This window comes from Streptomyces sp. 2A115 (assembly GCF_052245575.1).
Lineage (GTDB): Bacteria > Actinomycetota > Actinomycetes > Streptomycetales > Streptomycetaceae > Streptomyces.
Map to the genome: position 1 here is coordinate 1 of NZ_JBQQCG010000025.1, position 56205 is coordinate 56205.

The following is a 56205-nucleotide window of genomic DNA, read 5'->3' on the forward strand; positions in this document are numbered from 1 at the left end:
CCTCCGCCGCGAACGCCTCCAACTCACCACGCACCACAGCAATCTCGTCCGGAGTCACACACACTCAACGCCACACCGGGCCGGAAGGACACGCACCACCTCAACCGACCTGACCAAGCCCTACTAGGCCGTGTCCACCGCGCTACGGCGGCGCACCGCGAAAGACATGCCGGGGTGGGTGCCGACGAGCAGCTCTGACGACGACACGTCGTCCAGTGGTCGGAGCCGGTGTTCGGTGAGGCCGCTCGCCTCGGAAGCCGTCGGACGGGGCTCGGGAGGCGGCGAGGAAACTGATGCGGCCGCCGACGAGTCGCCTGGCGACGAAGCCCAGGACGGAGGTCGGGGCCTGGTCCAGCCACGGCAGGTCGTCGACGACCTGCCGGAGCGGCGTCTCACCCGCGATCAGGTACAGCAGCATCAAGACCGCGGTGGACGTCAGAAGGCGGTTGGGAGCGGGCCGCTGCCGACTCCGACGCCGACGCGCAGGTGTCGCGGTGACCGGGTTCGAGCCGGTCGAAGGAGTTCAAGGAATCGAGGAGTGGTAGGACGAGTTGGTCGAGGCCGGCGTAGCCGATGTCCGCCTCGAACCGCACTCCGCTCGCCCGCAGCACGTGGGCGCCCTCGCGTCTGGCGTTGGCCGCGACCATGCCGAGAAGGGCGGTACCTGCTCTGCCTGCCCTGGCCGGTCAGCAGGACAGCCCCGCGGTGGATCGCGGAGCTGTCGAAGTCTGGGACGTATGAAGTCGAGGTCCCTGTCCCGCCCGATCAGCCGTGCTGGGGCAGTGCAGGCCGGGCGGTCCAGGTCGTTGATCGAGCTGCGGTCTCCGAGGACTGCGATGGCATGGAGCCCTTGTGCCGGACACAGAGTCCGGTCATGCGAACACGTGACTCTGCTGCGTATGCAACCATCCGTGCACAAGGTGTGTCCATGTGTGCTGGGTGTCTACAGCCCCAGGTCGAGGGCGAGGCACGAGTAGAACTTCCACGAGCCCTCGGGGTCGTACGACGTCGCCCCGCCGGTCGGCGCGGCCTCGACCTCCGTGGTCATTTCCTCGAGGCGTATGCGCTCGGGGAGGCTGCCGAATCGCGTGTGTCGTACCGCCGCCTCGGCGGCTTCCGTGGTGAGCCCCTTGTTCATGACCGTGCTCCACTTCGTCGATCGTGGATGGCGTCCTGCTTGTTGCTTTGGACGAGTATCAGCATGCCCTCACATTCGTCACCTGTCAAGCCGGTGACGAATATCGAGCGCGGATCGGTCATTCCATGGCGTCGACTTCGAGGATCGCGGCGATGAAGGCGTCGGGCCGCTCCTGCGGGAGGTTGTGTCCGGCCCTCGGGACGACGTGATGCTTCCAGGGGCCCGAGAAGTGGGCCGCGTATCCGCTCCCGTCGGTCGGCGGGATGACGCCGTCGGTCTGGCCGTCCAGGGTGACGGCCGGAACGGTGATCTTCGGCTGCGCCAGCAACCGCTTCTCCAGGTCCGCGTAACGGGGATCACCGGGGGCCGCGGCGAGGCGGTGCCGGTAGCTGTGGATCACGACGTCGACGTAGTCCGGGTTGGTCCACAGTTCCGCCGCCTGCGCGAACTCGGCCTCGGTGAACTGCCATTCGGGCGAGTTGCGGTGCCAGACGACCCGCGCCAGGTCCTCCCGGTTGCGCTGGAGTCCCTTCCGCCCGCGCTCGGTGAGGAAGTAGAAGAAGTACCAGGTGCCCTCCTCGTTCGCGGGCGCCAGCGGCTCCTGGGCGAGGGCGAGGTTCTGGATCAGGTAGCCGTTCACGGAGACCACGCCGGTGCAGCGCTCCGGCCACAGTGCCGCCGCGACGTCACCGGCCCGCCCGCCCCAGTCGTAGCCGGCGAACAGGGCCCGGGGCAGACGCAGGGCGTCCATGAAGGCGATCAGGTCCGCACCGAGCGCCGCCTGCTCGCCGGACCGGAGGGTGTCCTCACGAAGAAACCGGGTCTCCCCGTGGCCGCGCAGGTAGGGGATGTAGCAGCGGTAGCCGCGCCGGGCGAGCGCCGGTGCCACCTCGGCGTAGGAGCCGACAGGGCTGAAGGGCCAGCCATGGAGGAGGAGCACCGGGGTGCCGTCGGCCGGTCCGACGTCGTGGTAAGCGATGTCCAGGACGTCGGTGCGGGTGTGGCTGACCGGTCCCAGACCACGTGCGATCCGGCCGGTCGGCGCCGCGTCCGCGAGTGCCGATGCCTGGCCCGATCCGGTGAGACCGGCGGCTCCGGCCGCCGCTGCTGCCGTCACGGCCTGGGTCAGTCTCCGCCTGCTGATCATTTCGTTTCCTCACGCTCGATTCGGGGTGTGCGAGACACATGTGCACACACTTACCGTTCATCACTGCTCTAACGGGTTACGAGGATCTTCATGTCGGGTGTCCCGGTCAAGGAACCAACGACGTGCCGGCGCTGTACATGTGTCGGCCAACTCCGATACGGGACCGAGGTTCTGGGCGCCGACGGGAAATCCCTCGGGCCGGTTCGGGTCCGGTCCGGGTCCGGTCCGGGTCGCCCGCTCCATGTATCGCCGAAGATGTGCACCGCCAAGTACGGCGTGGCCGTGCGTGGGACACACGCGATCGCGACCTTGGTAGCGGCCCCGGCCAAGGATGAGCGGGGCTTCACGTCCCTGCGCTCGATGCGGCGGTTGCTCCCCCGCGCTGGAGCGCCGTTCGACAGGATTCCATGGCACGCCATGACACGCCATGACGCGGTCGGACAGCACCCGCTGAAGCGGCGCCACGACGACGGGCTTCCCGCTCCGGGATCGGAGCGGGAAGCCCGTCGCCTGCGGGGTCAGCCGCCGATCCTGCGGAAGGTCTCAACAAGGTCGGAGGCGAACGCCTGGGGGTTTTCGTAGAGGACGAAGTGTCCGGGAGACGTCAGTGGCGTACGCCCCAGTGGAACGGGCTCGTTGCTGTCGCTCATGGCAAGGCTGCTTTCGCGGGGAAGGAAGAGAGGTTGCTGCCCGGTAGGCAGGCGAAGCGGGCCGCGGAAGCGGTCAGTCGGTGAAGTCCAGACGGATCCGGGTCTGTTTGAGCTCGGCGATCCGCCAGGAACCATCGCCATCGACCTTGACGAAACGTGCGTGGTAGTGGCCGAAGCCGTGCATACCCCTGAAGGGAATGGTTTCGGAGACCCCCGCCCCCTCGGGCCGGGTCACGATGTCCTCCATCGCGAACACACCGTGGGCGGTGGTCCCCGAGTCGACGTCGATCTCGTCGGAGAACAGGTGGTGGATCAGGGTGACACCGGGGCCGCCACTGGAGCCGACCGTCGCGGCGATCTCGTCCCGGCCGTTCATGCGCAGCCACACCGTTCCGTCCGGCTTGTGCGGGGTGAACGTGCCGTCAGGTGTGAACAGGTTCGCCAGGTCGTCCCAGCGCTGGTGATCCGCGTAACGGACGTAGCGGGCCATCAGACGGCGGAGTTCCTCGGTGATGCCGAGGCGCTCAATCGCTTCCATGATCGATCGATCTTCCTTCTTCGGTGATGTGCGGAGGCTCCACAGCGCCGGCCCGTCCGTCTGCGACGTCATGCGGTGTCCGTCAAGGCCCGCGACCAACCTGCCGGGCGCCCAGGCGCCTCGACTCCTTGTGGACTGTTTGGTCCATTCATCGTGACAGCATCAAGACCGGACCATGAAGTACAGAAAGGAGTGATGCCGATCACAGCGCGGACCTGCTGACCCATAACCCTCCGGTCAGCGGACGGTGGCGCGGGCGGCCCGCTCGATCACGTCGGCCACCAGGTGGGGGTGGGAGACTGCGACCGAGTGGGAGGCGGCGACCTCGGTGATGTTCGCGTGGGCGCGCTTGGCCATGAAGCGCTGGACGGCCGCGGGGATGTTGAGGTCGCGGGTGGTGACGATGTCCCAGCTCGGCTTGGTCTTCCATGCCGCGGTGGCGGCCTTCTCCTCCAGGGCGGCCTGGGCCACGGGACGCTGCGCGGCGGCCATCAGCGCGGCCTGCCGGGCGGGCACGTCGGCGGCGAACTGGTGACGGAACTTGTCCTGCTGGATGTACAGGTCCGTGGCGGTGGAGCCGTCGGCCTGCTTGTAGGTGACCGGGTCGAGGGCGTCGGGGAGCGTGGAGCCCGGGTACTTGTTGGTGAGCTCCAGGGCACTCTCGCCGGGCGCGGGCAGGAAGGCGGCGACGTAGACCAGGGCCTTGACCTCGGGATCGTTGGTGGCGGCCTGGCTGATGACGTTGCCGCCGTAGGAGTGGCCGACGAGGATCTTCGGGCCCTTGACATGGTCGAGGACCGTGCGCAGGGCGGCGGCGTCGGAGGCCGGCCCGCGCAGCGGGTTGGCGGCGGCGATGACCGGGTAGCCGCCGGCACGCAGGTCCGCGATCACGCCGTTCCAGCTGGAGCCGTCGGCGAAGGCGCCGTGCTCCAGGACGATGGTCGGCTTGGCGTGCCGGCCGGCGTCAGCGGCCTCGGCGGACTCGCTCGCACCGTTGGCGGTGCCACTGAGGGCGAACGCGCCGAACGCGAGCCCCGCCGTGGCCGTCGCGACAACACCCGTCACCAGCCGCTTGCGTCCACCCTTGATACTCACCACGACTAACCCCTCTCAGGAATGCTTCTCGGTACATGGGGCGGGCCGGCCCTGCCGGATTTCGTCACCGCCCTGACTGGTGATGAATTTGTCATGCGATCCGTCACCTGTCAAGGTGGTGACGACAAGGTTTCCGGGTCGGCATGCGAGCCTGGAGCCTGCGCGGACAGACACGGACAGAAAGGCGGCGTGCCATGAGTGACACCGAGGAGAAGGCTCTACTGGCGGGTGGCTGCTTCTGGGGCATGCAGGAGCTGATCCGGGCGCTGCCCGGTGTGGTGGGCACCCGGGTGGGCTACAGCGGCGACGACGGCAAGCCCAATGCCACCTATCGCGACCACGGAAAGCACGCGGAGTCGATCGAGATCACCTTCGATCCCGCGGTCACCGACTACCGCACGATCCTGGAGTACTTCTTCCAGATCCACGACCCGAGCACGAGGAACCGGCAGGGCAACGACATCGGCCTCAGCTACCGCTCCGCCATCTTCTATCTCGACGAGAAGCAGCGCCGCATCGCGCAGGACACCATCGCCGACGTCGACGCGTCCGGGCTGTGGCCGGGTCCGGTGGTGACCGAGGTGGTGCCGGCCGGCCCGTTCTGGGAGGCCGAGCCGGAGCACCAGGACTACCTCCAGCGCTACCCGGACGGCTACACCTGCCACTTCCCGCGGCCGAACTGGCGCCTGCCCAGGCGCGAATCGTCCTGAACACCGGCGCTGAACGTTGACCTACTTCGCCCACGGGTCCCGCACGATGATGTCCGCCAGTGCCGCCGCACAGCCGGAGAGCATCCGCTCGCCTTTCTCAGGGCTCGCCACCCGGGCGTCGCCCGCGACCCCGGACTCGGTGATCCGGTCGAAGGGCACCGCCATGTACACCGGCTCGGTGGACTCCGCGGGCAGCGTGATCCGCGGTCCGTGCGCCTCGGCCAGGTGCTCGGCATGGATCAGTTCGGGGAAGGCGGCCATCATCATGGATGTCTCCCCCTCACACGCGTGCATGAGGCCTTCCTGGGTCTCCAGGGTGTCCCGCACCACCTCCCGTCCGATGCCGAAGTAGCTGGCGAACGCGATCGGCGTCGACAACTCCGCGGTCAGCTCGGTCGTGAGGGCATTGAGGGCGGTCATGTTCCCGCCGTGCCCGTTGACGATCAGGATGCGTGAGAAGCCCGCCCGGATCACGGAGCGGCAGATGTCACGCAGCAGTGCGTGCACTGTGGGCAGGCTGAGTGTGAGGGTGCCGCCGAAGGCCATGTGGTGCTCCGACAGGCCCGTCGGCACGGAAGGTGTCACCACCACGCCGGTGTGCTCGGCGGCCAGCACCGCCGCCCGGCGGCACACCTCCGCGGCCAGGAAGTCGTCGACGCCGGTGGGCAGATGAGGGCCGTGCTGCTCGGTGGCCCCGATGGGCAGCAGCACCACCGCGTCCCGCGCCGCGAGGGCACGCAGCTCGGCGGCGGTCAGCCGGTTCCACTGGACTTCGCTCATCAGGAACTCCTCCTGGGCGTGACCGACGCGGTGTGCGGGGCGCCGGGGCGGTGGCGGATGCGGATCTTAGAGGTGGTCGGCGTCGACAACGGCCTGGGCGAAGACGGTGGGCGCCTCCTGCGGCAGGTTGTGACCGATGTTCGCGATCGTGCGGTGCAGGTAGGGCCCGGTGAAGTAGCCGCGGTAGGACGACCCGTCACCCGGTGCGGTGAAGGGGTCGAGGGCGGGGTCGAGCGTGACCGTGGGGACGCCGATGTGGGGCTGGGCGGCCAGCTTCTTCTCATAGCGGTCGTAGCGTCGGTCGCCCTCGATCAGGCCGATGCGCCAGCGGTAGTTGTAGAGAACGATGGCGGCGTAGTCGGGGTTCTTGAAGGCCTCGGCGGTGCGCGCGAACGTGGCGTCGTCGAAGTTCCAGTTGGGGGAGACAAGAGTCCACACATAGCGGCACAGCGCGATGCGCTTGTCCACGTCCTCCATGGTCTTCTTGCCGCGGTCGGTGGCGAAGTACCACTGGTACCACCAGTTGTGCTCGACGGCCGGAATTGCGGGCTCCAGCTGCATCTTGCGGTCGGTGATGACGTAACCGCTGGTGGACAGGAGGGCCTTGACACGCTCGGGCCACAGGGCGGCGATGATGTCCGCGGTCCGCGAGCCCCAGTCGAAGCCGGCGAGGACGGCCTTCTCGATCTTCAGAGCGTCCATGAACGCGATGACGTCCAGGGCGATGGCGGACTGCTCGGCGTTGCGCGGGGTGTGGCGGGACAGGAAGCGGGTACTGCCGTGGCCGCGCAGGTAGGGAACGAGGACGCGATAGCCGAGGTCGGCGAGGAGCGGGGCGACGTCGACGAAACTGTGGATGTCGTAGGGCCAGCCGTGCAGGAGAACGACGACCGGGCCGTGGGCCGGGCCGGCCTCGGCGTAACCGATGTCCAGGACACCCGCCTTGACGTGCTTGAGTGTGCCGAACTCGGTGTGGGTGCCGGGGGTGATGGTGGGCACCGTGGGAGCGGAAGTGCCGCCCGGCGTGTGCGAGGCGCTCGCGGCGGATGCGCTGGTCTGCAGGCCGGACAGTGAGGCCGCGGCCGCGCCGGTGCCCAGGCCGACGGCCTTGCTGAAGGTACGCCTGTTGATCATGTGAAGCCCTCCGTCGTGCGTTTCGGTGACCGGCCCGAGCCCGGGGAAACCCCTGCTCACATCGGCGGTGTGAGATCACCGCGGCTCTTGACGCAACGACCCTCGCACACCGTGCGTCACCTGTCAAAGGGGTGACGCATGATGGTTTCGATGAGGACGGGCGGCAGATCCGAGGCTGTTCTGTTCCACGTGTGGGACCGGCGGCACATACTCTCGTCCGCAACGAAAGGGGACACATCAGTCATCTGACGGTAAGACGCGAAGTCATGCGACTGAGCTCCTCGACGTCCTGCACTCAGATGCCCTGTTCGCCCTCCAGCCTTTCCAGTGCGTCGCGGAGGGCGGCGCGTGAGGTGATGCCGAGTTTGGGGAAGACGCGGTAGAGGTGTGAGCTGACGGTGCGGGGGGAGAGGTGCATGCGTTCGCCGATTTCCTTGTTGGTGAGGCCGCTGGCTGCGAGGTCGGCGATTCGGCGTTCCTGCCAGGTCAGTGCTGCCAGGTGTGCCGTGGAGGTGAGGGTGGATGCTCCGGCGGCACGGAGTTCGGCCCGGGCGCGTTCGGTCCAGGTGGGGGCGCCCAGTCGTTCGAAGGTTTCCGCGGCCAGGGTCAGTGAGGGTCGTGCGGCTTTGGGGCCGTGGGTGTGGCGTTGGCGGATGCCGTGGGCGAGGCGGATGCGGGCGTGTTCGTAGGGGAAGTGGGGTGCGGCGGGGTGTGTTTCGGCGCGGTGGTACATCTGGTCGGCTTCGGTGGGGTCGGTGGTGGTCATGGCGAGGGCGCCGTAGGTGATGAGGGCGAGGCGGGGGGAGATGTCGGGGAGGTTTGCGTTTTGGGCGGCGAGGGCGTGGGTGCGGGCTTGTTCGGTGCGGCCGGTGTGGAGGGCTGCTTCGACGAGGTCGAGGAGGGTGCGGGGGGCTTGGTGGGCGTAGGGGGTGAAGGTGCCGGGGGGTGTGATGCCGATGGCGTGGAGGTAGGCGGCTTCGTAGTCGCCTTCGGCGAGGGCGGCGGTGGTGCCGATGGCGTCGGCGATCTGGGTGAGGAATCCGACGCCGCGGGGGCGGGCCCAGGCATCGACGGTGGCCTGCAGCTCACGGGCCCGGTCCCCTTGGCCCCGCAGCGCGGCCAACAGACCCAGATACGCCCGGGTGTGATGAGCGAGCAACAGGTATCCGTGCGTTGTCGTCAGCTCGAGGCAACTCGACCCGGTGTGTTCGGCCTCGTTCCACTCGCCGACCGCCATCTGGTCGAGCATGATCAAGTGCAGCGCGGTCATGCTGTTGCGCACGAAGCCCGTCTCGGCCTCGCGGTCCACGGTGCGCTGCAGATGCGGCCGGTACCGGCTGAGGGTGTCCACGTGGTACGCGGCGACGGACAGCCGGGTGATGTCCCAGGGCTCCATGTCGGCAAGGCCGGCGAATTCACGCTCCACCCGCTCCCGTACACCGGCAGCGTGCCGGACCACGTCGCCCCACGCATCGCGGTAGATCAGCGAGCGGGACAGGGCCAGCTCGCCCAGTGACCCGAGCAATGCGTGGGTCTCCGCCCACTGGGCCGGGTCACCGGCGTACTGGTCGATCGACAGCAGCAGGTTCACGAGCCGTGTGAGCACATCGGAAGGCGTGTCCGATTCGTGGTCGCGCAGGTTCTCGATGGCTGCCGTCACCTGGCGGTGCGAGTGCCGCACGTCTCCGTCCTCGAACAGCGCCATATAGGCAGACGTGACCACGGAGGCCGGCGACTCGTCCGTGCCCGGCGCCCGGTCGGACCGGATGAGCTGCTGCGCCTGGTCGAAGAGCCCCGCATGTCCGGCGACGAAGGCCGCGTCGCCGAGCCTGCGGGAACGGTCCTCGCTGTTCTCGCTCAGTTCCGCGGCGCGGGTCAGCCAGGCGACGGCGGCCACCGCGCCGCCCCGCCGGGTCGCGGACTCCCCCGCCGCCTCCAGTGCGGCCGCCACCTCCTCGTCCGGGTCGACCGTCGACGCCGCCAGATGCGTGGCCCGCCGCTCGACGTCATCGCGGTGCACCTGGGCGAGAGCCGCGTGCGCGGCGCGCCGCTCGTTGGGCGTGGCCGTCTGCACCACGGTGGAACGCACCAGTGGGTGCCGGAAGACGAAGTCGCCGCTGAGCGGATCGACGTCCAGCAGACCGGCCGCTACGGCCTCGTCGGCGTCACGCATACGGTAGCGCCCCAGACCGGGTGCGGGCGCCGCTCCGGGTGCCGCTTCGACACCGTCGAGGGCGCCGCGCAGCAGCTCCTCACGGACTTCGTCGCTGAGCTTTTTGACACGTGTGCCGTATACGTGTTGGAGGCGCCGGGGCAGTGGCAGCGAGGCATCATGCAGTCCGAGGAGTCCGGCGGTCGCGAGTTCCGCCTGTCCGACGCGGATGTGGGTGGGTAGTTCGAGCAGGGCCAGCGGGTTTCCCCGGGCCTGGTCCAGCACCAGACGGCGGGCAGGTGCGTTCAGATCCGGGTGGTGCAGGTCCAGAAGTTGTCGCGCGGCCGTGTCCGACAGGGCCCTGACCGGCAGTTCCGGCAGGGCGGCGGTGTCGAAGCCCGATGCGATGTCCGAGCGCAGCCCTACCACGAGCTTCACCGAACTGCCGGTGACCCGGCGCCCCACGAACCCGATCACCGCGATGCTGGAGGTGTCCAGCCACTGGGCGTCGTCGAGGACCAGCAGCAGGGGCTTCTCCGAGGAGGCCAGGGACAGCAGGTCAAGGACGGCGATGCCGAGCGACATGACCGACGGCGGCTTCCCGCCGCTCCGCCCGAAGGCGGTGTCGAACACGGTGCGGTGCACCTGGTCCAGCCCATCGATGGAGGGCAGCAGGGAGTGGAGCAACTGATGCAGGCCGGCGAACGGGAGCCCTGACTCCGCCTCGACCCCGGCAGCCCGGATCACCGTGTGGCCTGCCTGCGCCGCCACTTGGGCGACGTGGTCGAGCAAGGCGCTCTTGCCCACTCCCGTCTCTCCGTTGAGGACGAGCGCCTGCCCCTCGGGGGCCGTCACGAACGCGGACAGCCGCCCTCGTTCGCCGTCCCGGCCGATCATCGTCACAAGCGACCCCACGGCGCCCCACTCCCCTCACCACAGAACCAGTCACATGTGTGCATCCTTCGAGCCTATGTGTGCGGAGCCCCGCTTTCTCGGCGAAGCGAGCCGCGAGGCCCCAAGTTCCGCTCGCTCCCGCCGTCCGACGTCCGCCGGATTCAGGGTTCGGGGCACGGCGGCGTGGAATGCCGATGCCGTGCAGACAGGTGTCGATCACCACGTCGGACGCCTCCCCGGCGCTCAGGTGCGCCAGCGGCCAACTGCCCGTCCAGGACGCCGACTCGCGCACCTGGTGGGCCGAACACCGCGTCAACAGCGCGACCTGCGGCACCAAACACTACCGCCACCCCCTGCTCGGCGACCTCACCCTCGACCGCGACACCTGGCCCGGGCACGGCTCCGGACAACGCCTCATGATCCCGTCCTCCGAAACCGGCAGCCCCTCCCACGACGCCCTGCACATCCTCACCTCCTGCGCCGCGGAGCGGGCGGAACCGAACCCGGCGAGGGGCAGAACTCCCCCAGCGGCCAAGCCGCGTCGCGGACAGATGAACCCGCAGGCCGTCCCCTCTCGTTCTCCTGGGGAAGAGTGAGGAGAGGTGGCACATGCTCGCGTACGACATCCAGGGCAGCGGGCCCGGTCTGGTCCTCCTGCCCGGTATCGGGGGCACCGCGGCCGAGACCTGGAAGACGCTGCTCGCCGGCCTCGCGGCCGAGCACACTGTCGTGCTTGCCGACCTCCCCGGATCGGGTCGCAGTCCGCTGCCCGCCGGCCCGCTGGAGGCAGATGCCGTGGCCGACCAGGTGGTGGTCACCGCTCACAAGGCCGGTCTGAGCGATTTCGTGATCGCCGGAGCCTCGCTCGGGGCAGCGGTCGCCGTCAAGGTCGCCGCCCGCCATCCCAGCCGGGTCCGTGGCCTGTTCACCCTCGCCGGATTCGCCCGGCCCCGCACCACGCTGTCGCTCAGTCTGGAGATGTGGGCGTCGATGCACGCCCGTCACGACGACGAGCTGAGCGACTTCCTGGCCTCACTGTGCTTCTCCGAGGACTACCTTGCCGCGCGCACACCGGAAGCGGCACGGCACCTGACTGCCCGGTTGGTGGCATCCGCTCCCGGCACCGCCCAGCAGATCGCCTTCGCCCTGGGCATCGACGTCCGCGGCGACCTCTCCGCGGTTACCGTCCCCACCCTGGTCGTCGCGGCCACGGGCGACCAATTCGTGGCCCCGGAGCACTCGGTGCAACTCGCGGACGGCATAACGGGCGCACGACTGGCCGCGGTCCAGGGCGGACACGCGGCGGCGTTCGAGGAGCCGGTGCGGACGCTGGAGATCCTCAGCGGATTCCTCCGTGACGTCCATCGGACCCACGCCGAGGCCTCCTACACCGATGCCGCCAGGTGGCCGACGGGGCCGAGGCTCCTGCCGGCCGTTCCGGCTCCCCGCCGTCCCCACGAATGTTGACCCTCCACAGGAATCCGAGCTCATGCGCGTGCATTTCGTCGTCCACGAAGCGTTCGAGGCTCCCGGGGCCTACGCCCGGTGGGCCCTGGACCGGCAGCACACCGTCACTCATTCCCGCCTCCACGCCGGTGAGAGTCTCCCGTCGGCAGCCGACGACATCGACCTGCTCATCGTGATGGGCGGCCCTCAGTCCCCGGCCACGACCACCACCGAGTGCCCGCACTTCGACGCGGTGGCGGAGATGTCGTTGATCGCCTCCTGCGCGGCGGCGGGCAAGGCCGTCGTCGGCGTCTGCCTCGGAGCGCAGCTGCTCGGCGAGGCGCTCGGGGCGCCCTGTCTTCGCAGCCCGGAGCCGGAAGTCGGCTCCTTCCCCGTCACGCTCACCGAGGCCGGCCGCCTGCACCCGCTCTTCGAGGGCTTCGACGAGAGCTTCGACTCCGGGCACTGGCACCACGACATGCCCGGACTCACGGCCGACGCGAGGGTGCTGGCCGCCAGCGATGGGTGTCCGCGGCAGATCGTGGCGTACGGCAGGTTCCTGTACGGATTCCAGTGCCACCTGGAGTTCGACCGGGACATCGTCGAGGCGCTCATCGAGTCGGCGGAGGAGGAACTCACCGCGCTCGCCGACCACCGCTACGTCCAACGGCCGGAGGAACTACGGCACAACGACTACCGTCCGATGAACGAACGGCTCGAAGAGTTTCTGGACCGGCTGGTCGCCGACTACACGGCGGCCTGACCGGTGCCACCCATCCCGTAGAAGACATGTCGGTGTGGGTTTCACTCAGAATACGTGTCTCACGAACGCCTCCAGCGGTGACGGCAACGTGTGTGGCACATCAGCCCTTGCCCGGCGCGGCAGGACGGCGCCTCATGGCATCACCACCGGAGAGAGACCGGAGCATCGATGAGATCGGACGCACGCTTCAACCGGCTGCGCATCCTCGAAGCAGCGACAGAGGTACTCGCCGCTCCCGGCGACACCTCGTTCAAGTCCATCGCGCGCAGAGCGGGCGTGGGCCAGGGGACCATCTATCGCCACTTCCCCACCCGGGAATCCCTGGTGCTCGAGGTGCACGGGGAGAAGGTGGACGAGTTGGTGACCGCAGTGCCCGCCCTGCTGAGCACCCTGCGCCCGCCGCTCGCCCTGCGCGCGTGGCTGGAGCGCCTCCTGAGTGTCGGCACGCGCACGCCGGAGTTCGCGGACGCCATGAGCGGGGCCTCCGGCGGGCTGACGGAGCAGCGTCGGCAGGCGTACCGGCCGCTGCTCGAGGCCCTCTCGGCGCTGGTGGACGCCAACGAAGCGAGCGGGACCATCGTGCCCGGGACGACGGCCGACGACATGCTCCTGCTGCTCGGTCCCCTGTGGCGCGTCGGCGCGGACGACGAGGAGTGCGCCAGATCGGGGCGGCTCTTCGACGTGCTCATGCGAGGACTGTGCCCGTCGGGCGGCACGCTGGAGGCCTCCGTTCCGGAGGGCGCGCGGCACATGGGGTGAAACCCGCCCGGTGCTGGGAACGTTGTGCGGGTGTGGTCAGTGATCCTCGCTCGGCGCGGGTACCCGGACATCCGGTCGGCCAGGGGCGTTCTCGCACGGCAGGCTGAGCCTCGGCGACCAGGAGACCACCAACTCCCCGCACGGGCGCTTCTGTTCGGACAGCCTTCCCGCGATCTGACGGGTCGTAGGCTTCCACGGCGACGTTTCTTTCACGACGTGTTCCTCGCCGGGTTCACGCTACTCATCACCACGGTCGCGCCGACGGCCAACTGGCTGTCGGGAAGGCGGAGTTCGACCCGTTCGTGAACGGCGCGAGGACCGTGCTCGCCGCTGGCCCTGCCGCAAATGTCGCCCCGGCCCCAGCTCCGCTATTACAGCATCACGTACACCGCCGGGCTCCGGGCCACAGTCCTGGTCAAGACCGTGTGACGCCCGGTCAGAAGAGTTCCTCGCCGCGGAAGAGGGTGAGCAGCCGCACGGTCTCCACATACAGCCACGACAGGCTCAGGGTGAGCCCGAAAGCGGCGAGCCAGGACTGATCCGGGGGCGCGCCGTACTTGATGCCGTCCTCGATCTTCCTGAAGTGAAGGGGCAGGAAGGAGGCGGCGAGAACGATGCCCACGAGGCCCATGAAGACGCCGAGGCCGGCGGGACGTAGGCCCAGCACTTCCGCGCCCGTGAGGGGGAAGAGGGTCAAGTCCGCCAGAGCGAGGAAGCACAGTCCGAGCAGCGCGGCTCCGACGAAGCCCTGGAGGCGGCGGTCGACTCGCATCCAGTGCAGTTTGTAGGCGAGGAGAGCTCCGGCGGAGGTCGTCATCGTCCCCAGTACGGTCTGGACGAAGACACCCGGTGAGAGGTGGCGGGAGACCGTGGCCGACAGCACGCCGAGGCACACGCCCTGGAAGGCGGCGAACGTCAGGGTCAGGGTCGCGGACGGCGGTTTCCTGCGGCACTGGATCACCACCAGCGCCGCGGCGACCAGCCCGGCGCCGGCGGCGATGCCGTAGGCCACGGCCGTGCCGATGGGAGCGTGCGGCAACAGCGTCCACGACAGCGCGGCCGCGAGGGCCGTCACGCCGAGCCCCGCCAGCGCTCGGGACAGGACGTCGTCCATCGTCATCAGGTCACCGACGGAGAAGGGCAGCGGAGCGGGATCGTCCTCGTGGACCTGGTCCAGGTCCTGGCCCGTCCCGATCCGGCTCTGCGCGACGGCGATCCCCGCTCGGGGGTCCTTGGCCGCCGTCTTCTGCCCGCCGTGCCGCCTGAACTGAGGCCGGGAGAGTATCGGATTGCTGCTCTTCAACGAGGGCTGCTGCTGGACCGGTGTCACGCCGGATCCTCTTCTCTGTGTCGGACGTACCGCCACCCGAGCCCCCGCCGTCGGCAGGGCGGGGGCCGAAGGGCTCTCCGGCGGTGTCGGCTGCCGTCAGCCTGCACTTCCGGACAAACCGCGCGCATCAGTCACTTGACGGTGGATCCGAGGTGTCCGCCCGAACCGCGACAGCCAGTCACGGCAGTTCGAATCCCGGCTCCCGGTCGCCCTTCTCGGGGGCCACCACGGCGATGCGCGGGGCCACTGCCAGTTCTCGAGTTCTCAGCCCTTGAGTCCGTAGAAGTGCATCGGGGAGTTCGACTCGAAGCCGATGCGCGGGTACACGGGTGCCCCGGCGACGGTCGCGTGCAGGGTGGCCCGGGTCAGCCCGGTGGCGCGGGCGCCCTCGTACAGCGCCTTGCGCGTCACCGCCTCGCCGTAGCCGCGGCGCTGCTGTTCGGGGTCGGTGGCGACGAGTGCGACGAAGAGCCGGCCCTCTGCCTCGACCGTGGCGGCGCAGGCGACCGGGGTGCCGTCCCGCAGCGCCAGGTAGGCGTACACCTCCCGCTTCCACAGCGCGGAGCCGACCAGACCGTCGCGGCCCTCCTCCAGGGGGAAGCCGTAGGCACGCGAGTTGAGGTCCGCGTAGGCCCGCAGGTGTTCGTCGGTGGTCACCCGCTCGAACGTCAGGTCCGAATGGTGGGGCTCGGGAATGGGCAGCAGGTCGCCGGCCATGCCGGTGCCGGGAAAGGCATAGGCCAGGCCCGCGCGCTCCGCCGCCTTCTCCAGTGCCGCGCGCGCGTCGTCCGCGAGCAGGTCCTCGAACAGCCACAGCAAGCCCGGCTGCTTCTTGGACCGCATGATGTCCGCCGCCTGTTCCAGGCGCTTCTCCAGGAGCGCCGCCTCGGCGCCGACCTCGGTCAGGGTGATCGCGTTCCAGAAGGCGAAGCGGCTGTCGGCCCAGCGGACGGCGACACCCGGCAGATCCCGTACGTCCGACTCCTTGTTCCGGTCGAGCACCATGGCACGCCAGACCGTGGACAGTTGTTCCACTGATTCGACCGCGGCCGTCAGGTCCGTCATGGCAACCCCTCATTCTTTCGTGTGTGTGAAAACCCTGCGTCCGGTACGACGATCCCCACCGTTCAAGGTGTTCGGACACCGCCATACACGTCATGTAGCACCTGGTTCCGGACAGCCCCGGGCTTCCGCTCCACCCTGCCCCCACTGCGGGTCTCGGCGGCAGCCCGGGGGCGACCGCCCGAGACGCACCAAGCCGAAGCGGCCGTCTCGTTCCCGCCGCAGCCGATCGACAGCGGGAACCTGCCGCTACTGACACGGATCCGGGACGGCCGCCGGTTCACTTCCGGGCACGGAATCAGGCGGGCGTGATGTTGTGGTTGAACCGGAACACGTTGGCCGGGTCGTAGCGCTTCTTCACCGAGGCGAGCCGGTCGAACCGCTCCGCCCCGTACACCGCACGCACTCCCTCGGTGTCGGTCGCCTCGTCCGGCGAGAGGAAGTTGACCATGTTCCGCTCCGCCGCCCAGGGCGTCAGCCCGTCCACGAGCCGCGCCAGGTCGGCCCGGAGCGTCTCCGCCTGGTCCGGAGCGCCCACCGCGAACGCGAAGACGACGTACGGAAGACCGCGGCTGGGCACCGAGTTGGGGAACTCCGGTTCCCGGTCGAAGGCGCCGCCGAGCGCCCGGATCTCGACGTTCGCCAGGGTGCATCCCGACTCCGCGCCGGTGAGCTCCACGATCGCCTGCGCCGTCTTCTCGGAGAACTCCTCCAGGCAGACACTGCGATCGAAGTACGGCACCGGGTCCACCGGATCCATGTGGATCTCCCCGATGGAGGCGAAGGGCTTCTCCCCCACCATGTCGATCAGTACCGGAGCGGCCGCCCGCAGCGGAGCGACCAGTCGGTCCCCGTCGGCCGCCGACCCCAGGTAGCCGATCCGCAGATGAACCACGAAGGCACCGCGCAGCGGCTCGGGCAACGCCGGGACGTCGGGCAGGCGCTGGATGCCTATGGACGAGGTCGTCTCCTCCCCCACTGTGGGAAGCCAGGCATGCCAGGCCTGAAGGACCTCGGCCAGGTGCTCACCCGCGAAGTAGATGCCGCCGCCGTAGAAACGCGAGATCGGGAACACCTCGAACTCGATCTCGGTCACCACACCGAAGTTGCCCTTGCCGCCCAGCAGTGCCCAGAACAGGTCCGGTTCGCTCCGCGGTGTCACACGGCGCAGTTCTCCGTCCGCCGTGACCAGGTTCAGCCGCCGCACGTGGTCGGCGGCATAGCCGAGCGTGCGTCCCAGCAGCGGGCTCTGACCTCCTCCCAGCGTGTATCCGACGACGCCGACGTCCGGCGCCGAGCCCACGATCGGGGCCAGACCGAACGCCGCCGTGCGAGGCAGCACGTCGCGCCAGCACACACCCGCCTCGACCCGCACGGTGCTCTCCTGCGCGTCGACAACGATGCCGTTCATCCGCTGGGTCGTTATCAGCAGCCCGCCCTGGGCCGAGGAGACCACCTGATGGGCCGCGGACTTCACCGCGACCGGCAACCCGTGGCGCACGGCGAACCGGACCGCCGAGCGGACGTCGAGCTCGCTGCTCGCCCCGACCACGACGGCCGGCCGGAGGCCGCAGGTCAGGTTGAACGTGGCGCACTCCGCCTCGTACCCCTCCGATCCCGGCTCCAGAACCGGGCCCTCCACGGCTTGCCGCAGAGCCGTCACATCCTCCGGACCGAAGACCGCATCCGTCGTACCAGACCCGTCCGCACTCATCCTGATCACAACCTCACTCACACACACGGAGCGCACTCGCGAGGCGCTCCCGCATGAAACGGCAGAAGACAGGCCACGGGCGCCGCAACCTGACGCCACTGAAACGTGCCGGACACCGCCACGGTTCACATCAACATGTCCAGACACGCGTAACATGTGTGCCGCCTATGGGCATCCGGCATCTCACCGATGCCGTCGGCGAGCCGTTGATCGCTGAGGATCAGCTCGGCCGAGCCGTACGCGCCGCCGGGCTCGACCGGCCTGCGCCTCCCCGAAGCCCCTCAAGCCCACCGACATGGGTGAAATCTGGACGTCCTTTGGTCTGCGGTGATTGCATAGGCCGTACGGAGCCGGGTGCAGCCGCGGCCAGGTCGGCGGAGAGCACCAGGCCTCCAGACGTCAGCCGTTGGAGGCAGCTCGATGAATGACCTGGACTCGACCGTCTGTCCAGCCTCGACACGGCTGGTCGGACGCGGCCGAGACCTTGCTTTCATCCACTCCTTCTTCGGCAATTCCGAGGTCCACGGGGCGGCCCTGCTGCTCTCGGGCGAGGCGGGGGTGGGCAAGACCGCCGTGCTCGACGCGGTGGCGACCGCCGCCGCGCACAAGGGCACCCGGGTTCTGCGCGCGGCCGGTGTGCAGTTCGAGGCGGACATCAGCTACGCCGGTCTCAACCAGCTCCTCGTACCGCTCTTCGACGACTTCGACATCCTGGACACCGTCCACCGCGACGCCCTGCGCGTCGCGATCGGTATCGGCGGCGGGCCGGCGCCCGACCGTCTCCTGACCTCCACCGCGGTTCTGCTGCTGCTCCGGCTGATATCCGCCCGGACGCCACTCCTGCTCGTCGTCGACGACCTGCCGTGGCTGGACCGGGCGACCAACGCCGTACTCGGCTTCGTGGCCCGGCGGCTCGTCGGCAGCCGCATCGGCTTCCTCGCGGCCTCCCGTACGGGCTCCGACAGCTTCTTCGAGTCCAGCGGTCTGACCGAGCGGCGGCTGGAGCCGCTGGACGACGCTTCGTCGGCCAAGCTGCTCGCCCTCGCGCACCCCGACGTCTCCCCCGCCGTACGGCGCCGCATCGCTACCGAGGCACGCGGCAACCCGCTGGCGCTGGTGGAGCTGCCGACGGCGCTCTCCGCCGAGCAGCGCGCGACCCTGGCGGCCGTGCCCACCGTGCTGCCCCTGAGCGAGCGATTGCAGGCCATGTTCGCCTCGCGCGTGGTCGGTCTGTCCGACCGCAGCCGGCACATGCTGCTGCTCGCAGCCCTCGACGGAACCGGTGACCTGGCCTCCGTCGAGGCCGCCGCGTCCGACCGGGCCGGTGTCGACGACCTCACCCCCGCGGAGCAGAACCGGCTGGTGACGATCTCGGCGGACAACCGGCGGCTGTCCTTCCGGCATCCGCTGATCGGTTCGGCGGTGGTGGAGCTGGCGACCGCCGCCGAACGCAGAGGAGCCCATCAGTCGCTCGCCGACGTGCTCGGCGACCAGCTGGAGCGCCACGCCTGGCACCTGGGAGAGGCGTCGGTGGGCCGGGACGAGACGGTCGCGGCCCTGCTGGAGGAGGCCGCGCGCCGCCGGCTGCGGCGCGGCGACGCGCTCGGCGCGGTGGCGGCGCTGACCCGTGCCGCGGGGCTCAGCCCCGCGGCGTCCGACGAGAGCCGCCGGTTGGCCGAGGCGGCCTATGTCGGAGTGGACTCCGGCGGAGAGCTCGAGGACGCCTCGCGACTGCTCGCCGGAGCCCAGGCCCATCCCACCGGGCAGCAGTCGCTGCACGCGGCGGCCGCATCCGCGTTCCTGCTGATCAACAGGGACGGCGACATCGACACCGCGTACCGGCTGCTGGTCGGGGCGATCGAGACCGGGGACCACGGCTACGACGCCACCGGAAGTCTCCGAGCCGGTCCGGGAAGACCGAGGCGGTGCCGACGCGGATCACGCGGTTGGGGTCGTCCCCCACGGTGGCGATCAGCTTCGTCAGGCGGGGCAGCGCCGCGGAGGCCCACAGCTTCTGTCAGGCGCAGGCCGTCGTGGACGCTCCGCCCGCCACGGCCTTCGCGCTGCTCACCGATGTGGCACGGTGGCCGGAATGGATTCCGGGCCTCACGGAGGTTCGGGCCGGACCGCTCGCCCGGAACTTCGAAGTGTGGTTCCACGGCCACCGGTTCGAGATCTTCTTGGGAGAGCATGTGCCGCACCGCCGGCTCGGCTGGTCGGGCATCGGCGCCGGTGTGCAGCTGTACCAGACCTGGCTGCTCACCCCGGTAGAGAGCGGCACCCATGTGGTGACCGAGAACGTGGTCCGCGGTCCCGCCGCCAAGTCCCTCACGGTGTTGTCCCCCCTGTGGGCGCAGCGCTTGAACTCCCTGTGGGTCACCCAGCTCAAGAGGCTCTCGGAGACCGCCCCGGAGGACGGCGGCGCGTAGCCGGCACCAGCGAGCACCGCGGGACTCCCCATATGCCGCCGGCCGGCGGCCGGTGAGGGCGTCGGCCGGTCTGCCGAAGACGGCGACACGAAGGCCGCGCCAACGAGCGGAGGAAGGTGACCACGGCTCTGGCTGCGCCGAGATCGGCGGCGGGCACGCTGTTCTGGACGATGGTCAGCGCGCGAAGGCAAGGGCCTCCTCCTCGGCACCGGCGTTGTCAGCACACCACCGAAGCCGAGGAGGAGGCCCTTGCGGTGCTGGCTCATACCCACACCTCAGAGGTCGGCCGGGTTCGATTTCCATCAGGTTGTCAGGTTTGTCGCCGGTCAGGCACACGTGCGGGCAGCTCACGCGTGTGAACTCCCGGGCTGTCTCCTCCGTTGTCCCATTGAAGGGTTCTCCGCCACCCCGGCGACGGTGGCGGAGAACCCAGCCCCTCGGGCCCCGTTCCGGGTGGGTGCGCGGTCAGTTCTTCAGCCGGTGCGGATGTGCGGGGTACACCCCGAGGATGCGTACCTCGGTGGAGAAGAAGCGCAGTTCGTGCAGGGCGAGGGCGACGCGCTCGTCGTCGGGGTGTCCCTCGATCTCGACGTAGAAGCGGCTGGCGTTGAGCCCGGCGCCGATCTGGTAGCTCTCGATCTTGGTGAGGTTCACTCCGCTGCTGGCGAACCCGCCCAGGGCCTTGTACAGCGCGCTGGGGATGTTGCGGATGCTGAAGAACAGGCTCGTCATCGTCGGCTCCCCGGTGTACGGGGTCGGAGCGGCGTCCCGGGAGAGGACGACGAACCGTGTGGTGTTGTCCGGGTCGTCCTCGACCTCGGCGCGCAGCACATCGAGGCCGTACAGTTCCGCCGCGGCGGGCGGGGCGAGCGCCGCGTGCCGCGGGTCGCCCAGCTCGGCCACCTCGCGCGCCGCTCCGGCCGTGTCGTCGCTGACGAGGGTGCGCCAGCCGCCCTCCCGCAGCACCTTGCGGCACTGTCCCAGTGCGTGCACGTGACTGCGTACGCACTCCACCGGGTCCAGGGTCGCGCCGGGCACCCCCATCAGGTCGAAGCGGATGGCGAGGAAGTACTCGGCGACGATGAACAGCCCCGACTCCGGCAGCAGGTGGTGCACGTCGGCGACGCGTCCGGCCGCGGAGTTGTCGACCGGGATCACGGCGACATCGGCGGCGCCGAGCGTCACGGCGTCCAGGGCCTGCTCGAAGCTCGTGCAGGCCAACTCGCCGCCCTCGGGGTAGAGGGCACGCGCGGCGGTCGCCGAGTTGGATCCGGGTTCACCTTGATATGCGGCGGTCGTCACCGTGTTCAGCCTTCCTGGGAGGAGGTCTTGTCGTGAGGCAGCAGAAGCTCCGTCGCATACCGCGCCTGTTGAAGTATCGGTGAACAGTCCTCGATCAAGTTCACCAGGAGGTGCCGGCCGGTGCTTCCGCCGGACGCGGACGTCTGTTCGTACGCCGCGGCGACCACATGGTGGACGGCGCTTCCGGCTCGTCCGACGTGTGCGGCGAGCCGCTCCTCGTCGGACGCGGGCAGACCCTGGCGGGCGGAGGGGGCACCGTGCAGGGACGCTGCCAGGCTCAGCCGTTCGTCGTGCAGCACGGCGGCCAGTTCGGCGGCCACAGCGGTGGACGACACCGGTCCCTGCCGCTGGGCGCGGGCCGGCCCGTCCGTAGCGGGGGCGGCCAGTACGTCGGTCATGCGGCGGGCCGCGCCCAGCGCCAAGGCGGCTACGGCCGTCCAGAGGAAGGCCGCGTCCCCGGCCCGCAGTGGCACGCCCGCAGAGTGCGTGACGAAGCCGGCCGGTACGTACACGTCTTCCAGGCGGAACACGGACCTCGTGCCGCCGTCCTCGACTGCGGCCGGGACCACCTTCGAGGCCACCACGAAGAGGTCAGGACCGCCGGACCGCACCGGGGCGAGCGGCAGGGCCAGCCACGGTCCTGTTCCGTGGTCCGAGGGAGGACGCCACAGCCCGGACAGCCTGAAGCCGCCGGGGGCCGGCCGTGCCACAGGTCCCGGGAAGCCCGCGCGGGGAACGGCGGTGACGAGCGGCGCGGCCCAGTTCCAGGTGCTGGTCAGGGCCTGCCAGGCCCCGGCGGGGTCGGAGTGCCCCTGCGACTCGAAGAACGCGAACACCCCCGCGAGACCGTTGTCGGGTCCGAGCAGCTTCGGGTGGTCACCGTACCTGGACGTCGTGATTGGCCTAGGCAGCCCGCTCACCCGCTTCGGCTCCGGTCGTCGTGAGGACGACGTTGTGCAGTTCCTCACCCCGCTCGTAGCGGTACAGCTGCCGCCGCAGGAAGTCCGTGGTCATCGGGGCGAACGCATCGGTGAACGCCGCCACATGGGGAGTGATCAGAGCGCCGGGCAGGCTCCACAGGGGATGGCCGGACGGCAGCGGTTCCGGGTCGGTGACGTCGAGCGCGACCCGCAGCCGCCCCGCCCGTACCTCGCGGACCACCGCGCGGGTGTCCACGAGCTCGCCGCGGGCGACGTTCACCAGCAGCGCCCTGTCCTTGAGCAGCGCCAGCGCGTCCGCGCCGAACATGCCGCGCGTCCAGTCGGTCAGCGGCGCGCACAGCACCACTGCGTCCACCGTGGGCAGCAGCGCGGGGAGCTCCGCCGCCCCGTGCACACGTCCGGCCGGTGTGGTGCGCGCCGTCCGGGCCAACAGGACCGTCTCGCACCGGAACGCGCCGAGCCGGGCGGCGACGGCCGCGCCGACCGCGCCGTAGCCGATGACCAGGACGCGCTTGCCGACCAGCGTGGGCCTGATCTCGGGCCGCCACTCTCCCTGGGCCTGATGGGCCGTGAACTGGTCGAGCCCCCGGCACAGGGCCAGCAGCAGGGTGACCGCCAGCTCGGCGGTGGCCTCGCGGTGCACTCCGCGGCCGGTGGCCAGCCGGGTGCCGGGGGGCATGGCGCCCAGCAGGGGCAGCATGTGGTCGTAACCGGAGCTGAGCAGTTGGAGCACCTCGAGGTTGCGCATCCGCGGCAGTACGGGGCCCAGGACGCGTTCGGCACCGGGCGCCGGCAGGCCGGCGATGAACCGGACGTCGCCGGGGTCGCCGGGCAGCGGACCCGATCCGTCCCAGTAGGAGTAGGAGAGCCCGTCAGGCAGGCCGGGGATCTGGCTTCGGTGATAGGGGAGCCAGACGGACATGCCGTCCTTCATCGTGCATCAGCTTCTTCCCGCTCTGCGTGTCGCGTGGACCGGCGCCGGCGCGTCGGGCCCGGATGAGAAACCCACCGCTTCCTCGCGGCGGACATGTGCCCGACCGCCTCGGCTGACATGTGGTCGTCCACTCACTTGTGAGGACGTGTGTGTACGAGTCGAGGTTCACGTGAGACTCGCCACTCGCATGTGTGAACCGGTGCCGGGGGTCGTCGTCGGGGCCTCCCGCGCCGGGGACGTGGTCCCAGAGCGACGAGGAACGGCTCCTGCTCGTCAGCCGCGAACTGGCCGACGTCCTCATCACGCACGTTCACGCGCCGAGCGCCAGTGCGTCCGTCCTCAACGCTTGACGTCGTAGATGCGGTTGGTGAGGGTCTCGACGGCGAGCCTCCAGCTGTGCAGACCCACCTCAGCGGCGATCGCTTCGAGAGCGTCCCCGCCCGGATGATTGCCGAGCGCTTGAGGGCCGTTCTGCGCCATGGCTACCGGCAGACAGAGAACAGCTGAGGTCGAGGCGAAGGACCGGCCGACCGGGTGGATGTTCTCTCCGGGTTCGGCCGACACGTTCGGCTCGACGACAAGACAGCTTCCGTCGTCTGCGAGGGTCTCTTCCGCGCGCCGGAGTGCCGCACCGGGATCACCGAGATCATGGAGGCAATCGAAGAACGTGACGAGGTCGTAGGCGCCACCGGGGAAGTCATGGGCGGCGGCGACCTCGAACGTCACGCGATCACCGAGGCCCGCCTCCTCAGCCAGCTTTCGGGCTGCTTCGACGGAGGGCTCGTGGAAGTCGAAGCCATGAAAGCGAGACAGCGGAAATGCCTCGGCCATGAGCACGGTCGAGTGGCCGAAGCCGCATCCCACATCGGCGACCGACGCGCCTCGCCGAAGCTTGCTGTCGACGCCCTCCATGGCCGGCAGCCATTCCTGAACGAGGACTGCCTCGTAGCCAGGTCTGAAGAAAGCGGCAACGCCCTCCGCCAGTTCCGGTCCGTAGTCCTGCCAGCTCACCCCGCCACCGCTCCGGTAGGCGCTCGCCAGCGCCTCTTCGGCACCGTAGAGGGCCTTCAGCATGATGAAGCCACCACCGACGTACGTCGACAGAGAGGAATCCGCCAGTACAGCCGCATGCTCATCCGGCAGAACGTACGTGTTCGTCTTGAGGTCGTGCCATACGTAGGCACTGGCGACCTGCGCCGCCAACCACTCCCGAACGTACCGCTCGACGAGCCCTGACTTCTCGGCCAGTTCGTCCGAGGTGAGCGCCCCTGCCCCCGACATCGCCTTGTACAGTCCGAGGCGGACACCCAGAGATGTCGACACCCCCGCGAAGGCGGCCGCGTTGTCGGCGACCACCCGCTCGAGAAACTCCGTCACGCGACCCACATCCGACATGTGATCAAACCTTCAAAGTGCCGCGCCCGAAGTGCGACGGACGGATGCCCGGAATCGCGCTCCTGCGCAACAGCCGACATCCTGAGGAGCAAGTCGTGCTGAAGCAGAACCTCTCTCAGCTTTTCAACGAGTGAGGTTCCCCTCCGGGTTCACACGATCGCAGCCGACAGCAGACTGCAGAATGGACGGGTGAATCCGGCGCAGACGACTTCGCAGCAGACCCACCAGGAATCGCCCCGCAAGCGGGCCGACGCCCGCCGCAACCATGAGCGGGTCTTCGCGGCGGCGCTGGAGGTCTTCGAGGAGTTCGGGCTCCAGGGCACCGTGCCGCAGGTCGCCGAGCGCGCCGACGTCGGGAAGGCCACGGTGTACCGCAGCTACCCGACCAAGGAGGACCTGGTGGAGGCGGTCGTGCGGTACCGGCTGGCGGAGTTGGAACGCGCCACCGCGCCCGTCCTGGCGGAGGCCGAGGCCGCGCGGGCCTTCGACACCTTTGTGATCCTGCTCTTCGAGAACCTTGCCCGGGATCGTCTGCTGTCGGAGGCGCTCGCTGAGGGGCGGTCGACGACGTACACCGGTCCCCTGCTGCACCGGCTGGCCGCTCTGATGGACGATGCCAAGACCGCCGGCCGGGTCCGCCCGGACGCCACCCCGCTCGATCTGCGTGTGGTGCTGTGCGGCATGTGTCTGCAACTGATCAACCTCGCGGAACGGGACCCGGCACTGTGGCGCCGGTACGGCGAACTGACCCTCCAGGCGCTGCGACCCTGAACCGGGCGCGGCCTCACCGCGCGGGATCGGCGTCCACCAACTGCGCCCGCACACCAGGGAACCGGGCCGGCAGGGCCACCACCGAGCAGCCGACCATGCCGCTACAGACCACCGCGATCCGGTCGCCGGCCAGAGGCGCGGCATCCCACAGGGCGTTCACGGCGGTCTCGACGGTGCCCGCGAGGACGACCCGTTCGGCGGCACGCCGTCCGGCACCGGGTCACCGCGCTCGCGGGACGACGTAGCGGGTCCGGTGCGGATCGCTCGTCGTGGCTGACCACCACGAAGGCGCCAGGCAGAACACCGGGCGTCCGCTCAGGTCCGTTCCCCGGCTCCGGGAGCGCCAGCCAGTAACTCTCCGTGGCCCGGTGAGCGCAGCCGGAACGCGCAGGCCGAGTGGCTCGTCGTGGTGCTCCTCCTGATGGTTCGGGACGTCGGGCCGCCGAAACATGTCGCAGCCGAAGGGCTACACACCCGTCCGCACAACAAGAACTTTTCCGGCCATACCGGGTGACCAAATCCGACGGCGGCATCTAGTCTTCTGCGTGAGTGTGAGTGACCGGTCGGCCGGCGGCCGCGCTGTCGTACATACAGCAGCCCGACATGTGGCTGCGAGAGACGACGTATCCTCACCATTGCGCCTGACGTGATCCGTACGCACGGACGCGAGAGCGTTCGGGGCGGGCCGGTTCAGCGGTGAAGGGAGTGGGGGCGATGGAGTCGATCGTCGGGGCCATGATCGGCCGGGAAGGTGAACAGGAGGTCCTGTCGGCGTTCGTGGCGGCCTCCGAAGGACAGGCTCTCGTCCTCCGCGGTGACGCAGGTGTGGGCAAGAGCGCCCTGCTGGGACACGTCGCCGAACTCGCGACGGCCGAGAAACACAGGGTGATCAGGGCGGCCGGCGTCGAGGCCGAGTCGGAACTGCCGTTCGCCGGTCTGCATCAGTTCCTGCATCCGCTGCTCACCTACATCGACCGTCTGGACGACACGCACCGGCGGGTCTTCGACGTCGTCTTCGGCCGGGGCGATGGCACACCCCCCTCGGTCATGACGCTCGGGATCGCCGTCCTCGACCTGCTCTCCCTCGCCGCGTCGCAGCAACCCCTCCTGCTGGTGCTCGACGACGGCCAGTGGCTCGACACCTCCAGCACCGAGGTGTGCGGCTTCGTGGGGCGCCGGCTGACCGGCAGCTCGGTGAAGCTCGTCGTCGGCCTGCGCTCGGAGGTTCCCTCGGGCTTCGACACGGCCGCGCTGCCCGAACTGGCGGTGACGGCGCTGCCGGGGAAGGTCTCCGAACAACTCCTGGACATGCACCACCCTGGCCTCGATCCTCAGATCCGCCGTCTGGTGCTGGACGAGGCCCAGGGCAATCCGTTGGCCCTACTGGAACTGCCGCCCTATGTGCGCGGCGGCCGGGCGGGACGCAGTCCCGAGGAACTGTTCGGGTACACCGGCATCCCGCTGCCCCTGCGTCTGCAGCACGTGTACGGCGCGCGCATCAAGTCCCTCGGCGAGGCGGTGCGCGCCGATCTGCTGCGCGGTGCCCTGGACGGCGTCGGGGCGGGTATGGCGGCCGACCGCACCCGGAGCACGCGCTACCGCATGCGCGACGCCGACGAGGCCGCGGCCTGCGGTCTGCTGGACGTCGATCCGCTCAGCGGCGACTTCGTCTTCCGGCACCCCCTGGTGCGCTCGACGGTCGCCCAGATGGCCACCCCCAACGAGCGGCGGGCGGCTCACGCAGCCCTGGCCCAGGTGCACCGCGATGACGTCGAGCGGCGGGCCACGCATTTGGCGGCGTCGACGGTCGACCCTGACGAGGAGGTGGCGGCCGCACTGGAGGCGGCGGCCGAGTCCGCGACTCGGCGCGGCGGCGCGCTGGCCGCCGTCGCCTGGCTGACCCGCGCCGCGGAGCTCAGCGAGAGCCGCGAGGAGCGGTCCAGGCGGCTGGGCAGCGCGGCGCACGTCGCCGCGCACGCCGGCCAGCTGGACCAGGTCCGGCGGTTGGTCCGCTCGGACACCGGGTCCGGCAACAGCGATTCCCCGGCCTCGGTGGTCGCGTCGGGCTATGTCGCGTCCCTCGAGGACGGGGACCTGCTGTCCTCACGGCGCCAGGTCTTCGCGGCGATCGAGAGCATGCGCGACGGCGGGGTGCGGGAGTCGGACGAGGTGCTCACGCACTTGGTCGACCTGCTGCTGGGGATCAACCTGTACACAGGTGACGAGGACGGGTGGGAGCGGACTCATGAGCTCCTGGACTCGCTGGGGGACCTGGTGCCCTCGTATTCGCGCGTCTACCAGGACGCCTGGAGCGACGTGGTGCGTCGCGGCGCCGGTGTACGGGAACGGGTGGAACGCGCCTTCGCCGGTCTCCCCGACCTGGAGCCGTGGGATGTTGCCCGGCTGGGGGTCGCCGCCCACCGCGTGGACACCCTCAGCCGGTACCGGCCGCATCTGCAGCGCACCGTGGACCGCGAGGCGGAGACGGGGTCCCTGATCAACGTCATGTCCATGCTGCACATGATCATGATGGACCAGATCGCGGTCGGCGAGTGGGACGAGGCCGAACACACCGGACAGCATTGCCTGGAGCTGACGACAACCCACCGGCACACTCTGTTCGTTCTTCACGCGCAGGCACAGCTGGGTCTGCTGGCCGCGATGCGCGGTCAGGTGGCCCGGGCCCGGGAGTTGCAGGCCACCGTCGATGCCTGGGCCCGCCCCCGCGGCGTCGGATTCCTCACCCAGATCGCCGACGCGATCGGCACCACCGCCGCCCTCGCCGAAGGCGACTACGAAGCCGCCTACCTCCACGCCATCGGCATCACGCGCCCCGGCACCTTCACCCCCTACGCCTACGAGGCCCCCCGCACCCTCCTCGACCTCGTCGAAGCAGCCCTCCACACCGGCCGCACCGAACAAGCCCGCACCCACGCCCTCGCCGCCCAAAACGCAAACCTCCCCGACCTCTCCCCCCGCCTCGCCCTCATCACCTACGGCGCCCTCGCCATGACCACCACCGACCCCACCGAAGCCGACCAGATGTACCACCGCGCCGAAACACACCCCGCCGCACCCCACTTCCCCTACGAACACGCCCGCATCCGCCTCGCCCACGGCATCCGCCAACGCCACACCCACGGCCCCAAAGCCGCACGACCCTCACTGACCCTGGCCGCGGAAACCTTCGAACGACTGGGCGCCCCCACCTGGACCGAACGCGCCCGGGCCGAACTCCGTGCCGCCGGAGCATCCACCCTCACCTCCACGGCACACCTGGCAGCACTGACCTGGCAGGAACGCCGAATCGCCGACCTCGCGGCCAGCGGCCTCACCAACAAGGAAATCGGCGAACGCATGCACCTCTCCCCCCGCACCGTCAGCTCACACCTCTACCGCGTCTTCCCCAAACTCGGCATCACCTCACGCGCCGCCCTCCGCGACGCACTGGCCAAGATCCCCGGCGACCAGAACGTGTGACGACGGCACGCTGAGCCATTACGCGGGGTAGGCGCGGAGGCCGCGTTCGTCCAGCCAGCCGAGCACGTAGTCGGCGACGAATCTCCACCCGCTGTCGATCACCAGGGAGTGGGCGCGATCCGCGAACTGCTTGAGGTCGGTCGCCGCCGTGGAGTCGCCGTACTGCTTGTACACCGCGCGCGTGACGGAGTCGGGCACCATCAGGTCCTCCTGCCCGGAGATCAGCAGGAGCGGGCCGCGGTCCGCGTTGGCGACATCCACCACGGCACGCGGGCTGCGTACCTTGCCCGGGTGCCCGAGGTCGGCCAGCAGACGACGGGGCGTCGGCATCACGTAGCGTTCGAAGAGCCGGTCGGACTCCTCAGCCGCGACGGTGTTCGCGAAGGCGTGGTGAAACTGCTCCGGAGACAGGGGCACCAGCTGTTCGGGGTCGGCGTCGTAGGCTCGGCCGGGCGTCCACAACCGGGCCGGGGAGTCGGGCAACGGGATGTCGTTGATCGGGGCGGATGCGATGGCCACCGCGGCGCGACCGATGTTGGCGCCGATGAGATGCTGCGCGATGAGGCCGCCCACCGAGTGGCCGACGATCACCGGCGCGATTTCGAATGAACGTACGATTCCTGCGTAGTGGTCTGTCAGCATGTCCAGGCCAATGTCGGCGAGCGTCTCGGAAGACTTGCGCATGTCCCCGACGGCGGCCGCCTCCCCCGGCCATCCGGGCGTGAAGGCGAGGAACCCCCGGCTGGCGAAGCGCTCCGCCCATGACTCCCAGGACAGCGCGTGCAGCCAGGTGCCATGGATGAAGACGACGGGAGTGTGGTTCACGGCTGGCTCCTCCGAGCATGACGATCACCCGGCTCTGGCATGCGGGCGACCGTCCCAGGATCGTTCAGGCGCAGGTCAGGGGCGACAGTCGAATGACTTAATGTTGGCGACCCGCGCGCCCGCTGGGGCCGAGCGCCCCCTGGAAAGCCGCCCCTGAAAGGGCGCCTCGATACGGACCGGTGTCCGTCTGGCAGACGTCCGTCACCACGACTCACCGTCGAAGTCGGCGAGGTTGGACGGTCAAGTGACTTATGTACGACGCGCCCGCAGGGGCGAGGGTAGGTCGGGCCAGCTTTCGTCACGGGGAAGGATCCATCCGCCATGAGCAGCAACCAACCAGGTGTACATGCCCGCTTGGCGGCGCACGCCCGTCCTGAGCTGATCCTGGACATCGAGCGTGTGCTGGACGTCGCCGCACGGCAGACCATCAGGGCGGAGTTCCGGTTCGACCCGGGGGCTCCCCTGGTCGTCTCCGTGGAGCTTCTCATCGAGGGCGGCCCGCGTGTCCTGTGGCGGATCGGCCGCGACCTCCTCCAGCAGGGGCTGTACTCGGTGAGCGGCCTCGGTGACGTCCAGATGTGGCCGGCGCACTCGGAGGACCGGGCCACCGCGTGGCTTCGGCTGGCCTCCAGAGACATGGCGGCCCTGTTCGAGCTGCCCGTGTCCCCGCTGGAGGAGTGGCTGGAGTACACCTACGAGCTCGTTCCCGCCGGTCGCGAGATCACCGAGATCGACTGGGAGGTCGCCACCGCGGATCTGCTCCAGGGCCCCTGAAGAACGGTCGCCGAGCACCGACACCGCAGTGGCCGCCGAGCGGTTCCCGAGCGGAACCTCCGGCGGCACGCGACACCCGTCGGTCTCGCACTACGCGGGACACACCAGGCTCGGGGTGAACGACTCAGCACACGGGGCGCCGGGCCGCGACCAGCACGGGGCCGCCCGGAACCGTGGGGAAGGTCCTCGTCTCCCCGAGCCCGAGCGCGTCGAGTTCCTCACTCATGCGCGCCGCGTCGAAGGAGTTGCCCCCGCCGCGCACCGCGGTCCACCGCCCGACAGTGCGGCGCAGCGCGTCATCGCCGACGGGGTTGGTCCCCGCCACCAGCCACGCCCCCGGCACCAGGGCCACGACGAGCCGGGGCAGCACAGCCCGCAGCGCCTCTTCCGACAGGAACGGCGCCGGCAGCCAGATCAGCTGGTACGTCTCCGTTTCCGACACGTCCGCCGCGTCCTGCCGGCGCAGGGACACCCGGGCGGCCACCGCCGGATCCGCGGCGGTCAGCTCCGCCCGCGCCAGAGCCAGCGCCCGCTCCAGTACGTCGATGCCCTCTACCCGCGCCTTGGGGAAGCCCTCGCCAGCGCCAAGGCCAGCGCGCCGACGCCGGTGCCCACGTCGAGGATGCGGCTGCCCTCGGCCGCCAGTCGCTCGGCGCACCCGGCAAGCCGAGGAAGGATCTTCGCGGCGAGTACGCGGCCGGTCGCGGCGGAGGCCTGTCCCTGGCTGAGCAGCACCTCGTCGGACTGCGCTTCCCAACCGCCCTGCGGTGTACCGGCCACGTCGGAGACGGCGGCCGAGACCGCCTGCTGCAGCGAGCTGAGTTTCGCCTCCACCGCGCTGCGCGCGGTCGCCGCGTCCGCCTGGTCCAGCGAAGGGTGGACGGCGAAGCCGTCGGGACCCCGGCGGACCAGGCCCAGGCTCTCCAGGACCGCGGTGCGCTGTGGATCGCGCGCGAGCACGTCCACGAGGGGCGCCGACAGCGCCTGCCGCTGGGTGCTCACCAGTGCGGCCATGGCCCACACCGCGGCCTCCAGAACGGCCACCGGGGTCTCACCGAGAGACAGGGTGAGGCTCGTCCAAGGAGAGGCGGGTTCGGATGGTGTGGACATGGAGCCTCCGGAGGAGCGCCGCTACGACATATGTGTCGCGCTGGTACGCACACATGCTGCCATAGAAAGGTGTGAGCTGAGCATCCTCGAGACGTACGCCTCGGCTCGCTCCATCGCCGGAGGTGCCGCGCAGCCGGCCGAGGTGCCGCGCAGTCGGCCGCGCGGCTCGGCGGCCAGGAACTCCACGTGCCGCCGCGGTCCGGCGGCTCCCGGAAGCGGTCCCCGACCGTGCGTCGCCGTCGAGTCGTTGGTCATCAGCACTCCGACCTGCGCGGGATCAAGGAAGCCGGACCAGCCAACACCCGTTTCACCAGGGGATTTCGCGGCAGGCGAAGGCCTGCCGGGCCGACGGCCGCCTTTGGGGTGAATCCGTCGGCAGAGGAGCCGAAGACGTCCAGCGCGATTGCCTCGTCCCATCCGTGAACCTGCCATGGCTCCAAACCCGTTGCCCCAGAGAGGAACTCCTGCGGTCAGGGTTTTGATTGGCTGACCTGGCCGCAGGACGGAGCGGTCGTCCTCATGCTCTTCCCCCGACATGAGGACGGCCGCTCCACCCACCACAGCCGACCGGGGCAGGGTCAGAGCTTCGACGGGAGGTTCTTGCGGTCGGCGGCCTGGGCCCCTTCCAGGACGGTCCACAGTGCGACCGGCTACGCGGCGATCCTGCGTGCGCCGGGGTCGATCCAGGCATCGAGGGTACGTACGACAGCGGCTTCCTCCTCGCTCGCGCGCGACATCGTGTGCTCGAACTGCCTTCGTGCCCCGTCTTCGCTCAGTCCTTTGATGCGGAACGCCACGGTGACCGGTTCGGCCGGGAAGACCTCACGCAGATAGCGGACCTCGTCGCCGAGTGTCACGGAGGCAAACCCCGCCTTGTGCACGGCCCGGGGGCTCCACCGCGGCTCGAGCGGAAAGCCGGGCCAGGTGTGAGCACTCACACGTGTTTCACGATTGCACCGCCTGCTCCGGCACGGCAGAGTGTTCCAACTGCCGGGCCGCGCAGGCGAGACAGGTGCGACAGTCGCGGCACGATCCCAAGGACGAACCGGAAGGAAGACATGTGAGCCCGATTTCGGTCCGGGGATTCGCGGTTGCCTCTGCCACCGCGGTCACCGCTGTCGGAAGCGTCGTCGGTGTCGCCTCGGGCAGCGCCGCGCAGCCCAACGACGCCGAGGCGACGGCAGCCGACACCACGCTCCTCGCGGACATACCGGCGGGCCACCGGGCCCAGGTGCAGACCGCGTCCCTGACGCAGCAGGCCTATGTCCAGGCCACCGCCGCCGACGCGAGCGCCAAGAAGGACGCCGAGGAATCGGCCCGCATGGCCGCCGCCAAGTCCGCGCTCGAGAAGAAGCAGGCCGCCGAGCAGGCGGAACAGGAGGCCAAGGAGCGCGCCGAGGCCAAGGCAGCGGCCTCCCGGGACGCCTCCGGCTTACCCGTCCAGAGCTCCTACACCGTCGCGCAGATTCAGACAATGGCCGCACAGATGGTGCCCGGCGATCAGTTTCAGTGCTTCAGCAACATCGTGGACCACGAGTCCAGCTGGAATCACACGGCGGTCAACACCTCCTCCGGTGCGTACGGCCTCTTCCAGGCACTGCCCGGCTCCAAGATGTCCTCCGTCGGCGCCGACTGGCGGACCAACCCGGCCACCCAGATCAAGTGGGGGCTCAACTACATGAACAGCGTCTACGACAGCCCCTGTGGCGCCTGGCAGTTCTGGCAGGCCAACCACTGGTACTGAGCGCCTGACCCCTCGGAGAGGTTAGGGTCGGAGAAGACACGTGTCGTGGCCGGGAGGACAAGGTATGAGCGGGATACCGGGAGACACCGGGCCTGCGGAGGACGCAGCGCTGACACGGGCCGCGCAGGCGGGCGACGTATCGGCTCTGGCCCTACTGCTGGAACGTCACCGACCCGGAATGCGCGCGGTGGCGCTCAGCCTGCTGGGGCCGGGCCCGGACGTGGACGACGTCATGCAGGAAGCGGCGCTGGTGGCGCTGCGCCGGATCGTGGACGTACGCGACCCCGAGGCCGTGGGGCCATGGCTGCGCATGGTCGTACGGAACAGCTGCCGGACGCTGCTGCGTGCCGCGCAACGTGTCGAGCCCATGGAGTCGGTGCCACTGCCGTCGGACGGCGGCACACCCGAGCAGATCCTGCAGACCCACGCGCTGCGGGACTGGATCTGGGAGGCCGTCGAGGCGTTGTCCCCGACCCTGCGCCTGCCGATCGTCCTGCGCCACTTCTCCACCGGGATCACCTCGTACCAGCAGATAGCCGAAGCCTGCTCGGTTCCGGTCAGCACTGTGCGCAGCCGACTGAGCCAGGCACGCGGCGCGCTCGCCCAGACCCTCACCGCCACCGCGGCCACGGCGCACGAGGACGTGACACGCCGTACCGATGCCAGCTGGCAGGAGGTGCGCGAGACACTCGCGGCCGCCGAGCGCGGCGAGTTCGGCAAGGTGGTCAAGGATCGCTACTCCGCCGAGCTCTCGCTCCTGACCGCAGGCCGGCGGCTGGGCGGAGCCGACCTCCTGCTGGCGGGGATGGACTGGGACCTCTCGGCGGGGGTGCGCCAGCGCCCCTTGCACGTGGTTGCCGGCCGGTCCCTGGTCGTCTGGGAGATGGAGCTGGTCAGCCCGCCCGACGACCCGGACCACTGCCCGCCCGGTGTCGCCTGGATCATGTCGCTGGACGGCGGTCGCTTCGACCGGGTCTCCCTCTACCACGCATCACGTCCCGAGGCCGCGCCCACTCCTGTCGCGGTCTGAGCCCTGGGCCCGGGCACATGGCCCGGCAACATGACCCAGATCACATTACGGCGATAAAACTTCTCGGATTCCGGAGCGTCTTGTCGGTGTCACTGACACCTGCGGACCCTACGGAGATCCCGATGAACACATCCACCGCACACACCGACCCTCTCTCCCCCGGAACCCATTCCTTCCAGCGGGGTGGAATCGTCCAGCGGTACCACGTCCACGGCAGCGGCCCGGTGTGCGTGGCGCACTCCGGCGGTCCCGGCATCTTCTGGGACTACCTGCGGATGCCCGCCCTCGAAAAGCACCTGACGATGGTCTACGTCGAGCCCGTCGGCACCGCCGAGGACAGCCGTCTCCCCTCGCACCCGCACGGTTACACCCGGGAGAGGTACAGCCGCTTCCTGCAGGTGCTGATCAACCGGCTCGGCGTGCCAAAGGTGCACCTGCTGGGGCATTCGCACGGCGCGTTCGTGGCCGCCTACCACGCCCTGCACCGTTCCGAGCAGGTGGCGGGCGTCGTGCTGTACGAAGGCGCGCCCGTCACCGGTCCCGAACACGGCGCGGAGGCCGGCCGCATGGTGGAGGCGTTCGCCGCGAAGCACGCCGGCCATCCCGGACTGCCCGATGTGCTGGCCGCGTTCGGCGCGATGTCCGCCATCTCCAGCGACGAGCAGACCGTGGCGGTCGCCCGCGGTGTGCTGCCGTCGTACTTCGCCGACTACTGGGGTAACGAGGAGCGGCTGGCCCCGATCCGGGACGCGGTCCGGGCTACGTACATCTCAGGCCTGGACGAGCACCTCGCGCCCGAGGACATCGACGATCGCGCAGCCCTCAAGGGACTGGAGCCGCCGGCTCTGGTCGTCGTGGGCCGGCACGACGTGATCTGCGGGCCCCGCTGGGCGCTCGAACTCGACGAACTGATCCCCGACTCGCAGCTGCTGGTGCTGGAGAACAGCGGCCACATGGGACACATCGAGGAGCCCGAGCTGTTCGCCGGCGCGGTCCGTGACTTCGTCCGGCGGACCGGCGGCCAGCGGGACGGAGCCGCGTAGGCACCTCACCACGTGCGTCGGCCCACAGAGGGCCGACGCACGTGAATCCAGTGCGAGGCCTGGCTCGTCGTAGTAGTGGGGACCTGTCTGCAGGCCCTGCCTGAACCCGGTCGGAGTCATACGGATCGACCAGGACAATCACAGCGCTGAAGCGGCCCGCGACCATCGCGGTCGGCATCTGTCGCCGACTCTCCGGCCGGTGTCCGGCCGGCATCTGACGAGCCGACTCGGCGGTCGGTCCGTGTTCAGACCCCTGGCCGATCGGTGCCTTGTCCGCAGTCGCGAGACGACGCCGGGCTCGGCGGCATGCGCCTCAACGGTTCGGTCAAGTCGGGTTACCGCCCCCGTCAGTTCGACCTGTCCGGCAAACAAACCCTCCCGTGACGGCATCATGGCCGGGGCCGGCCCCACGGCAGACACCTCACCGAGGCGGCACGGCCGGCCGAACAACGACACGCAATGGCCTGCACGGGTGTAGCTGGCAGCGATCACGACGATGGCAACCAGCAGCCAGCCCTCGATCGGCCGTACCTCCGGGTGACCCCGTTGAACAACCGAGCCACTGACGCGTGCCGTTGAGGACGCCGGCACCTGACACGGGGCCGACAAGTACCCATTCCGGCACTGCACGCTGGAGCGAACGGCGCGAGCGGGCTGGGAACGCCCCGGCCTGCGAAGGCCCGGCCCGAACGGTCCGGAGCCCGGGAGACGTCGCCCGCCGGCCCAGAGACAGCCGCCGGTCGGTGCGTCGAACTCACCGTCACCGTCTGGGCGACCTGCTGCCCGTCACGACCATTACTGGAAGTTCGCCCGGCCCGGATTGGCCCATCATGCACTGTTTGCGGATGGAGGAACCTACGAACTTGAGGATTCGCTGAGTATTCGGCGCGCACATTCGTATCTGAGGATGCGCTTCCCCCATGCCGGAAGTCCTGACCGGCTCCGGAGATGTCCTTGAGAGGCCTGATGAGACGCAACACGCGAAAAAGATCGAAGACTGCCCGCCGAGCGGTAGGCGCGGCGGCCGCACTGGCCATCGGGGCCGGTGGACTGGTGGCGGTCAACATCTACGCCTCGGCCGACGAAACCGGCGCGTCGAAGGGCTCTGCCCAGAACCAGGCGCTCGCGGCTGGAACCTCCACCATCGACTGCCCCGACGTCGGCCAGCAGTTGACATCAGTGCCCGCCCAGGCGAAGGCACAGGTAGACAAGGAACTGGCACTCCTCGACAAGCAGATATCCGAGGCATACCAGCGCCTTTCCACCTCCCAGAAGGCGATTCAGCAGGACCCCAACTTCGCCCAGAACGCGATCGTGGGCCCGCTGAAGGACAAGCGGAAGGCGACGATCGACCGGATCGCCATCGCCATCGGCCGTGTGGCAGCCAAGCCGCAGGGCCTCGACGCCTTGGCGGCCTGCACGCTGCGCGCCACCGGCAACCAGCCCGCCGCCGGCAACCAGCCCACCGCCGGTCCAGGCGGCAACAACACCAATGCCGGTGTGACCGGCAACGGCCCCGTCGCCGCCGACTTCGTGGACATCACCAAGGTGAAGTCCAATGTGCGCACGCCGGCCAGGTCGGCGAAGGCTTCAAAGGGCGTCTTCGTCAGCAAGTGCGGGGTGAACGCCAACAAGCTGTACAACAGCGACAACGTCATCGTCGCGCCCGGTGTCACCAACGGCGCACACCACCTGCACGATTACATCGGCAACCAGGACAACGACGCCTTCTCGAGTGACCAGGACTTCGCCAAGGCCGGGACCAGCTGCCAGAACAAGGGCGACAAGTCGTCCTACTACTGGCCGGTGCTGCGCCTGCAGGACGGCACCAAGGACTTCGACGCCGACAAGCAGGGCGGCGGCGCCGAGGGCAACACGGGCCGGATTCTGACGGCCAAGAAGGCCACCTTGAACTTCGTGGGCAGCCCCCGCGGCAAGGTGGTGGCGATGCCCCAGTTCCTGCGCATCATCACCGGTGACGCCAAGGCGTTCGTCAATGGCACGGCCAACGCCAACGCCTCATGGAGCTGCACCGGATTCGAGAGCAAGGTGCAGTTGAAGGACAAGTACCCCCTCTGCCCGTCAGGCAGCGACGTGGTGCGCACCTTCAAGTTCCAGAGCTGCTGGGACGGCACGAACATCGACAGCGCCAACCACCGTACGCACGTGGCCTTCGCTGACGCCAACGGCAACTGCTCGGCCGGCTTCAAGGCCATTCCCCAGTTGGTGCAGCGTTTGGTGTACGACGTGGACGCGCCCAGCGTCAAGGACAACGGCAAGACCCGTCCGTTCTTCTCGCTGGACAGCTTCCCCGAACAGCAGCACAAGCCGGTCACCGACCACGGTGACTTCATCAACGTCTTCGACGCAAAGCTGATGAACAAGGCGGTCCAGTGCATCAACACCGGACGTAAGTGCAGCTGAGTCCGAGTACTGAGCGGTGGGCGTCGCGCTGACGACGCCCACCGCCGTGCATGGAATGCTGGTGCTACCGCCACGTCCGCGGCGTCAAGCGGGCAGCGCATCATCGACATGTTGCGTTTCTCAGTCGCACCGAAGGACGACCGCCACCTCCAGCGTGGCCTCGGCCAAGCTCGTCTCGATGGCGTCGTGGCCCTCGATCACCTCTCCGAGGGCGACCGCCACCACAGAGGCCCTGGGTGGTTGCTCCACGGCACCGCCGACGTTGAAATCCTCCGTCACCCGGGACCGACCGCCAGGCGCCCTCACCCACCCACCGGGACACCGGGCGGAAAGGTTGCGATCCTCGCTTGCCCGGGAGGATGACCGCCACTAGCGCGGCGCAGTTCGTCACCCACGGCGGTGAGTTGGTTCCTGGAAGGCGAAGCCGGCGGCTTCAACGCCGATCCGAACCAGACCGTCGCCGACTACCTGAACACGTGGCTGACGGCGAAGACGCTGTTTCTCAAACCGACGAGCACGGCCCGCTCCCGGGACTACGTGCACAACGATCTCGCCCCCGCCTTCGGCACCCGCAAGCTGGACGACCTCGGGCGCCGACACATCACCGCCTTCGTGACCCGCGAGCTCGCCGCCGGCCGCGGCCGCGCCACCCTCAACCGGTGTCCGGCCACACTGTCCAGCGCACTGAGGGACGCCGTCCGCCGGCACCGCCTCGCCCACAACCCCGCCAGCCCACCGGCCCTGCGCCGACCGCCCGCGCCGGAGCGCCGGATCTGGACCGCGAACGAGGCCGTCCGCTTCCTCCAGCACTGCCACCAAGCCGACCCGGACATGGCCGACCTGTTCGAGTTCCGCATCGGCACCGGCCTACGCAAAGGCGAAGCCCCCGGCCTGCACTGGGACGACGTCCATCTGACCGAAGGTTCTGTACGTGCCGACCACACTCTCCGCGATCGGCAACAACCGACTCGTCATCACCGCCCAAGGCCCGCTCACAACTGGGGAGTCGGCAGCACCATCAGGCGGCACGTTGGCCCTTGGGGCGAGAGAAACGACCGCCGTGGCTCAGGGTGGAGCGGCCGGCGGTTGACCGAGTGAGGGTAGCTGCGGGCTCCGCCGGTACCGTGTTGCCTATGGCCGGACAGCTGAGTGACGCGGAGCTCGATGAGCTGGTCGAGCAGGCCACCGTAGACGCCTACGACGACGAGGAGCAGCTCACCGGCCTCTTCACGATGCTCGCAGAGCATCTGGCCGTCCCGTTCAAGACGGTCGTTTTCGGCGTCGAGGTCACCGTGAAGAAGGTGGACCTGCTGCCCGGCAGCCAGATCGTGGCGGTCTGTACGCGAGGCGGGCACCGGCAGGCGATCGGCATTCTCGACCTTCCGTTGCCGGATCCGGCGCCCGAGGGGGCTGAGTGGATCGAGGCCTACCGGCACTGGGGACCGTAAGAGCGCCCGGGTCAGTGGCAGCCCGGCGGCGTCGGCCGGTAGCCCTGATCGGCGAGCCAGGGATGTGTGGTTCGTCGCGGGGCGCGGCGGCGACTGGGACGCCCTCGATGTTCGCCTGGCGCGAGAGAGTTCGAGCCGGGTGATGCGCGGGGCGTATCTGGAGCCGTTGCGGAGTCATCTGCAGGATCTACGGGAGCGTCTTGCGGCGGACGGGCTCAACGCGGCCGAGCTGACCGGAGGCACGGCGCGTGATCCGCAGGTGGTCGCCCGAGCGTGTGCCAAGGTGTGGAAGCAGGCGCTGGACGGGCCGGCGAAGACGGCGCCTATGCGCCGGAGTCATGGCCCGCTCTCTCCACACTGCCGCCCATAGCCCACGCCTCCCTGGAATCGCCCGCCGCGGCCCACCCCAGGGGCGTTTGAGTATGACGTCCGGTCAGCTCCAGCCGCCTTGCCCGCTCTCCGTCCGAGCCCACCCACCCGCGGCGGCGATAGGGTCCGCCGTGTGAGCGAGTACCAGTACTACGAGTTCCAGTCCCTCGACCGGCCGCTCAGCCGCGGGGAACAGGACCAGCTGCGGGCCCTCTCCAGCCGGGCCCGGATCACCGCCACCAGCTTCACCAACACCTACAACTGGGGTGACCTGCGCGGGAATCCACGCCACTTGGTCGAGCACTACTTCGACGCCCACCTGTACGTCACCAACTGGGGCACCCACCGCCTGATGCTCCGCCTGCCCAGGCAGGCCCTGGCCCTGCCCACGGTGAAGCCGTACTGCCTCGACGACCACATCGACGCCTGGACCACCCGCACCCACCTCCTGCTCGACCTCACCAGCGAGGACGAAGGCGGCGACTGGATCGAGGGCGCCGACGACTCACTGGCCGCCCTCATCGGCGTACGCGACGAACTCGCCACCGGCGACCTGCGCCCCCTCTACCTCGCGTGGCTCTCCGCACTCGCCGCCTGGGAACTCGAAGACGACGACGATGAGGAGTACTTGTCCTTCCCCGAACCGCCCGTCCCGGCCGGCCTCGGCGAATTGACCGCCCCGCAAAGGGCGCTGGCGGACTTCCTGCGTGTGGACGCCGATCTGCTCGCGGCTGCGGCACAGGCCAGCCCCGCCGCACCCAAGAAATCGGCCAATCCCACGAAGAAGGAACTCGTTCCACTGATCGCCACCCTCTCGGAGAAGGAGAAAGACGACCTGCTCCTGAGGCTCGCCCTCGGTACCGAACCGCAGCTGCGCACCGAACTCCTGCATCGCCTGCGCGGCACCACCGCCCAGGCCAGGGTCCCCGGGCGCCCGTCCGCCGCCCACCTCCTGGACGCCGCCCACACCCTGCGCACCGCACGCCGGCAGCACACCGAACACGAACGGGCCGAAGCCCGCGCCCGGCACCTGACCGCCCTCGTACGCGAGGCCGACTCCGCCTGGCAGCGGATCGAGGCGCACATCGCCACCAAGAAGACCACCGCCTACGACCAGGCCGTCGCCCTCCTCGGGGAACTGCGCGACGCTTACGCCCACGCCGGACGTGACGCGGAATTCCGCCAGCGCCTGAGTCGCCTGCGCGAGGACTACCAGCGCCGCCCCGGCCTTATCCACCGCCTCGACCACAACGGTCTCAGATAACGCCCGCCGTGCCACGGGGCCGAGGAAGCCCAGGCGGAGCTCCTCAGGGAAGCAGTGTGAACGCGGGAACATGTTCGGGCACGAGCGCCCAAAAGTCCCGGTGATCGAGCGTCTGGCCGGGGTCTCGGGCGCTGAGTACGTCGACTGGGCCGCAGGGAGCACGACTTGGCGGGTGGCGGCCGGGACGAGCTTTCCGTCCCGGGCCCGTACGGCGACCATGTAGTGGTGGGTGCGGCCGTCCCCCGGGGGCGTTTCGGCAGTGGTGTCGGTGAAGCTCGTACGTCTCTTGTCCAGCGTGGCGACCAGGGTGGCCGCCGACGGTGTGAAGTCCTTTCGACCGGCGCGGTGCACCTGGTAGGCGGTGATGTCGTCCGCGCGGGCCTGAGAGGGGTCGACGTAGGCGCTCCAGGACAGCTCGGCCCCGGTGGTACGTACGTCGGTGGGCCGGTGAAGTGTCACGCCTGTGCGGTCGGAGGCCAGGGTGAACCGGCCCGCGCGACCAAGGCCCGGCAGGGAGTCGTCCGGAATGGCGGATGGGGCGGAATCGTCGGCCGGCGCCCAGTCCTGAGCGTCGTCGAGCCAGGTGTCGGGCTTTACCTCGGCCGGGGCGGCGAACGCCACCTGCGGCAGGGCCGAGGTGATGATCACGGTGGCGGTCACACAGGCAAGCAGGCGAGCTAATCGACCCATCCGGCCATGTCCGTCCGGCGGTCCGGCCGGACGGCGCCGAAGGCGCCGCGGCTACCACCTTCACATGAGGAACGGGCGCGTCTTGCCGGGAGTCCCGCCGAAACGGCTCCGAAAGACCCGAGTGAAGTGAGCCTGGCTGGCGAAGCCCCAGCGATGGGCGACATCGGCGATGGTCAGATGGCGTGAGCCGGGATCGGCGAGCGCCTGCCGGGCCTTGTCCAGCCGCTGTTCGAGAATGTGGCGGGAGGGGCTCACCCCGGTCGGCTGGAAGATACGGCTGAGGTGCCGGGCCGACACTCCGATCGCCTCGGCGACCCGCCCTGCGCTCAGCCCGGGGTCGGCCAGGTGCCGGTCGATGTAGTCCTTGGCCACGGCCAGCTGGGAGAGTGCGGCAGGCGGCGCGGACCCACCATCCAGCCTCGGTGCGGCCAGCGTACGGACGAGGTCCAGCACAGTGTCCTGGGTGCTGATCGAGTCATCGCTCTCCTGCCCCGTGACCCAGTCGGCCAGTACCGCCTCCAGCGCGGAAGCCAGCGCACCCTCGACCGCCGACCCTCTGCCGAGCAGCATCGGCGCCGACACGTCGCCGGAGGCGCACCGCGTGGCGAACACCTCGCGGGGGATGTCCACCAACAGCTGGCGCATGGGAGAGGGGAACCCGAACAGGTACGACCGGCGCGTCTCGTACAGGATCAGGTCGCCCGTCTGCAGGGTGTGGCAGCCGCCCTCGTGGAAGAACACCCCGCGGCCCGCTGTCAGCAACGAGACGAAGACGGAGTCCTTCGGCAGCGCCTGACACGTCCGCGGAGTCCGCTCGATGACGTGCTCGTTGCCGGAGATCTCGGCCAGTCTCAGATCACCCAGCTCGATGTTCGTCTCCGTGGCCAGCAGGCCCTGCTCCGAGTAGGACGAGCAGGTCAAGCCCACCAGGGCCCGTCGGTTGTGTTCCTCCCAGAAGTCGATGCGGTCCGCCGGATCGACCGACTGCGTGGACACACGGGAGACGATGGGTACGGTCACCTGAGTCTCCTTTCCAACCCCTACATCCGACAACGGTGTGGCTTGGGGGCCGGTATACCGGGGCGACAACAAGTCGATGCCGCGCCCAGGTGAGTACAGCCACCGGCAGGAGAGTGAGCGAACTGGGCCGTGCCACCTGCTCTGATGTGAGGGCCGTCGGCGGCGCCTGCCTCCTCGCCGGCCTTGAGCGTACTCCGGTGCCGAACCGGCGTCACGGGTCGCAGCCAGAAGCCCGGCCCTCGAACCAGTGGGCCGGGCGAAAGCGGTCCGGAGAGGGCGCGCCGTACTCCGGCGTACCGGACGGTTCAGACGGTCAGGTAGCCGCCGTCGACCGGGAGGACCGCGCCGTTGACGTAGGAGGCGGCGGGCGAGCACAGGAAGGCGATCACTGACGCGATCTCCCGCGGAAGGCCGAACCGTCCGAGCGGGACTCGCGCGAGCACCGCCTGCGCGGCGTCAGGGTCGTCGAGCAGACCGCGGGCGAGCGGAGTGGTGACGAAGCCCGGTGCCACCGCGTTCACACGGATGCCGTCCGCGGCGTACTCGGCAGCCAGGGACCGGGTCAGCTGGGAGACGCCGCCCTTGCTGGCGCTGTAGGCCGGCCGGTCTCGGCTGCCGAAGAAACCGAACATCGACGAGACGGTGACGATGCTGCCACGCCGGCGGGCGAGCAGCGGGCGTGCCGCCTGGCACGCGACCATGGCGGAGGTGAGGTTGACCTCCAACACCTGGTCCCACCATCCGAGGTCGTATTCGTCGCGGTCCCGGCTGACGCCGGCGCAGGCGACGAGGTGGTCGATGCGGTCGCAAGCCTCGATCCGGCCGACGAGGCCTTCCCGGTCCGTGACGTCCTGCTCCACGATGTCGACTCGCTTGTGGCGGGGCAGCTCGTCGGCGTCGGCCGGCGGCAGTCCGAGGGCGTGCACCTCGGCTCCGAGTTCGGCGAGCAGGTCGGCGGTGGCCGCGCCGATGCCGGAGGTGCCTCCGGTCACCAGGACGCGCTGGCCGGCGAAGGGGTCGGGGGTGAGTCCGGTGGTCATCTTTGTCTTTCCGTTCCGTCGGCGAGGGGGTGGGGGGCTGGTGCCCCGGTGCGGTGTGCCGCTGGGTCGACGAGGATCTTGACCTGGTTTCCCGGGCCGCCCAGCAGCGCCTCGAATCCATGGGAGACGAGGTCGTCGAGGACGATGGTCGAGGTGACGACCGGTGTCAGGTCCAGGTGCTGTTCCGCGACGAGCCGGATGAGTTCCGGATAGGTGTCGCGGTAGCCGACGCTGGCGACGATCGACTGCTCGTTGTTGACCAGTGCGAAGGCGTCCAGGGATACCTCCTGGGCCAGGCCGACGAGGACGATCCGACCGCCGCGCCGGGTCGCGGCCAGGCAGGTGCGCAGGGCGATCTCGGATCCGACCACCTCGAACGCGACATCGACGCCCTCTCCGCCGGTCAGCTCATGGATCCGCTCCCCGGCGTCTCCTTCTCGGCCGGCGTCGATCAGGTCGGTGGCGCCGAGGCGGGCCGCGAGTTCCAGACGGCCCGGGGACACATCGACGGCGACGATCCGCCGCACCCCGCGTTCCCCGGCGAGCAGGACGGTGAACAGGCCGACCGGCCCCAGGCCGACGACCGCCACCGTCTCCGGTGTGGTTCCGGCGCGCCGCAGTGCGTGCAGGGCGACCGAGGCCGGTTCGAAGAGCGCGGCCTGCTCCAGCGACACGGTCTCGGGGAGGCGGTGCGCCATGTAGGCGGGGATGGCGGCGTACTCGGCCATGCCGCCGTTCCCCATCAGCCCGGCGAACCCGAAGTGCCGGCAGATGTTGTACTCGCCTGCCCGGCACCGTGGGCATGCCCCGCACCGGTAGTTCGGCTCGACCGCCACTCGGTCACCGATGGCCAGGCCGGTCACCGACGGCCCGAGGGCCGCCACCGTCCCGCAGAACTCGTGACCGAGGACGAGCGGAGCTGTGGCGCCGGACGCCGGATGCGGCTCGGCGACCGGGATCGCGTGCGGCCCGTCGGCGTACTCGTGCAGGTCGCTGCCGCATATGCCGCAGTAGGCCACCTCGACGAGCACCTCGCCGCGCAGGGGTGCTGGAACGCCGACCTCGGCAATGCGGACGTCCCTGGCTCCGTACCAGACAGCGGCCTTCATACGGTGCCCTGTATCGGACTGCGCTTTCATCCGACCGCTCCCGCCACGACTGTGTCCGAGCCGACCTCAGTCGCAGCCCGCTCGGCCCGCCGGCGCAGCACGCGCGGCGCGGTCTCCCGCAGGCCGAAGGCAAGCAGGACGACGGCGCCGCCGACGGAGATGAACACGGCCGTCTGCAGACCCCAGGCGTCCGACGCGCGCCCGGCGATCACCGGGGCGAGGAAGCCAGGGGTGAGGAAGGGCAACGCCTGGCGGTCGAAGAAGGCGAAGACGAATCCGAAGGCCAGAAAGAGGATCAGCAACAGCCGGTTCTCGTAGCGGCCTGGATCACTGCCAATGGCCGAGGGCGATTTTGCGCGGGCCGGACAGAGGTACGGATACGTGGCATGGCCACCTCGGTTGAGGGGAGAGACCGGGGTCACCGGAAGAGCGAGTTGACGTAGTCGGCGCCGATGCCGACCTTCTCGTAGTGGTTGCGGCACAGCTCGATGTAGTCGTGGACGTCGAAGTAGCCGACGGTTTCGCCGTTCTCGTCCAGCCAGATCAACGGCCCCTTGACGATGAAGAACGCCTTCATCGGCTCGTCGCTCTCGTAGGCCACCAATGTGTGTCCCTCGCCCGGCGCCTCGTAGATGAAGTCACCGGCCTGCGCGGTCCAGGGCCGCTCCAGGTAACCCCACTTGCCGGAGATCGTGTAGGCGAACACCTCGTGCGGGTGGTAGTGCCGGTTTACGAGTCCGGCCTCCTTCGCGTACAGGATGTCTGCCCAGGAGTTGTCCTTGACGTTGATCCACAGCGGCCGCGATCCGACGGTCTCGCTGAGCGGTGCGTAATACCGGTCGTCGTCGGTGGCCACCTGGGACAGATAGACCTCCGGCTGCGCGTCAGGCTTGACCGAATTCGTGATCGGCTTGAGGCCCTTCCAGAATTCGGACCTGGCTTCCTCTGACATGTTTCGGCTCCATTTCGTCGGGGTGGCCGACAGTGAACCCCGAGAGCCGAGGACAGGTCTTTCCTTTGGGAGACATCGTGGATTGCCTGTTTGGGACATGCCCGCGCCGCCCGCCTAGCCCTGTCGCCGGTCGGGCGATTCCTCCAGCTGAGCACCCGCCTGGCCCAGCATCGTCTTGGCCGGAATGAAGGCTCCTCGCGAACAGGGACGGCGGGGCCGGCCAGGACGTAGAACCGCAGGGTGTTCTGCATGTGGCGCCTGCCGCTGCGGAAGACCATGCGGGTGAGCGCGAACGTGAACGCCCCGCCCGGCGTGGCAGAGCGGCTGACGGGTCTCGTCGGAGCGCTGCGCTCGCACGGCGTGCGGATCGGCACCGGAGAAACCGTCGACGCCGCACAGGCGTTGGAGGCGCTCGGCCTCGCGGACCGGGAACGGCTGCGCGAAGGGCTGGCCGCCACGCTGCTGCGCAGTACGGGACAGCGGTGGGTCTTCGATCCGGTCTTCGACGTGTACTTTCCGCGCCGCGTCGGGGCGCCGGAAACCGAAACGCCCGCCGACCGGGAGGACTTGCGGGACCGGCTCGCGGCCGCCCTCGCCGCCAACGACCAAGCGTTGCTGGGCCACTTGGCGGTCGAAGCGGTGGGCGGCCTCGGCGGGTACGGTTCCTCGCCGGGGTCGGACGGCTGGTCGTCCCACCATGCGCTCGACCGGCTGCGACTCCTCGTTGAGTCGGTTCGAGTTGGCTCGCGTCGGTGCGCGTCGGTGCGCGTCGCTTCGAGTCCGAAAGGGGGTCGTTCAGCGGGCGGCGGACACGTCGTCCATGTCGGCCACGGCGGCCTCCACGCGCACGGCCGCCTGCTGCATGCCGTGCAGTTCGCCGGGCGTGAGGTCCCACTCGACGACCCGGCGCACCCCGTCGCGGCCCAGCTCCACGGGCACACCGAGACTCGCCCCGTGCACTCCGTACTCACCGTCCAGGACGACCGACGCGGGCAGGACGGCCCCGCTGTCGGTCGCGATGGCTTCGATCAGCCGCGCGGTGCCCAGGCCAGTGGTCCAGGTGGAGGTACGGCCCGAGTCGAGCGCCACATGCCGGGCGTACCAGTTGTCGGCGTACTCCTCGGCTGCTGCCCGCTGTTCGGTGGTGAGGACGACGGGCTCGCCGTCGACGGTGATCCGGCTGTAGAGCGGGACCTGGCCCTCGCCGTGCTCGCCGATCATCCAGGCGTCGACGTTCCTGGGGTGGACGCCCAGGGCATACGCGATACCTGTGCGCAGGCGCAGGCTGTCGTTGAGCGTGTAGCCGATCAGCCGGTGCCGAGGCAGCCAGCCCTGCCGGTGTACCCAGGTCATGAGCGTGTCCACGGGATTGGTCAGCATCAGTACGACACCGCCGAAGCCGGAATCCTTCAAGGGCCGCAAGCACTGACCGACGATCGCCGCGTTGTCGGCGAGAAAGACCGACCGCGAGGAGTTCAGCCGCAGCGGTACGGCGGCGCTGAGCACGACGACGTCCGCGTCGAGCGTGTCCTCGGGCGTGCCGCCGCGAACGGTGTCGGGCGTCGCGCCGAGCGCGAGCGCGTTCTCCTGGTCCATCACATGGCTGGTGATCATGTTGGGCCTGGTGTCGACCAGGACGATCTCGTACGTGCCCTGCGCGGACAGCAGGTTGAACGCGGTGGACGAGCCGATGCCGCCCGCGCCCCCGATGATGAGGACCTTCATCATGTGTCTGTCTCCTACGAACGGAATTCGGGATCGGCCTCGACGGCCACTTCGAGCACCAACGGCTGCTGCCGCCCGGCGAGGTCCGGCAGCACCTTGTCGAGTACGGACAGCAGGGCGGCGTGGCTGTCGACCCGCTCGGCCGGGCAGCCCAGCCCGCGCGCCAGTCCCGACACGCTCAACTCGCCGAACGCCGGCCAGGCCGGGGCGGCCGAGCCCGCTCGTTCCGAGAGGCGGTCCATGATCGCGTATCGGCCGTTGGCCAGGATGACGAACAGCACGCCGGTGCCGTAGTACGCGGCGCTCCACAGCGCCTGGACCGAGTACAGCGACGACCCGTCGCCGATGACGGCCACCACCGGCCGCCCGGGATCCGCCATCCGTACGCCGATCGCGGCCGGCATCGCGAAACCGAGGCCCCCCATGGCGGCGCTGAGAAAGCCGAACGGGGCACGGGCGGGCAGCAGCGCGTGCAGATCCGGCCGGCTGGACGGGGTCTCCTCCACGACCACCGCGTCCGGGGCGAGCCGGTCGGCCAGGGCCGCCAGCACGTGCGCCGCGCGCAGCGGCTCGCCGTCGGCGGGCGGGGCAGGCGGTGCCAGGCTCCTCATGGGCGGCCGGGGCGTGCCCGTGGCAGCGGGAAGCGCGACCGACAGACGCCGCACGGTGTCAGCCGGGTCGGCCAGCACCGCCAGCTCCACCGGGCTGCGGTGGGCCTCCTCCGGGTCGTCGGTGATCACGGCGAGCCGGGTACCGGGTGCTACGAAGGTGCCCTGCTCGTACGGATACTGCCGGAACACCGGTGCCCCCACGGCCAGTACGGCGTCGTGCCCGGCCAGCGCCGCCCGCAGCCCCGACCGGGCCGAGGGCAGGTGCCCGGCGAAGAGCCGGTGATCCTGCGGAAAGCCTGCCCGGGCCCCGAACGACTCCTGCCACACCGGGCAGTCCAGCCGTTCCGCCAGCGCCGTCAGGCTCCCCCACCCCTCCGGCGAGTCGTTCCCGGCGCCCGCCACCAGGCACGGTGCGGTGGCCCCGCGCAGCATCTGGGCGAGTGCGTCGACCGCCGGGCCGTCGGCGCTGCGGGTCCCGTGCAGTGCCGCCGGTGCGGCCAGGACCGCGGCCGGGTCCGCCTCGGCATGCCAGTCGTCCATCGGTACGACCACCACCGCCGGGCCCCGCCCGTTCCGCGCCTCGTGCCACGCCCGGGCGATCGCACCCGGCACGTCCTGCGCCCGCGCCGGGGTGTGCTGCCACACCGGGTACTCCCCGGCCAGCCCATCCAACCGCCCGGCCAGGAACGGCTCATGGGCGAGGTGCCGCCGGTCCTGCTGGCCGACGACCACCACCAGCGGCGCCCGGTTCGCCCGCGCGGTCGCCAGCGCGCTCACCGCGTTGCCGTACCCGGCGGTCGTATGCAGCAGCACCAGCGCCGGCCGACCGCTCTTCAGCGCGTACCCGGTGGCCATACCGACCACCGAACCCTCGTGCAGTCCGAGGACGAACTCGATATCGGCCGGCAGGTCGGCGAGGAACCCGATCTCTGTCGAACCCGGATTGCTGAACAGGGTCGTAAGTCCGTACTGGCGCAGGACCTCAAAGGTCGCGTCCTTGATCGTCTGGGCCGTTCCGGCTGTTGCCACGCGGTCCCCCTTTCGGACTTTCGGAACGCGACGCTAGGCGCGGCCCCCGCGGCCGGACCACAGGCGAGTTCGCTATGCGAGATCCCCGCGAACGCCTTGCCTTCCCTTCAACAATGGGCTCCGCCTCGAACCGCGGCGTGGTGCGTTCGCGGGGCTGCCCCTGAACCCGGCACGGGCGTGTGCCCCGGCAAGGCGGAGGGGCACCTCCCGGCCGAAGGCTGGGGGAGGGTCCGGCGCAGCCGTCCCGAAGCGGGCGAAGCGCTCGCGAGGGCGGCGGCAGAGGAAGAGGGCGGCGGCAGGGGAAAGGGTCAGCCGACGCCCGGCAGGACCGCCCCCGTGGACAGAGCCGTGTGGAGACGCCCGGTGATCACCCGAGCGGTGTCGAGGACGGCCTCGATCTCGGCGGGACCGGGGCGTTCGACGGTGAACACGATGGAGACGGATGCGACGGCGTTGCCGGAGGGTGAGACGACAGGGGCGGCGAGGGAGCCGAGGCCAAGGACGACCTCGCTGCGGCTGGTGGCGTAGCCGGCGGCGCGGGCCCGGGTGATCTCGGGGCGTTCGTCGTCACGCGGGGGTTCGGCGGCGAGCATGGCGATGCCGGGAGAGCCGAGGGTGAGGGGGTGCCGGTCACCTGGGGTGTAGACGGTGCGGGAGCGGGCGCTCTCCACCTCGACGGAGACGAGAGTGACCGCCTCGTCACCGTCGCGGACGACGAAGAAGGCGGTCAGCCCGACGCGGGCGGCGAGCTTGGCGATCTCGGGTTTGGCGATCCGCTGGAGTACGGGGAGGGTGCGGCGGCCCAGTGACTGGGCGCGCGTGCCGAGCACGTATCCCTGCGGGGTGTGCGCGATCAGGCGGTGGTCCTGGAGGGTGCGCAGCAGGCGGTAGACGATCGACCGGTGCAGCCCCATCCGCTGACTCAGCTCGGCCAGCGACAGCGGCTCGTGCGACAGCGCGATCAGCTCAAGCAGGCGCAGCCCCCGGTCCAGGGTCTGAACGGAGGGTTTGGGGGCGTCCGGCTCGCCCGGTTCGCTGCCGCTTCCTCGCGCCTCGCCCATACCGTCACCTTACGCGCCTTCCGAACCCTCCAGCCCGGAGAAGGTTGCCTCGGTCACCCCTGGCACGACCGCTCGGCGTGGCTCGCGATGGCGGACCAGGTAGGTCGCGTCGGGGCGCTCGTAATGACCGGCCGGGTCGTACGCGTTCTTCGCGATTACGAGGTCCGCGAGCACTCTGGAACCCGCCGTGTTCGGCAGCCCGGCCACGTGGATGTTGCCCTTGACGGCCGGCGGAAGCCCGTGCAGCGGGCCACGCGGCGAGCTGCGGGCCGCCTCACGGGCCACGGCGAGCGCCCGGTCGGCGGCCAACGTGACGAACGCGCCCAGCCCGGCCGTTCGCTCGGCGCGGGCGAGCAGCTCCTCTGCGTGCCGGACACTGTTCATCCCGGGACCGTAGAGGCGGGGTCCCAGCTGGTGAACAAGCCGTTCCGCAAGGAGAGACCGCGGACGAAACAGGTCCTGTTTCATCACCATTTCACAACGGCGTCGCCGCCGTTTCTCATATCGAATCCATGCACTGTGCACCGGCTCCGCGCAGCCCTACGTTCACCGCTCCGTCACCAGGAGCCAGGAGTCACCGCATGGACCACTCCGCGCAGCAGCCGAAGAACCAGCCGAACAGACGAACCGTCCTGCGGGCCCTCGGGCTCGGCGCCGCCACCGCGGGCGCCGCGCCGCTGATCGCCGCCTGTGGCGGGGGCGGCCTGAAGGGCTCCGGATCGTCGTCCGGCGACGTCATCAAGATCGGTTACGTGAGCCCGCGCACCGGTGCGTACGCGGCCTTCGCCGAGTCCGACGAGTACATCGTCAAGCAGGCCAGAGCGGCCTTCGCCAAGGGCATCAAGTACGACGGCAAGACCTACAAGGTGCAGATCCTCGACCGCGACACCGGCTCCGACCCGCAGCAGGCGGCGACGATCGCGAACGAGCTGATCTCCCAGCAGGGCGTGGACCTGATGCTGGTCACGTCGACGCCGGAGACCGTGCACCCGGTCGCCAACAAGTGCGAGAGCGAGGGCGTGCCCTGCATCTCGACCATCGAGCCCTGGCAGGCGTACTTCTTCGGACGTGGCGGCACCCCGCAGAAGACGTTCACGTACACGTACCACTTCTTCGACGGCATCGAGCACGTCGTCGCCGGCGAGAGCGACATATGGCGGATGTTCGACACCAACAAGAAGGTCGGTGTCCTGTGGCCGAACGACGCCGACGGCGGCGCGTTCCGCGACAAGAAGACCGGCTTCCGCGCGCATGCCGGGGTCAAGGGCTTCACCTTCGTCGACCCGGGCGCCTACGAGAACGGGACGAAGGACTTCTCGTCGATCATCGCGACGTTCAAGAAGGAGGGCGTGCAGATCCTGGCGGGTGTGCCGACGCCGCCGGACTTCGCGACCTTCTGGACGCAGGCCGCCCAGCAGGGCTTCAAGCCGAAGGTGGTCACCATCGCCAAGGCCATCCTCTTCGAGTCGTCGGTCGCCTCGCTGCCGAACGGCCTGGGCGACGGACTGTGCACCGAGAGCTGGTGGCTGCCGCAGTTCCCGTTCAGCTCCAGCCTGACCGGGCAGACGTCGCAGCAGCTCGCCGACGACTACGGGAAGTCCGCGCAGGCCAAGGGCCGCAGGTGGAACCAGGCGCTCGGCTTCAACCACGCCCTGTTCGAGATCGCGGGCGACGTCCTGCGGCACGCGAACCCCAAGGACAAGAAGGCTGTCGCCACCCGGATCGGAAAGACCAGCCTGGACACGGTCATCGGCCGCGTCGACTGGACCGCGGGCGGCGCGGCCAACCCGGTCAAGAACGTCGCCGCCATCCCGGTGGTCAGCACCCAGTGGATCAAGGGCAGTGGCAGCGCGTACGACCTGAAGATCATCGGCAACACGATGATCCCCGAGGCCAAGATCGACATGAAGGCCCGGGAGCTGTGACGGCGCCGACGCTCCAGCCGCTGCTGGAGGTCGAGCACCTGGCCGTCAGCTTCGGGGCCCTCAACGTCCTGGAGGACGTTGAGCTGGCGGTCCCGCGCGGCCAGGCCGTCGGCATCGTCGGCCCGAACGGGGCCGGCAAGTCGACGCTGCTGAGCGCCATCTCGGGCGTCGAGCCCGTCACCCGGGGCACCGTACGGCTCGGGGGTCGCGACGTCACCCGCGCTTCCGCCGCCCAGCGGTGCCGGCTCGGGGTCGGCCGGTCCTTCCAGATCCCCCGCCCGTTCGGGGATCTGACGGTCTTCGAGAACGTCCTGGTCGGCGCCCAACGCGGTGCCGGGCTGCGCGGGGCCCACGCCCGCGAACAGGCCCTCACCGCGCTGGAGACCACCGGCATGCTCCCGGTCGCCAACAAGCCGGCCGGCGGCCTGCCGCTGCTCGGCCGCAAGCGCCTGGAGCTGGCCCGCGCCCTGGCCACCGCCCCCGAGCTGCTCCTGCTCGACGAGATCGCAGGCGGCCTCACCGAGAGCGAGGCCGACGAACTGGTCGGCACCGTCCTGTCGCTGAAGGAGGCCGGCGTGACCATCCTGTGGATCGAGCACGTCGTCAAAGCCCTGGTCCAGGTCGTGGACCGGCTGGTCTGCCTCGCGTACGGCCGCATCCGCGTCGACGGCGACCCGCACGAGGTCCTCGCCAGCCCCGAGGTCGCCGAGGTCTACCTGGGAGGTACGCCAGCATGAGCAGCCCACTGCTGCACCTCGATGCGATCGATGCCGGATACGGGGACTTCCAGGCCCTTTTCGGCATCACCCTCGACGTCGCCGAAGGCGAACTCCTCGCCCTTGTCGGCGCCAACGGCGCCGGCAAGTCCACCCTGCTGCGGACCGTCGCCGGGGCCCTCAAGCCCGTCAGCGGAACCGTCCGCTTCGACGGGGAGGACGTCACCGCCCTCCCCGACATCCACCGTTCCCGCAAGGGCATCGGCCTCGTCCCCGAGGGGCGGCGGCTCTTCCCGTCCCTCACCGTCGAGGAGAACCTCCGGGTCGGCGCCGCCACCGGCCGCAAAGGCCCGTGGGACCTGAAGAAGGTGTACGAGATGATGCCGCTCGTCGCCGACCGCCGCACCCGCAAGGCCGCCCGCCTCTCCGGAGGCGAGCAGCAGGCCGTCGCCATCGGCCGCGCCCTGATGGGCAACCCCCGCCTGCTCCTGCTCGACGAGGTGTCGCTCGGCCTCGCGCCGCTGGTCGTCGAGCAGCTCTACGCGGCGCTTCCCGGCATCCGCACCGAGGGCACCACCGTCCTCCTCGTGGAGCAGGACCTGACCCGCACCTTCGCGGTCGCCGACCGCATCGCCTGCGTCCTGGAGGGCCGCGTCGTGCTGACCGCCCCGGCCGCAGACCTGACCCGTGAGCAGGTCACGGCCGCCTACTTCGGCACCTTGGAGGTGACGTCCCCATGACGTGGCTCAACGCCGTCGCACAGGGCATGCTGCTCGGCGGCATCTTCGCCATGGCCGCAGCGGGCCTGTCCCTGATCTTCGGGGTGATGCGGGTCGCCAACCTCGCCCACGGCGACCTGATGATCCTCGGCGGCTACGTGGCCTCGGTGGCCGCCGTCAGCCTGCACATCCCCGTCGCGCTCACCGTGCTGGTCTCGATGGCGGCCGTCGGCGGCCTCGGCTACCTCATCCAGCGGACACTGCTCGACCGGGCCATGGGGCTCAGCGAGTTCGCGCCCCTGATGGTCACCTTCGGCATCTCCGTGATCATCCCCAACGTACTTGTCCAGCTCTTCAGCAACGACACCAAGCCGCTCGCCATCGGCTCGCTCGGCACCGCGAGCATCCGCATCGGCGACGACCTGGCCATCGGCTGGTTCCCGCTGATCACCGTCGTGGCGGCGGTCGCCGTCCTGTCCGCGCTGCACTTCTTCCTCTACCGCACCCAGCCCGGCCGCATCGTCCGGGCCACCGCCGACGACCGCGCCGTCGTCCGGCTGATGGGCGTCGACAACCGCAAGGTCTATGCCCTCACAAGCGTCATCGCCTTCGCCACCGTCGCCCTGGCCGGCACCCTCTACACCATGCGGCAGGGCGGGGTGACCCCGTACGAGGGCCAGCTCACCGTCCTGTTCGCCTTCGAAGTCGTCATCATCGGCGGCCTCGGCTCGCTGTGGGGCACCCTCGCCGGCGGCATGGTGCTGGGCATCGCGCAGTCCGTCGGCGCCCAGATCTCGCCCGACCTGCCGTTGCTCGCCGGGCATCTGGTGTTCCTGGCGATTCTGGTTTTCCGGCCGCAGGGCCTGTTCGGCAGGAGTGTGCTCGCATGACCGCCCAGACCACCGCCGTCGACTCCCCGGCGGCCCCGTCTGTACCCCCCGCCGTCCGACGCGGCGGCCGCGCCGCCGTCCTCGGCCTGACCGGGACGTTCCTCGTCCTGCTGGTCATGGCGAGCCTGCCCTACGTCGTCGACAACGGCGTCACCACCCAACTGGTGAAGCTCTGCTACCTCATCGCCCTGGCCTCGATGTGGAACCTGCTCGCCGGATACGCCGGCATGGTCTCCATGGGCCAGCAGGCTTTCATCGGCCTCGGCGCGTACACGCTGTTCGTCGTCAACGACCACGGAATCAACGTCTACGCCGGCACGCTCGTCGTCTCGGCGGTCGTCGCCCTGATCGCGTGGCCGGTGTCCTACATCGCCTTCCGGCTGCGCGGCGGCTATTTCGCCGTCGGGACATGGGTGATCGCCGAGGTCGTTCGCCTCATCGTGGTCCGCTTCGACTCCCTCGGTGCCGCGAGCGGCCGCAACATCACCACCATCACCGCCGAACCGGTGCTACGGCAGGCGTACACCTACTGGTTGGCCCTCGCCGTGATGGCGGCGGCGATGCTGGGCACGTATCTGGCGCTGCGCAGCCGCCTCGGCGTGGACCTCCAGGCCATCCGAGACGACGAGACAGCGGCCGGCTCACTCGGCGTGAACGTCACGCGTGGCAAGCGGATCATCTACATCGCGGCGGCCGGCGGCTGCGCCGCTGCCGGAGCGGTGATCTGCGTCGACAGCCTTGGGGTGGCCTCGCCTTCACAGATCTTCGGGGTGCAGTACACGGCCCTGATGATCTTCATGGTCGTCATCGGCGGCATCGGCACCGTCGAAGGCCCGGTCATCGGCGCCCTCGTCTACTTCCTCCTCGACAAGTACTTCGCCCAGAGCGGCGTCTGGTACCTCGTCGTCATCGGCGCCGCCGCCATCGCCGTCTCCCTCTACCTTCCACGGGGCCTGTGGGGCACCCTGGCCCACCGGACCGGTTTCGCGATCTTCCCCGTGACCCACAAAGTCCTGCAGACCGCGGGACGTGACGAGGCCTGACAGCCGCCCGCCCGGAAAGGAGTCGCGCAAGCGACTCCCCATCGGAGCCGCCCGATCCGCAGGCCGTGGCCAGGGCGGTGTTCAGCGGCCCCACCGAGGGGACTTGGGTTCTAAAGGTGGTTGCGACACCCCACAGGATCAGGTGTCGCAACCACCTTTGGAACCCAACAGGGATGACCGGGACCAGCTTCTGCGGCGGCTTCGGCTGCCGGACCCGTTCCATCGGCGACCGGTCGATCTCGCCCTCGTCCAGCATCAGCCACTTGAGAAACCGCTGCGGCGCCTTGTGCTTGTTCAGCGCGGTCGACGCCGACCGCGTCTCGATCATCCACGCCTGGAACGCCTCGACGTGCGCGCGGGTGACGTCGGTCGGACCCTCGACCGCGTCATCGGCGTCCGGATCCGGCGAGTACTCCTCCAGGTAGCGGCCCAACTGCGCGGTCGTCAGCAGGTAGTTGTACCGGGTGGCCTCCGGATGGTTCCCCGACCGCAGCAAGCGGTCCCAGTCCCGTACGAATCCCGACCGGATCGTCGACAGCCCCGTGGTGATCTTGTCCAGGTCCAGCAGCGGCATCCTCGCAAACCTCCGAGTAAAGGCGCCTATGAGCGGCGTGCTCAACCCCGAAGATCCGAAACGACCCATACGAAAAGGGCCTCCGCAAGTGTTCACCTGCGAAGACCCTTCACACTGTCGGGACGACAGGATTTGAACCTGCGACCCCTTGACCCCCAGTCAAGTGCGCTACCAAGCTGCGCCACGTCCCGATGCCCGTTGTGACCTGGGGTTTCCCCTGGCTGAACGCGCACGGAAACAATACCGCACTCGGGTCGGTGGTCGCGCACTCGTTTTGTCCGGCGACGTGGTCCGACGACCGTCGCTTGACCTCAAGTTTGATTGAGGTTGCACGATCGTCGGCATGGCGACGACAGAGGTAAAACGTGAGTACGGGTACACGGATCTGCCCGGCCTGATGGCGCTGATGACCGGGGATGAGAAGCACGGACCGGCGGCGACGTCCACGCTGGACGCGCTGTGGGTGCTCTACGACCGAGTGCTGCGGGTTACGCCGGAGCGGGCGG

At 69.7% G+C, this 56205-nt stretch carries 53 protein-coding genes, 1 tRNA gene and 4 pseudogenes (1 of these 58 only partly in view); 25 read left to right on the forward strand and 33 right to left on the reverse strand.

Annotated features, from left to right (window positions below):
• Positions 1–392 precede the first annotated feature (392 nt).
• From ACTWQR_RS22450 to ACTWQR_RS22475, 6 genes are all read right to left on the reverse strand, one after another.
• Entirely contained in the window at positions 393–647 is a 255-nt protein-coding gene (locus ACTWQR_RS22450) for a hypothetical protein (RefSeq protein WP_443228917.1), read from the reverse strand.
• Positions 648–943: 296 nt separating this feature from the next.
• Entirely contained in the window at positions 944–1138 is a 195-nt protein-coding gene (locus ACTWQR_RS22455; RefSeq protein WP_443228918.1) for a hypothetical protein, read from the reverse strand.
• Positions 1139–1256: 118 nt separating this feature from the next.
• The gene (locus ACTWQR_RS22460) at positions 1257–2285 is read right to left on the reverse strand and encodes an alpha/beta fold hydrolase (protein WP_443228919.1); all 1029 of its coding nucleotides are present in this window, start codon (positions 2283–2285) and stop codon (positions 1257–1259) included.
• A 518-nt stretch (positions 2286–2803) separates the two neighbouring features.
• The gene (locus ACTWQR_RS22465; protein ID WP_443228920.1) at positions 2804–2935 is read right to left on the reverse strand and encodes a hypothetical protein; all 132 of its coding nucleotides are present in this window, start codon (positions 2933–2935) and stop codon (positions 2804–2806) included.
• Between the two features lie 73 nt (positions 2936–3008).
• A complete protein-coding gene (locus ACTWQR_RS22470) occupies positions 3009–3473 on the reverse strand; it encodes a nuclear transport factor 2 family protein (RefSeq protein ID WP_443228921.1) in 465 nt (154 codons plus the stop codon).
• A 237-nt stretch (positions 3474–3710) separates the two neighbouring features.
• The gene (locus ACTWQR_RS22475) at positions 3711–4571 is read right to left on the reverse strand and encodes an alpha/beta fold hydrolase (RefSeq protein ID WP_443228922.1); all 861 of its coding nucleotides are present in this window, start codon (positions 4569–4571) and stop codon (positions 3711–3713) included.
• A 191-nt stretch (positions 4572–4762) separates the two neighbouring features.
• Between ACTWQR_RS22475 and msrA the strand changes: the two genes are divergently transcribed.
• On the forward strand, positions 4763–5278 hold the full coding sequence (msrA, locus tag ACTWQR_RS22480) for a peptide-methionine (S)-S-oxide reductase MsrA (RefSeq protein ID WP_443228923.1): 516 nt from the start codon (positions 4763–4765) through the stop codon (positions 5276–5278).
• 21 nt (positions 5279–5299) lie between these two features.
• Here msrA and ACTWQR_RS22485 read toward each other — a convergent pair whose 3' ends face one another.
• From ACTWQR_RS22485 to ACTWQR_RS22495, 3 genes are all read right to left on the reverse strand, one after another.
• The gene (locus tag ACTWQR_RS22485) at positions 5300–6058 is read right to left on the reverse strand and encodes a creatininase family protein (protein WP_443228924.1); all 759 of its coding nucleotides are present in this window, start codon (positions 6056–6058) and stop codon (positions 5300–5302) included.
• A 66-nt stretch (positions 6059–6124) separates the two neighbouring features.
• A complete protein-coding gene (locus ACTWQR_RS22490; protein ID WP_443228925.1) occupies positions 6125–7192 on the reverse strand; it encodes an alpha/beta fold hydrolase in 1068 nt (355 codons plus the stop codon).
• A gap of 295 nt (positions 7193–7487) precedes the next feature.
• Positions 7488–10241 (reverse strand): helix-turn-helix transcriptional regulator, encoded by a 2754-nt coding sequence (locus ACTWQR_RS22495; RefSeq protein ID WP_443229026.1) that lies wholly within the window; start codon positions 10239–10241, stop codon positions 7488–7490.
• 191 nt (positions 10242–10432) lie between these two features.
• On the opposite strand from ACTWQR_RS22495, the gene ACTWQR_RS22500 reads away from it, so the two are divergent.
• The 4 genes from ACTWQR_RS22500 (at position 10433) to ACTWQR_RS22515 (ending at position 13206) form a co-directional block, all read left to right on the forward strand.
• On the forward strand, positions 10433–10834 hold the full coding sequence (locus tag ACTWQR_RS22500; protein WP_443228926.1) for an MmyB family transcriptional regulator: 402 nt from the start codon (positions 10433–10435) through the stop codon (positions 10832–10834).
• A 13-nt stretch (positions 10835–10847) separates the two neighbouring features.
• Positions 10848–11705, forward strand: coding sequence for an alpha/beta fold hydrolase (locus ACTWQR_RS22505; protein WP_443228927.1), 858 nt, complete (start codon positions 10848–10850; stop codon positions 11703–11705).
• A 22-nt stretch (positions 11706–11727) separates the two neighbouring features.
• Entirely contained in the window at positions 11728–12447 is a 720-nt protein-coding gene (locus tag ACTWQR_RS22510; protein WP_443228928.1) for a glutamine amidotransferase-related protein, read from the forward strand.
• Between the two features lie 168 nt (positions 12448–12615).
• Positions 12616–13206: a TetR/AcrR family transcriptional regulator gene (locus ACTWQR_RS22515; RefSeq protein WP_443228929.1), complete on the forward strand. Its 591-nt coding sequence runs from the start codon at positions 12616–12618 to the stop codon at positions 13204–13206.
• 436 nt (positions 13207–13642) lie between these two features.
• On the opposite strand, the gene ACTWQR_RS22520 is transcribed toward ACTWQR_RS22515, so the two are convergent.
• From ACTWQR_RS22520 to ACTWQR_RS22530, 3 genes are all read right to left on the reverse strand, one after another.
• Positions 13643–14536, reverse strand: coding sequence for a Bax inhibitor-1/YccA family membrane protein (locus ACTWQR_RS22520; protein WP_443228930.1), 894 nt, complete (start codon positions 14534–14536; stop codon positions 13643–13645).
• Between the two features lie 264 nt (positions 14537–14800).
• A complete protein-coding gene (locus tag ACTWQR_RS22525; RefSeq protein ID WP_443228931.1) occupies positions 14801–15601 on the reverse strand; it encodes a GNAT family N-acetyltransferase in 801 nt (266 codons plus the stop codon).
• Between the two features lie 295 nt (positions 15602–15896).
• Entirely contained in the window at positions 15897–17312 is a 1416-nt protein-coding gene (locus ACTWQR_RS22530) for an FAD-binding protein (protein WP_443228932.1), read from the reverse strand.
• A 420-nt stretch (positions 17313–17732) separates the two neighbouring features.
• Between ACTWQR_RS22530 and ACTWQR_RS22535 the strand changes: the two are divergent.
• Positions 17733–18212, forward strand: a pseudogene (locus ACTWQR_RS22535) (AAA family ATPase); the annotation flags it as partial.
• Positions 18213–19387: 1175 nt separating this feature from the next.
• Positions 19388–19741, forward strand: a complete 354-nt coding sequence (locus tag ACTWQR_RS22540) for an SRPBCC family protein (RefSeq protein WP_443228933.1) — start codon at positions 19388–19390, stop codon at positions 19739–19741.
• Positions 19742–20206: 465 nt separating this feature from the next.
• Here ACTWQR_RS22540 and ACTWQR_RS22545 read toward each other — a convergent pair whose 3' ends face one another.
• The 4 genes from ACTWQR_RS22545 to ACTWQR_RS22560 form a co-directional block, all read right to left on the reverse strand.
• Positions 20207–21043 carry a prephenate dehydratase gene (locus tag ACTWQR_RS22545; protein WP_443228934.1) on the reverse strand — a complete coding sequence of 279 codons (837 nt, stop codon included), beginning with the start codon at positions 21041–21043 and terminating at the stop codon, positions 20207–20209.
• Between the two features lie 5 nt (positions 21044–21048).
• Complete coding sequence (locus ACTWQR_RS22550) at positions 21049–21963, reverse strand: hypothetical protein (protein WP_443228935.1); 915 nt, start codon at positions 21961–21963, stop codon at positions 21049–21051.
• Complete coding sequence (locus ACTWQR_RS22555) at positions 21947–22918, reverse strand: NAD(P)-dependent oxidoreductase (RefSeq protein WP_443228936.1); 972 nt, start codon at positions 22916–22918, stop codon at positions 21947–21949. The genes ACTWQR_RS22550 and ACTWQR_RS22555 overlap by 17 nt, the downstream gene beginning before the upstream one ends.
• A gap of 339 nt (positions 22919–23257) precedes the next feature.
• Positions 23258–24295: a class I SAM-dependent methyltransferase gene (locus tag ACTWQR_RS22560; RefSeq protein ID WP_443228937.1), complete on the reverse strand. Its 1038-nt coding sequence runs from the start codon at positions 24293–24295 to the stop codon at positions 23258–23260.
• 207 nt (positions 24296–24502) lie between these two features.
• Between ACTWQR_RS22560 and ACTWQR_RS22565 the strand changes: the two genes are divergently transcribed.
• Complete coding sequence (locus ACTWQR_RS22565) at positions 24503–25084, forward strand: TetR/AcrR family transcriptional regulator (protein WP_443228938.1); 582 nt, start codon at positions 24503–24505, stop codon at positions 25082–25084.
• Between the two features lie 16 nt (positions 25085–25100).
• Here the strand turns inward: ACTWQR_RS22565 and ACTWQR_RS22570 are convergent.
• Positions 25101–25403 (reverse strand): annotated as a pseudogene (locus ACTWQR_RS22570) (dehydrogenase); the annotation flags it as partial.
• A gap of 395 nt (positions 25404–25798) precedes the next feature.
• Between ACTWQR_RS22570 and ACTWQR_RS22575 the strand changes: the two are divergent.
• On the forward strand, positions 25799–28564 hold the full coding sequence (locus tag ACTWQR_RS22575) for a helix-turn-helix transcriptional regulator (protein WP_443228939.1): 2766 nt from the start codon (positions 25799–25801) through the stop codon (positions 28562–28564).
• 18 nt (positions 28565–28582) lie between these two features.
• Here ACTWQR_RS22575 and ACTWQR_RS22580 read toward each other — a convergent pair whose 3' ends face one another.
• Entirely contained in the window at positions 28583–29389 is an 807-nt protein-coding gene (locus ACTWQR_RS22580; RefSeq protein ID WP_443228940.1) for an alpha/beta hydrolase, read from the reverse strand.
• 321 nt (positions 29390–29710) lie between these two features.
• Between ACTWQR_RS22580 and ACTWQR_RS22585 the strand changes: the two genes are divergently transcribed.
• Positions 29711–30163, forward strand: coding sequence for an SsgA family sporulation/cell division regulator (locus ACTWQR_RS22585; protein ID WP_443228941.1), 453 nt, complete (start codon positions 29711–29713; stop codon positions 30161–30163).
• 124 nt (positions 30164–30287) lie between these two features.
• Here the strand turns inward: ACTWQR_RS22585 and ACTWQR_RS22590 are convergent, their stop codons facing one another.
• The 3 genes from ACTWQR_RS22590 to ACTWQR_RS22600 all read right to left on the reverse strand — a co-directional run bounded on the left by ACTWQR_RS22590 (position 30288) and on the right by ACTWQR_RS22600 (position 32154).
• Positions 30288–30647, reverse strand: coding sequence for a hypothetical protein (locus ACTWQR_RS22590; RefSeq protein WP_443228942.1), 360 nt, complete (start codon positions 30645–30647; stop codon positions 30288–30290).
• A gap of 68 nt (positions 30648–30715) precedes the next feature.
• Complete coding sequence (locus ACTWQR_RS22595; protein ID WP_443228943.1) at positions 30716–31273, reverse strand: hypothetical protein; 558 nt, start codon at positions 31271–31273, stop codon at positions 30716–30718.
• Positions 31274–31923: 650 nt separating this feature from the next.
• Positions 31924–32154, reverse strand: a complete 231-nt coding sequence (locus tag ACTWQR_RS22600) for a thioesterase family protein (protein WP_443228944.1) — start codon at positions 32152–32154, stop codon at positions 31924–31926.
• A gap of 179 nt (positions 32155–32333) precedes the next feature.
• On the opposite strand from ACTWQR_RS22600, the gene ACTWQR_RS22605 reads away from it, so the two are divergent.
• The 4 genes from ACTWQR_RS22605 to ACTWQR_RS22620 all read left to right on the forward strand — a co-directional run bounded on the left by ACTWQR_RS22605 (position 32334) and on the right by ACTWQR_RS22620 (position 37514).
• Entirely contained in the window at positions 32334–33017 is a 684-nt protein-coding gene (locus ACTWQR_RS22605) for a transglycosylase SLT domain-containing protein (RefSeq protein WP_443228945.1), read from the forward strand.
• Positions 33018–33081: 64 nt separating this feature from the next.
• Positions 33082–34047: an RNA polymerase sigma factor gene (locus tag ACTWQR_RS22610; protein ID WP_443228946.1), complete on the forward strand. Its 966-nt coding sequence runs from the start codon at positions 33082–33084 to the stop codon at positions 34045–34047.
• Between the two features lie 122 nt (positions 34048–34169).
• On the forward strand, positions 34170–35090 hold the full coding sequence (locus tag ACTWQR_RS22615; protein ID WP_443228947.1) for an alpha/beta fold hydrolase: 921 nt from the start codon (positions 34170–34172) through the stop codon (positions 35088–35090).
• A 966-nt stretch (positions 35091–36056) separates the two neighbouring features.
• A complete protein-coding gene (locus ACTWQR_RS22620; protein WP_443228948.1) occupies positions 36057–37514 on the forward strand; it encodes a DUF1996 domain-containing protein in 1458 nt (485 codons plus the stop codon).
• A 120-nt stretch (positions 37515–37634) separates the two neighbouring features.
• On the opposite strand, the gene ACTWQR_RS22625 is transcribed toward ACTWQR_RS22620, so the two are convergent.
• The gene (locus ACTWQR_RS22625) at positions 37635–37793 is read right to left on the reverse strand and encodes a hypothetical protein (RefSeq protein WP_443228949.1); all 159 of its coding nucleotides are present in this window, start codon (positions 37791–37793) and stop codon (positions 37635–37637) included.
• Positions 37794–37913: 120 nt separating this feature from the next.
• Here ACTWQR_RS22625 and ACTWQR_RS22630 point away from each other — a divergent pair, with 120 nt between their 5' ends.
• The 3 genes from ACTWQR_RS22630 (at position 37914) to ACTWQR_RS22640 (ending at position 40595) form a co-directional block, all read left to right on the forward strand.
• Positions 37914–38612, forward strand: a complete 699-nt coding sequence (locus ACTWQR_RS22630; RefSeq protein ID WP_443228950.1) for a site-specific integrase — start codon at positions 37914–37916, stop codon at positions 38610–38612.
• A 35-nt stretch (positions 38613–38647) separates the two neighbouring features.
• Positions 38648–38962, forward strand: coding sequence for a hypothetical protein (locus ACTWQR_RS22635; protein WP_443228951.1), 315 nt, complete (start codon positions 38648–38650; stop codon positions 38960–38962).
• A gap of 502 nt (positions 38963–39464) precedes the next feature.
• Positions 39465–40595 (forward strand): hypothetical protein, encoded by a 1131-nt coding sequence (locus ACTWQR_RS22640; protein WP_443228952.1) that lies wholly within the window; start codon positions 39465–39467, stop codon positions 40593–40595.
• A 750-nt stretch (positions 40596–41345) separates the two neighbouring features.
• Here the strand turns inward: ACTWQR_RS22640 and ACTWQR_RS22645 are convergent.
• The 5 genes from ACTWQR_RS22645 to ACTWQR_RS22665 form a co-directional block, all read right to left on the reverse strand.
• Complete coding sequence (locus ACTWQR_RS22645; protein ID WP_443228953.1) at positions 41346–42305, reverse strand: helix-turn-helix domain-containing protein; 960 nt, start codon at positions 42303–42305, stop codon at positions 41346–41348.
• Between the two features lie 305 nt (positions 42306–42610).
• Positions 42611–43345, reverse strand: a complete 735-nt coding sequence (locus tag ACTWQR_RS22650) for an SDR family NAD(P)-dependent oxidoreductase (RefSeq protein WP_443228954.1) — start codon at positions 43343–43345, stop codon at positions 42611–42613.
• Positions 43342–44454, reverse strand: a complete 1113-nt coding sequence (locus tag ACTWQR_RS22655) for a 2,3-butanediol dehydrogenase (protein ID WP_443228955.1) — start codon at positions 44452–44454, stop codon at positions 43342–43344. Before ACTWQR_RS22655 ends, ACTWQR_RS22650 begins: the two co-directional genes overlap by 4 nt.
• A 26-nt stretch (positions 44455–44480) precedes the next feature.
• Positions 44481–44756, reverse strand: a complete 276-nt coding sequence (locus tag ACTWQR_RS22660) for a hypothetical protein (RefSeq protein WP_443228956.1) — start codon at positions 44754–44756, stop codon at positions 44481–44483.
• A 116-nt stretch (positions 44757–44872) separates the two neighbouring features.
• Entirely contained in the window at positions 44873–45406 is a 534-nt protein-coding gene (locus ACTWQR_RS22665) for a 2,4'-dihydroxyacetophenone dioxygenase family protein (RefSeq protein ID WP_257548577.1), read from the reverse strand.
• A 276-nt stretch (positions 45407–45682) separates the two neighbouring features.
• On the opposite strand from ACTWQR_RS22665, the pseudogene ACTWQR_RS22670 reads away from it, so the two are divergent.
• Positions 45683–46123: pseudogene (locus ACTWQR_RS22670) on the forward strand (hypothetical protein); the annotation flags it as partial.
• 78 nt (positions 46124–46201) lie between these two features.
• On the opposite strand, the gene ACTWQR_RS22675 reads toward ACTWQR_RS22670, so the two are convergent.
• The 4 genes from ACTWQR_RS22675 to ACTWQR_RS22690 all read right to left on the reverse strand — a co-directional run bounded on the left by ACTWQR_RS22675 (position 46202) and on the right by ACTWQR_RS22690 (position 50216).
• Positions 46202–47134, reverse strand: coding sequence for a malate dehydrogenase (locus ACTWQR_RS22675; protein ID WP_443228957.1), 933 nt, complete (start codon positions 47132–47134; stop codon positions 46202–46204).
• 11 nt (positions 47135–47145) lie between these two features.
• Positions 47146–48771 carry a thiamine pyrophosphate-dependent enzyme gene (locus ACTWQR_RS22680; RefSeq protein ID WP_443228958.1) on the reverse strand — a complete coding sequence of 542 codons (1626 nt, stop codon included), beginning with the start codon at positions 48769–48771 and terminating at the stop codon, positions 47146–47148.
• 308 nt (positions 48772–49079) lie between these two features.
• Positions 49080–49832 carry an IclR family transcriptional regulator gene (locus tag ACTWQR_RS22685; protein WP_443228959.1) on the reverse strand — a complete coding sequence of 251 codons (753 nt, stop codon included), beginning with the start codon at positions 49830–49832 and terminating at the stop codon, positions 49080–49082.
• Positions 49833–49841: 9 nt separating this feature from the next.
• Complete coding sequence (locus ACTWQR_RS22690) at positions 49842–50216, reverse strand: amidase family protein (protein ID WP_443228960.1); 375 nt, start codon at positions 50214–50216, stop codon at positions 49842–49844.
• Positions 50217–50413: 197 nt separating this feature from the next.
• Here ACTWQR_RS22690 and ACTWQR_RS22695 point away from each other — a divergent pair, with 197 nt between their 5' ends.
• The 6 genes from ACTWQR_RS22695 to ACTWQR_RS22720 all read left to right on the forward strand — a co-directional run bounded on the left by ACTWQR_RS22695 (position 50414) and on the right by ACTWQR_RS22720 (position 55550).
• Positions 50414–51757: an ABC transporter substrate-binding protein gene (locus ACTWQR_RS22695; RefSeq protein WP_443228961.1), complete on the forward strand. Its 1344-nt coding sequence runs from the start codon at positions 50414–50416 to the stop codon at positions 51755–51757.
• Complete coding sequence (locus ACTWQR_RS22700; RefSeq protein ID WP_443228962.1) at positions 51754–52494, forward strand: ABC transporter ATP-binding protein; 741 nt, start codon at positions 51754–51756, stop codon at positions 52492–52494. Before ACTWQR_RS22695 ends, ACTWQR_RS22700 begins: the two co-directional genes overlap by 4 nt.
• Entirely contained in the window at positions 52491–53213 is a 723-nt protein-coding gene (locus ACTWQR_RS22705) for an ABC transporter ATP-binding protein (RefSeq protein WP_443228963.1), read from the forward strand. The genes ACTWQR_RS22700 and ACTWQR_RS22705 overlap by 4 nt, the downstream gene beginning before the upstream one ends.
• The gene (locus ACTWQR_RS22710; RefSeq protein ID WP_443228964.1) at positions 53210–54082 is read left to right on the forward strand and encodes a branched-chain amino acid ABC transporter permease; all 873 of its coding nucleotides are present in this window, start codon (positions 53210–53212) and stop codon (positions 54080–54082) included. Before ACTWQR_RS22705 ends, ACTWQR_RS22710 begins: the two co-directional genes overlap by 4 nt.
• Positions 54079–55125 (forward strand): branched-chain amino acid ABC transporter permease, encoded by a 1047-nt coding sequence (locus ACTWQR_RS22715; protein WP_443228965.1) that lies wholly within the window; start codon positions 54079–54081, stop codon positions 55123–55125. The genes ACTWQR_RS22710 and ACTWQR_RS22715 overlap by 4 nt, the downstream gene beginning before the upstream one ends.
• A gap of 173 nt (positions 55126–55298) precedes the next feature.
• The gene (locus ACTWQR_RS22720) at positions 55299–55550 is read left to right on the forward strand and encodes a hypothetical protein (RefSeq protein ID WP_443229032.1); all 252 of its coding nucleotides are present in this window, start codon (positions 55299–55301) and stop codon (positions 55548–55550) included.
• On the opposite strand, the pseudogene ACTWQR_RS22725 reads toward ACTWQR_RS22720, so the two are convergent.
• Both ACTWQR_RS22725 and ACTWQR_RS22730 read right to left on the reverse strand, forming a co-directional pair.
• Positions 55439–55768, reverse strand: a pseudogene (locus ACTWQR_RS22725) (hypothetical protein); the annotation flags it as partial. The gene ACTWQR_RS22720 and the pseudogene ACTWQR_RS22725 overlap by 112 nt on opposite strands.
• 48 nt (positions 55769–55816) lie before the next feature.
• A tRNA-Pro gene (locus tag ACTWQR_RS22730) sits at positions 55817–55890 on the reverse strand.
• A gap of 152 nt (positions 55891–56042) precedes the next feature.
• On the opposite strand from ACTWQR_RS22730, the gene ACTWQR_RS22735 reads away from it, so the two are divergent.
• Positions 56043–56205, forward strand: the 5' end (the start) of a protein-coding gene (locus tag ACTWQR_RS22735) for a transketolase (protein WP_443228966.1). 542 nt of this gene lie beyond the right edge of the window; the window shows 163 of its 705 coding nt (coding positions 1–163); its start codon is at positions 56043–56045; its stop codon lies off the right edge, out of view.

Bases quoted from the DNA above. Each gene is read 5' to 3' on its own strand.
- ACTWQR_RS22620 (WP_443228948.1), top strand. From the start codon at position 36,057: ATGAGACGCAACACGCGAAAAAGATCGAAGACTGCCCGCCGAGCGGTA.
- ACTWQR_RS22485 (WP_443228924.1), bottom strand. From the start codon at position 6,058: ATGAGCGAAGTCCAGTGGAACCGGCTGACCGCCGCCGAGCTGCGTGCC.
- ACTWQR_RS22455 (WP_443228918.1), bottom strand. From the start codon at position 1,138: ATGAACAAGGGGCTCACCACGGAAGCCGCCGAGGCGGCGGTACGACAC.
- ACTWQR_RS22495 (WP_443229026.1), bottom strand. From the start codon at position 10,241: ATGATCGGCCGGGACGGCGAACGAGGGCGGCTGTCCGCGTTCGTGACG.
- ACTWQR_RS22635 (WP_443228951.1), top strand. From the start codon at position 38,648: ATGGCCGGACAGCTGAGTGACGCGGAGCTCGATGAGCTGGTCGAGCAG.
- ACTWQR_RS22655 (WP_443228955.1), bottom strand. From the start codon at position 44,454: ATGAAGGCCGCTGTCTGGTACGGAGCCAGGGACGTCCGCATTGCCGAG.
- ACTWQR_RS22465 (WP_443228920.1), bottom strand. From the start codon at position 2,935: ATGAGCGACAGCAACGAGCCCGTTCCACTGGGGCGTACGCCACTGACG.
- ACTWQR_RS22595 (WP_443228943.1), bottom strand. From the start codon at position 31,273: ATGTCCACACCATCCGAACCCGCCTCTCCTTGGACGAGCCTCACCCTG.
- ACTWQR_RS22450 (WP_443228917.1), bottom strand. From the start codon at position 647: ATGGTCGCGGCCAACGCCAGACGCGAGGGCGCCCACGTGCTGCGGGCG.
- ACTWQR_RS22685 (WP_443228959.1), bottom strand. From the start codon at position 49,832: ATGGGCGAGGCGCGAGGAAGCGGCAGCGAACCGGGCGAGCCGGACGCC.
- ACTWQR_RS22585 (WP_443228941.1), top strand. From the start codon at position 29,711: ATGAGCAGCAACCAACCAGGTGTACATGCCCGCTTGGCGGCGCACGCC.
- ACTWQR_RS22610 (WP_443228946.1), top strand. From the start codon at position 33,082: ATGAGCGGGATACCGGGAGACACCGGGCCTGCGGAGGACGCAGCGCTG.
- ACTWQR_RS22715 (WP_443228965.1), top strand. From the start codon at position 54,079: ATGACCGCCCAGACCACCGCCGTCGACTCCCCGGCGGCCCCGTCTGTA.
- ACTWQR_RS22675 (WP_443228957.1), bottom strand. From the start codon at position 47,134: ATGATGAAGGTCCTCATCATCGGGGGCGCGGGCGGCATCGGCTCGTCC.
- ACTWQR_RS22490 (WP_443228925.1), bottom strand. From the start codon at position 7,192: ATGATCAACAGGCGTACCTTCAGCAAGGCCGTCGGCCTGGGCACCGGC.
- ACTWQR_RS22505 (WP_443228927.1), top strand. From the start codon at position 10,848: ATGCTCGCGTACGACATCCAGGGCAGCGGGCCCGGTCTGGTCCTCCTG.
- ACTWQR_RS22710 (WP_443228964.1), top strand. From the start codon at position 53,210: ATGACGTGGCTCAACGCCGTCGCACAGGGCATGCTGCTCGGCGGCATC.
- msrA (WP_443228923.1), top strand. From the start codon at position 4,763: ATGAGTGACACCGAGGAGAAGGCTCTACTGGCGGGTGGCTGCTTCTGG.
- ACTWQR_RS22720 (WP_443229032.1), top strand. From the start codon at position 55,299: ATGACCGGGACCAGCTTCTGCGGCGGCTTCGGCTGCCGGACCCGTTCC.
- ACTWQR_RS22525 (WP_443228931.1), bottom strand. From the start codon at position 15,601: ATGACGGACCTGACGGCCGCGGTCGAATCAGTGGAACAACTGTCCACG.
- ACTWQR_RS22470 (WP_443228921.1), bottom strand. From the start codon at position 3,473: ATGGAAGCGATTGAGCGCCTCGGCATCACCGAGGAACTCCGCCGTCTG.
- ACTWQR_RS22695 (WP_443228961.1), top strand. From the start codon at position 50,414: ATGGACCACTCCGCGCAGCAGCCGAAGAACCAGCCGAACAGACGAACC.
- ACTWQR_RS22460 (WP_443228919.1), bottom strand. From the start codon at position 2,285: ATGATCAGCAGGCGGAGACTGACCCAGGCCGTGACGGCAGCAGCGGCG.
- ACTWQR_RS22555 (WP_443228936.1), bottom strand. From the start codon at position 22,918: ATGAAGGACGGCATGTCCGTCTGGCTCCCCTATCACCGAAGCCAGATC.
- ACTWQR_RS22530 (WP_443228932.1), bottom strand. From the start codon at position 17,312: ATGAGTGCGGACGGGTCTGGTACGACGGATGCGGTCTTCGGTCCGGAG.
- ACTWQR_RS22615 (WP_443228947.1), top strand. From the start codon at position 34,170: ATGAACACATCCACCGCACACACCGACCCTCTCTCCCCCGGAACCCAT.
- ACTWQR_RS22650 (WP_443228954.1), bottom strand. From the start codon at position 43,345: ATGACCACCGGACTCACCCCCGACCCCTTCGCCGGCCAGCGCGTCCTG.
- ACTWQR_RS22575 (WP_443228939.1), top strand. From the start codon at position 25,799: ATGGAGTCGATCGTCGGGGCCATGATCGGCCGGGAAGGTGAACAGGAG.
- ACTWQR_RS22690 (WP_443228960.1), bottom strand. From the start codon at position 50,216: ATGAACAGTGTCCGGCACGCAGAGGAGCTGCTCGCCCGCGCCGAGCGA.
- ACTWQR_RS22500 (WP_443228926.1), top strand. From the start codon at position 10,433: ATGCCGTGCAGACAGGTGTCGATCACCACGTCGGACGCCTCCCCGGCG.
- ACTWQR_RS22705 (WP_443228963.1), top strand. From the start codon at position 52,491: ATGAGCAGCCCACTGCTGCACCTCGATGCGATCGATGCCGGATACGGG.
- ACTWQR_RS22665 (WP_257548577.1), bottom strand. From the start codon at position 45,406: ATGTCAGAGGAAGCCAGGTCCGAATTCTGGAAGGGCCTCAAGCCGATC.
- ACTWQR_RS22515 (WP_443228929.1), top strand. From the start codon at position 12,616: ATGAGATCGGACGCACGCTTCAACCGGCTGCGCATCCTCGAAGCAGCG.
- ACTWQR_RS22510 (WP_443228928.1), top strand. From the start codon at position 11,728: ATGCGCGTGCATTTCGTCGTCCACGAAGCGTTCGAGGCTCCCGGGGCC.